Genomic DNA, 56,330 nt, shown 5'->3' with positions numbered 1-56,330 from the left:
CTACGTGCCGGCGGAGCAGGCGCTGGCTCTCTGAGGAAGATCCAACGCTGCGCTTGAGGCGCCGCTCGCTCGCTTCCAACTCGGAGGTGAGACACCCAAGCCCTTTCGCGAACAGCTGATCGCAGCCCCCGCGAGTCGCGAACAGCCCGGCCATGCCGGGCTGTTCGCGTTTTCCGACCGGCATAGCGACCCCTGCTTCGTCGCCCCCGCGAAGGCGGGGGCCCAGGGCCGGACTTGCAGTAGCGGCAAGAGCCCTGGATCCCCGCCTTCGCGGGGATGACGAATCCGAAGTTTCTTCGGGAACACCCGACCCGCGAAGCGGGGCCAAGAAGCTCCCTACCTGCAGGAGCGAGGGGGCAAGCACGGCCGTGCGTCACAGCAGCCGAGGCTTGATGCCGAGCCCGCTGGGTTTTGGGCCCAGCGTGTCAGGCGGGGTGCGGCTGCACGCTTGCCAGGAAATCGGCAAAAGCCTGCTGCGTTTCGGCACGCGCATACAGGCGTGGCGCGCGCTCGAGCAGATGCGCACGAAGTGCGTCGCGTAGCGCGGCGTCGGTACCGAGGCGATGCGCGATCCGCACCATGTCGGTGGCATCGCGCGCGATCAGCTCGGACGTGTCCAGCCACTTCAGCAGGGCGGCGGTCTGGCGTGAGCGCATCGTCGGGCCCTCGACCGCCACAATCGGCAGCCCCTGCGGCAGCAGATCGAGCGCACTCATTCCGCCCGACCAGCCCAGCGTGTCAAGCCCGAAATCACAGGCAGCGGCCAGGGCCTGGAAGCGCTCCAGCGGCATCAGCGCATGGGTCAGCACGCGCGCATCCATGTCCACGCCCACGCCCTCGAAGGCCGGCCGCATGCGCGCGCGCAGATCGGCGATGTGTTCCTCGCCGACCAGTGGGGTCAGGTGCAGGCGGGCCTGCGGCAGCGCCCGCAGGATCCGCGCGAACACCGCGTCCTGCGCTGGCAGCAGCTTGAATGCGGCCTGCGCGCAGAGAATCTCGAGGCCGCCGGGTTCGCTGCGTCGCAGGCCTTCCGGCGCTTCAGCCGCCACGCGCGCCGGCGCCGGCGCGAGGCCATGGCCCAAGCCCGGCAGGCGCACCAGAGCCTCGTGGTAATGACTGGCCGCATCGCGCGGCTCCAGCGCATCGGGCACCAGGGCGTAGTCGATCGTCGGCAGGCCGGTGGTCACTGGATGCCCCCACAGGCAGGCCTGCACCGGCGCGAGACGCAGCGCAGCCAGGCCCTGGTGCATCGGGTGCATGCCGATCTCCGGGTAGACGATCAGGTCCGGCGCAAGCGCGGCCAGCAGAGCCCGCCACTGCGGTGCGGGCCGCGGCCCGGGGTGGTGCGTGCCGGCCGCCTGCAGGCGCGCCTGCCATTCGGCGGCGCCGGGTTCAAGGTCAAGGAAATGGACCTCGAACCGCTCGCGGTCCAGGCCCTCGAACAGGGGCAGGAACAGACGTGCCACGGTGTGCTCGCGGAAGTGGGCGCTGACCACGGCGATGCGGCGCCTGCCCGTACGCAGCGGGCGCGGCGGCAGGCCGGGGTCGAGCGCCGCCATCATCCGCGCCACGAGGCGCCCGTAGCGACGCATCTCCGGCACCGCGTCCTCGAGGTAGTGCAGGTAGAAGGGCGTGACGCTGCCGACGCAGCCCCAGACCTGGGCCGCCAGTTCGGGCCGGCGAAAGTCCTGCGATTCGAACCAGCGCAGGCCCTCGCGCCAGCGCTGCACGAATGCGAACTGCTCGGCTTCGCTGGTCGGGCTCGGGTCGAGCGGGTACTGGAAAGCGAGCCAGCGCGCGGCCAGAAAACCCGGATCGCGACGCAAGGCCGCGTCCAGCGCCCGGTGGCCCTCGCGGAATCGAAAGCCCGAGAAGCATTCGAAGGCCCAGTCCATCGCCGAGTACACGTCGGTGCTGGCTTCGGCACGCAGCTGGGCAGCCTGTCGCCGCGCCGGGCTGCCGGCGCGCTCGGCGGCACGCAGCGCCGCGTAGTCGGGCAGGGCGCCGCCAGGGGGCGCCGTGCTGGGGATTCCATCCGGATGTGACATGCGCGAATTTCGGGGGCCAAACCCCGGCACGGTATCATCGGCGGCCTCCCTCCCAGCGCCGGTGACCGCCCCATGTTCGCGTCCTCCATGAAGATCGAAGGCTATGACCCCGAACTCGCCGCGGCCATGGCCGCCGAGCGCCAGCGCCAGGAGGACCACGTCGAACTGATCGCGTCCGAGAATTACGCCAGCCCGCGCGTGCTCGAAGCCCAGGGCAGCGTGCTGACCAACAAGTACGCCGAGGGCTATCCGGGCAAGCGCTACTACGGCGGCTGCGAGCACGTCGACGTCGCCGAGAAGCTGGCCATCGAGCGCTGCAAGGCGCTGTTCGGCGCCGACTACGCCAATGTGCAGCCGCACTCGGGCAGCCAGGCCAACCAGGGCGTGTTCCTGGCCCTGCTGCAGCCGGGCGACACCATCCTCGGCATGAGCCTCGCCCACGGTGGCCATCTCACCCACGGCGCCAAGGTCAATGCCTCCGGCAAGCTGTTCAACGCCGTGCAGTACGGCGTCAACGAGCACGGCCTGATCGACATGGACGAGGTCGAGAAGCTCGCCATCGAGCACAAGCCAAAGATGATCATCGCCGGCTTCTCGGCCTACTCGCAGGTGATGGACTGGGCGCGCTTCCGCGCCATCGCCGACAAGGTCGGCGCCTACTTGTTCGTCGACATGGCGCACATCGCCGGTCTGGTCGCCGCGGGCGTCTACCCGAACCCGTTGCCGCATGCGCATGTCGTCACCAGCACCACCCACAAGACCCTGCGCGGACCGCGCGGCGGCATCATCGTGTTCAGCCGCGAAGGCGCCGGCGACAAGGCCGAGGAGCTGGAGAAAAAGCTGCAGAGCATCGTCTTCCCCGGCATCCAGGGCGGCCCGCTGATGCACGTCATCGCCGCCAAGGCGGTGGCCTTCAAGGAGGCGCTGGAGCCCGAGTTCAAGGCCTACCAGCAGCAGGTGGTGAAGAACGCGCAGGCGATGGCGAGAACGCTGATGTCGCGCGGCTACAAGATCGTGTCGGGCGGCACCGAAAACCACCTGATGCTCATCGACCTGATCGGCCGCGAGGTCAGCGGCAAGGATGCCGAAGCCGCACTCGGCAAGGCGCACATCACGGTCAACAAGAACTCGGTCCCGAACGACCCGCGCTCGCCCTTCGTCACCTCCGGCCTGCGCATCGGCACCCCCGCCGTCACCACCCGCGGCTACACCGAAGCCGACTGCGTCGAGCTGGCCAACTGCATCGCTGACGTCCTGGATGCCCCAGCCGACGAGGCGGTGCTGGCCCGCGTGCGCGAGGCGGTGAGCGCGCAGTGCCGGAAGTATCGGGTGTATCAGTGAGGCCGGGATTCGGGATTCGGGATTCGGGATTCGCTAGAGCCGGGTGTGGCAAAGGGCGAGGGTCCTCCATGCCGGTCGGTGAAGCCACTGCATTTCGAGCCAAGCTTGGAGCGCTGCGATCCAGCTCCCCTCAGTCCGCTCTTGCGAATCCCGAATCCCGAATCCCAAATCCCGGGCCGGCCCACACGCTCGACAAGAACCTAACCCAAGATCGCCGGCCCTGATGCGCTGCCCCTTCTGCCAGCACGAGGACAGTCGCGTCGTTGACAGTCGGGTCAGCGAGGACGGCGGCAGCATTCGCCGGCGGCGCGAGTGTCCGGCCTGCGGCGAGCGCTTTTCGACGCTGGAGACGGTGGAAATCAAGCTTCCGGCGATCGTCAAGAGCGATGGCCGGCGCGAGGCGTTCGATGAGCGCAAGCTGCGCGGCAGCCTCGGCAAGGCCCTGCAGAAGCGGCCGGTGTCCGAGGCGCAGATCGATGAGGCCGTGCGCGGGCTGGTGCGCCAGCTGCGGCTCTCTGGCGAGCGCGAGCTGCCCTCGCGCCAGCTCGGCGAATGGGTGATGGAGGCCCTGCGCGAGCTGGACCAGGTGGCCTATGTGCGCTTCGCCTCGGTGTATCGTCGCTTCGAGGACGTGCAGGCCTTCCGCGAGGAGATCGAAAAGCTCGAACGCGAGCTGCCCGGCCTCGACAAGGTGCAGCTGCCCCTGCTGCAAGACCTGCCGCCCACGCCCACGCGAGGTCGCAAATGAGCGAGTCGCCCGATTCACCGCAGCCGGCGGCGCCGACGCCCGACTACCGCATCACCTGGCTGTCGGCGCACCGTGACCTGGTGCCCACGCTTGCGGCCTGGCACTACGACGCCTTCCGCCACTACGTGCCGAACTGGAGCGTTGCCGCCGCCGCGGCCGAACTCGCCACCCACCGTCTGCACGATCTGCCCTGCACCCTGGTCGCGATCAGCGAGGAGGGCGAGGCCCTGGGCTCGGTCAGCCTGCTGGTGGAGGATCCGCCCGGTGGCGCCGAGCACGCCCCCTGGCTCGCCAATTTCTTCGTGCGCCCGGATCTGCGCGGGCGCGGCATCGGTCGCGCCCTGATGCAGCGCGCCAGCAGCGAAGCCTTCGACATGGGCCACGCCTACCTGCACCTGTGGACCCGCGACCAGGCGCCGTACTACGAGCGCCACGGCTGGGAGCGCGTCGGCGTGGTGCGCCTGCCGGTCGGGCCGGCGATCCTGATGCGCACGCGCACCCATCCCAATGCGCCGGAGCCCGAGCTGCCCGCCGAGGGCGCGGAACCCTGATCCGAAGCGTGCTGAGAGACCCGCGGCGCATGGATGACGCGTCCACACCCGGCATGCCCGAAGTTGTTGGGTGGCGCGGATCTCCACTCTGAGTCAGCTCGCGCCCGGACCGTCCCGACCCCGCAACGACGCAGGCCTCTACCCGCGCAGACACTTCGTCTTCCAGACGACTTCAGGCTCACCGGCTGTGAATCCCCAACCCCCACTCCCCAATCCCCGCTTCTCAGCCACCGACCACGCCCACATGGCCCGGGCCCTGCGTCTGGCCGCGCGCGGGCTGTTCACCACCCAGCCGAATCCGCGGGTGGGCTGCGTGATCGCGCGCGGCGATGAGGTGCTGGGCGAGGGCTGGCATGTCCGCGCCGGCGGTCCGCATGCGGAGGTACATGCGCTGCGCGCGGCCGGCGAGTCGGCGCGCGGCGCCACCGCTTACGTCACGCTGGAGCCCTGCGGCCTGCACGGGCGCACGCCCCCCTGCGCGGATGCGCTGATCGCCGCCGGCGTGGCGCGGGTGGTGATCGCCTGCGAAGACGCCTTCCAGCGGGAGGGCGGGGCGGTGGAGCGCATGCGTGCGGCCGGCATCGAGATCGTCTCCGGCCTGATGCGCGAGGACGCGCGCGAGTTGAACATCGGCTTCTTCAGCCGGATCGAGATCGGGCGACCCTTCCTGCGGCTCAAGCTCGCGGCCAGCCTGGACGGGCGCATCGCGCTGGCCTCGGGTGCGTCGAAGTGGATCACCGGCGAGGCTGCGCGCGCCGACGTGCAGCGCTGGCGCGCGCGGTCTTCGGCCATCCTCACCGGCAGCGGTACCGCGCTGGCGGATGATCCGAAGCTCACCGTCCGCCTCGCCGACACCGAATGCGTGCCGCCGCTGCGCGTGCTGCTGGATCGCGAGCTGCGCCTGCCGCGCTCGGCCAACCTGCTGGCGGATGGCGCCGCACCGACCCTGGTGTTTCACGCCGACCGCATCGACGCGCCCGCAGACTTTGGCCCTTGGGTGCAGCACCTCGGCGTGGCCGAAGGCGAACACGGGCTTGATCTCGATGCGGTGCTTGCGGAGCTCGCGCGGCGCGGGGTCAATGAGTTGCTGGCGGAATGCGGTCCGAGGCTTGCTGGCGCGCTGCTGCGCGGAGGTTTCGTCGATGAGCTGCTGCTCTACCAGGCGCCGATGCTGCTTGGCGGCGACGCGCGGCCGATGCTGGACACGCTGGGCCTGCAGCGCCTTGATCAGCACGCCCGCTGGCGGCTGATCGAGCGCCGGCAGGTCGGCGTCGACCAGCGCCTGCGCCTGCGGCCCGTGTGACCCTGCTAACCGCATAGGGTGGGCCCTGGCCCACCATGGCATTGAATTGCGCGACGGGCTCGATTCCCGAGCGTGCCGTGTCAGTGCAGCATGGACCGAAGCGAGCGTTGAGCGCCGGTGGGCCAGGGCCCACCCTATGCGGGTCGCGTTGATCGGCAGCATGCGCTTCGAAGGATCGAAGTGTTCCTAAATTGATGCCGCTTCCCCGGCCCTCGCGCATGGCGCTCGGGCGCTCGTCGGCTGGCGTGGCAGTGCCGCGCCAGCGAGCCTCCTCACCCCAATCCCCAATCCCGGCTCCCAACCATGTTCACTGGAATCATCGAATCCGTCGGCCGCATCCGCGCGCTGGAGCCTGTAGGCGGCGACGTGCGCCTGCACATCGACACCGGCACGCTCGCCATGCATGACGTGGTGCTGGGCGAAAGCATCGCGGTCAGCGGCGTCTGCCTGACCGTGATCGCCTTCGATGCTGCGAGCTTCGCGGCGGACGTCTCCAACGAGACGCTCTCGCGCACCACGCTCGGCGGCCTCGTGCCCGGTTCGGCGGTCAACCTCGAGCGCGCCATGCGCGCCGACGGCCGCTTCGGCGGGCACATGGTCTCGGGCCACGTCGACGGCGTCGGCGAAGTCGTGTCCGTCACCGATGACGCGCGCTCGCAGCGATGGCGTTTCCGCGTGCCGGCGACGCTCGCCCGCTACATCGCCGAAAAGGGCTCGGTCTGCATCGAAGGCACCAGCCTCACGGTCAACACCGTCGAAGGCGCCGAGTTCGAGGTCAATCTCGTGCCCCACACCGTCGCCCACACCAACTTCGGTGCGCTCGGCGCTGGCGCGCGGGTGAATATCGAGGTGGACCTGGTGGCGAGGTATCTTGAGCGGCTGGTCGCCGCTCGGGATTCGGGATTCGGGAGTCGGGATTCGGGATTCGGGATTCGGGATTCGTCAGAAGCCGGGGGCTCCGACTGAACGAAAGTCCGGCGCCTGACGTCTTTGGTTCATTGCCTCGGATCGATGCTCGACATCGGGCGTGCCTCAAGCTGTTCCTAACGAATCCCAAATCTCGAATCACGAATCTCGGCCACAGCCAAATGCCCTTCTCCCCCATCCCCGAACTCCTCCAAGAAATCCGCGCCGGTCGCATGGTCGTCATCGTCGATGACGAGGACCGCGAGAACGAGGGCGACCTGATCATGGCGGCCGAGCTGGTGCGGCCGCAGGACATCAACTTCATGGTCACCCATGCGCGCGGCCTGGTCTGCCTCTCACTGACCCGCGAGCGCTGCCAGCAGCTGTCGCTGCCGCCGATGGTGGTCGACAACAACTCGCCCTACCGCACCAACTTCACGGTCTCGATCGAGGCGGCCGAGGGCGTGACCACCGGCATCTCGGCCTACGACCGCGCCCACACGATTCGTACCGCCGTGAAGCCCGATGCGCGCGCCGCCGACCTGCGCCAGCCGGGGCACATCTTTCCGCTCACCGCCCAGCCGGGCGGCGTGCTGGCACGCACCGGCCACACCGAAGCCGCCTCCGACCTGCCGCGCCTGGCCGGCCTGGAGCCGGCTGGCGTGCTGGTCGAGATCCTGAACCCGGACGGCAGCATGGCGCGGCGGCCGGACCTTGAGATCTTCGCCCGTGAGCACGGTCTCAAGATGGGCTCGATCGAGGATCTGGTCGCTTACCGGCTGGCCAACGAGCACACCGTCGAGCGCATCGACAGCCGCGAGATTCCAACGCGCTTCGGCGCCTTCACCCTGCACACCTACCGCGACCGGCTCAGTCACGAACTGCACTTCGCGCTGGTGCGCGGTGAGATCCATGCCGACACGCCGACCCTGGTGCGCGTCCACGTCAAGAACCCGCTGGCCGACGTGCTGCACTGGCAGCGCCCGGATTTCGGCGTTGCCGCGATCGACGCGCTGCAGGCGATCGACCGTGAAGGTCAGGGGGTGCTGGTGGTGCTGACCGAGCCGCAGTCGACCGAGCAGATGCTGGCCCGGATCACCGGCGACACCCCGCAGCCTGGCCACGGCGATGCCGGTCCCGCCGGTGCCCGCGCCGGCCAGTGGCGCCGCAACGGCGCCGGCTCGCAGATCCTCGCGGACCTCGGCGCCGGCAAGCTGCGCGTGCTCGGCACCCCCCGCCGGCAGGTGGGTCTGGGTGGGTTCGGGCTTGAGGTGGTGGGGTATGTCTGAGGCCGGGAATCGGGAATCGGGAATCGGGAATCGCCACAGCGGCGTGGGGCGAGAATCCTGGCGGCGCGCTCCCCTGGAGACTGCCAGGGAAGCTTGGCCGCGTGCGGGCTTTCAGCGATTCCCCATTCCCGATTCCCGATTCCCGGCCCAAAGCAGCTAAACTCCCGCCCCCTCAAGAGAATTCCTGACCCATGGCGCATTACGAAGGCGACCTGCGGGTGGTGCCGGGCGCGCGGTTCGCGGTGTTGGCCAGCCGCTGGAACCCGCGCATCACCGATGTCCTGGTCGACGGCGCGCGGCGCGCGCTCATTGGCAACGGCGTCGACGCGGCTGATGTCGATGTGATTCGTGTGCCCGGCGCCTGGGAGCTGCCGCTGGCAGCGCGCGAGTTGGCTCTGGCCGGCCGGCATGCGGCCTTGATCGCACTGGGCTGCGTGGTCCGCGGCGACACCCGCCACTACGAGCACGTGGCCGATCTGTGCGCCGAAGGTCTGGCCCGGGTGGCGCTGGATTCCGGCATCCCGGTCGCCAACGGCGTGCTCGCCGTCGAACAGCTGGAAGACGCCGAGAAGCGCGCCGGCGGCAGCCACGGCAACAAGGGCGAGGAAGCAGCCCTGGCCGCCCTGGAAATGGCCAGCCTGATCGCCGCCCTGCGCGGCCAGGACGACTGATCCGACACGCTGGTTCGCCAGCGGTCCCACGAACAGGGCAGGGCCACGCACCCCGCCCGCGGAGCCGAACATGAAGCACGCACGTCCCGATGGCATCGATCCCAGCGCCCGTTCGCGCGCGCGCCGCCGCGCCCTGCAGGCGGTCTACGCCTGGCAGCTGTCCGGCTCCACCATGAACAAGGTGCTGGAGCAGTTCCGCGACGAGCAGGACATGGAAATCGCCGACCTCGAGTATTTCGAGGACCTGCTGCGCGGCCTGGAAGCGCACAAGGCCCAGGTCGACGAGGCGCTCGCGCCCTACATCGACCGCCCGCTGGAGCAGGTCGATCCGATCGAGCGCGGGGTGCTGCGTCTGGCCGTCTACGAGCTGCTGCATCGGCTCGACGTGCCCTATCGGGTGATCATCAACGAGGCCATCGAGATCGCCAAGCGCTTCGGCTCGGAGCACGGCCACACCTACATCAACGGCGTGCTCGACCGCGGCGCGCAGAGCTGGCGCGCGGCCGAGGCCCGCGGCGGCACGCGTCGCGGCTGAGCGCGCGCAGCGCCGTGGGCGCCGGCGAATTCGACCTGATCGCGCGCATCGCCGCGCGCAGCCGTGGTCGCGCCGACGTGCTGCTGGGCATCGGTGACGACGCCGCCCTGCTGGCGACGCCGCCCGCAGGTGAGGCGCTCTGCGTCTGCGTCGATACGCTGAACGTCGGCGTGCACTTCCCGGACGGCACCGCGCCCTTCGACATCGGCTGGAAGGCGCTGGCAGTGAACCTGAGTGATCTCGCCGCGATGGGAGCCACGCCGCGCTGGGCGACGCTGGCGCTCAGCCTGCCCAGTTCCGATCCGGCCTTCGTCGATCCCCTGATCGACGGCCTGCTCAGCCTCGCCGAACAGCACTCGGTCGCCCTGGTCGGCGGTGACACCACGCGCGGGCCCCTGAGCCTGTCCGTGCAGGCGATCGGCAGCGTCGCGCCCACGCGCGCCCTGCGACGCGACGGCGCGCGGGTGGGGGATGCGATCTACCTCAGCGGCAGCACCGGCGATGCCGCCGCGGGGCTCGCGATCGTCCAGCAACGGATCGAATGCAGCGATCCGCAGGTCGCGCGAGCCCTGCGCACGCGTCTTGACCGGCCGACGCCGCGGGTCGAACTGGGCCAGGCGCTGGCGGGCACCGCACACGCCTGCATCGACATCAGCGATGGGCTGCTGGCGGACCTCGGCCATGTGCTCAGGGCGAGCGCTGTCGGCGCCGTGCTCGACCTCGATGCCTTGCCCGTCTCTTCGGCCTTGCGTGCGCTGCGGCCCGACGCGGAGCAGCGCTGGCCGCTGCAGCTTGCCGGCGGCGACGACTACGAGCTGCTGGTCTGCGGCGAGACAGCGGACATCGAAGCGCTGCCTGAGTTCGCGCGCGGCGAGCTCACCCGCATCGGACGCATCGAGTCGACGCAGGGGCTGCGCTTCGAGCGCGGCGGGCATGCATTCGCGTACCGGGCCGAGCGCTGCGGCTACGAGCACTTCGGCTGAGCACCTCCACCAGCCGCATGAGGCCTTGGTGCGGCCACCTGCGAGGGCGAGGCCAGATGCAATCGAATGCTGCTTGGGCCGGAGGCTTGGCGAGTCAGTGTCCGCCGCGTCGCTCCGCCTTCAGCTGCGGCAACAAACGCAGTTCGTCCTTCTCCTCACGACTCAGGTTGGCCAGCCCGATTTCGCGTGCACGCGCCTGCAGGTCACGTTCGCGCTGCTCGAGCGCCATCAGCTCCAGGCCGCGGATCGCGCCATCGAAGTCCGCGGCCCAGCCTTCCGGCGGGGCGATCATCTCGGCGACCGCCAGTCGCGTCAGTGAGGGCAGGTCCTCGCTGTCGCTGTAGCTTTCCAGCAGCGAGCCCGTGGTGATGTCCGGGCGCACACGGCAGCGCTCCAGCAGATCCAGCAGCAGCGGCACGCCGGGCTGGTCCAGGTACGCGAACACGTACGGCGGCTCGACGCGCTGCGCCAGCGCCGGCTGCTGCAGCAGCAGTTCGATCGCGATGCGCACGAGTGAGCGTCGCGCATTGCGCGGGCGCGGCGCCGCTGCGGCCGGCTTCGGGCGCGCCACTTCGACGCGCGCGGCCAGCCCGGTCAACTCGGCCAGCTTCTGCCGCATCAGGTCGCGGAAGGCGCCGTCGGGCATCTGCTCGATCATCGGTCGCGCGCGCTCGACCAGCCGCGCGCGGCCATCGAGGCTGTCCATCTGGATGTCGCGACCGAGTTCGTTGAAGAAGAACTCCGACAGCGGCATGGCCTGCTGCAGCCGGCGGTCGAAGCCCTCCGCCCCTTCGCTGCGGACCACGGTGTCGGGGTCCTCGCCCTCGGGCAGGAACAGGAACCAGGCCTGGCGTCCGTCCTTCAGTCGCGGCAGCGTCGACTCCAGCGCCTTCCACGCCGCCGCACGGCCGGCGCGGTCGCCATCGAAGCAGAAGTAGACGTCGCCGGAGTTGCGGAACAGCAGCTCGGCGTGGTCGGGCGTGGTCGCCGTGCCGAGCGTCGCGACCGCCTGCGTCACCCCGAACTGGAACAGGCTGACCACGTCCATGTAGCCCTCGACCACGATCAGCCGCGGGATGCGCGAGTGGGTCTGCCGCACCTGCCACAGGCCGTACAGCTCGCGGCCCTTGCGGAACAGCGGTGTCTCCGGCGAGTTCAGGTACTTGGGGCTATCGTCCGCCGACAGCACGCGGCCGCCGAAGGCGATGACCCGGCCGCGACGGTCGTGGATCGGGAAGATCAGCCGATCACGGAACTTGTCATAGGTGCGGCCGGCGTCGTTTTTCGACAGCAGGCCGACCTTGTCGAGCAGGGCGCGTTGCGCCTCGTCGCGGCCCAGCGCCGACAGCAGGGCGTCCCAGCCGGCTGGCGCGTAGCCCAGTTCGAAGCGCGCCTGGGTGGCGGCGTCGACGCCACGCTTCTGCAGGTAGGCGCGGGCGTGGGCCGCGGATTTCAGCTGCGTCTGGAAGAAGGTGCTGGCCGCAGCGGTGCTCGCATACAGCGGACCGAAGTCGTCTTCGCGACCGCGCGCCGGCTTGTTCTCGCGCGGCACCTCCATGCCGGCGCGCTTGGCCAGATCCTCGACCGCGTCGAGGAACTCCAGGCGGTCGTACTCCATCAGGAACTTGATCGCCGTGCCGTGCGCCCCGCAGCCGAAGCAGTGGTAGAACTGCTTGGTCGGGCTGACGTAGAACGAGGGCGTGCGCTCGTCGTGGAAGGGGCAGCAGGCGGTGAACTCGCGGCCGGCGCGCTTCAGCTTCACGCGCGCATCGATCAGCTCGACGATGTCGGTGCGCGCCAGCAGGCTGTCGATGAAGCTGTCGGGAATGCGGGCCATGGGCGCGCAAGTGTAGGGCAGGGCAGGCCCTATACTCCCGGTCGTTCCTCACTTTGCCGCGGATGCGAAGACTTCCATGGATGCAGCCCTCAAGCAGCGACTGATCGGTGCCACCGTGCTGGTGGCGCTGGCGGTGATCTTCCTGCCGATGCTGGTCGACGGCCCCGAGACCGAGCGCGAGGCCAGCGCCGAGCAGCTCAGCCTGGATCTGCCGGTGCGCCCGGATCGGCCCATGGAAACCCGCGAGATTCCGCTGTTGCCGACGCCTGCGCCTGGCGCGGCGCCTGCCCAGCCCGCAGCGGCCGATGGCGCCGAGGTGCTGGCGGTGGTCGATACCGACGCCGAGCAGAGAGTCGATGCCCTGAGTGGCCAGCCGGTGGGGGCGGGCTCGGATCCGAACGCGCATTCGACCCCTGCTTCGCCGAACGCTTCCTCCTCCTCCTCCTCGGTCGCGGCGGCTCCAGCGACCGCGCCGCCGGCCGCCTCCAGCGCCGCCCCTTCCGCCCCCGCGCGGTCCGCGGCGTCCTCATCTGCGGCGTCCTCCAGCCCGGCCGCAGCCGCCGCGTCGAGCCCGCCGCCGCGGCCCGCCGCGACGCTGCCGACGGCCACTGCCGGCGGCAGCTATGCGGTGAATGTGGGCAGCTATGCCAACGTGGCGAACGCCGAGAACCTGCTCAACCGGCTGAAGAACGCCGGCATCGCGGCCTATGCCGAGAGCGTCAGCCTTGACGGCCGACCGGTGCGACGCGTGCGCCTCGGGCCCTACGCCCAGCGCGCCGAGGCCGAGCGCGCGCGTCAGGCCGCGCTGGCCGTACAGCGCGATCTGCCGACCAGCATCATCAATCTCGATGCCGGCAGCAGCGTGCCGGCGCCGGCTCGACCTTCGGCGACCGCCGGCTTCGCGGTGCAGCTGGGCGCGCTGCGCAGCGAGGCCGACGCCAATGCCCTGCGTGATCGCGCGCGCGGTGCTGGCTTCACCGCCTTCGTCGAACGCGTCAATGCCGATGCAGGCACCCTCTGGCGCGTGCGCGTGGGGCCTGAGCTGGACCGCGCCTCGGCCGAGCGTCGCCGCAGCGAGCTGAAGTCGCGACTCAATGTCGACGGCCTCGTCGTCAGTCATCCGTAAGCGCGGACATCTCGCTTGGACATGCTGACCTGGGCGGACATCGTGCTGCTCGCGATCCTGGGGCTCTCGACCCTGGTCGGCCTGTGGCGTGGCTTCATCGTTGAAGTGATGTCGCTGGCGGTGTGGATCGGTGCTTTCTGGCTGGCCTTCACCTATGGCGACCGCGCCGCCCTGCTGTTCGAGGGCGTGGTGGAAGCGGCCTCGGCACGACTGCTGCTGGGTTACGCCACGCTGTTCGCGCTGGCGCTGGCCGTGGGCGGCCTGGCCACCTGGTTGATGGGCAAGCTGGTCAAGACCACCGGCCTGTCCGGCACCGATCGCCTGCTGGGCCTGCTGTTCGGGATCGCGCGCGGCTATGCGCTGGGCGCGGTCGCGGTGCTGCTCGCCGGCTTCACTGCCCTCCCGGGCGACGCCTGGTGGGAGCAGTCGCGGGTGGTGCCGGCCTTCCAGCGCGGCGCCGAGTGGCTGCGTGCGCGGCTGCCGGAAGCGGTGGCGGAAGAGGTCAACTTCGTGCCGGTGATCCGTCTCGAGTTACCAGCCCCGGTCGAGAAGCCTGCCCAGCCGGCGTCCGTCGGGGGATAATGCGCGCCTTGCCGCGGCCTGTTCGCGGAGCCTCGCCCCCAAGGACACCCCATGTGCGGAATCATCGGCATCGTCGGCACCGGCCCGGTGGGCCCGGCCCTGTATGACGGACTGACGGTGCTGCAGCACCGCGGCCAGGACGCTGCCGGCATCGCCACCGCCGATGGCCTGCGACTGCGCGTCCACAAGGGCAACGGCCTGGTCAAGGACGTGTTCGACGAGCCGCAGATGCGCCTGCTCAGCGGGCGCATGGGTATCGGCCACTGTCGCTATCCGACGGCGGGCTCGGAGGGCTCGGACGAGGCCCAGCCCTTCTACGTCAACTCGCCCTTCGGCATCGCGCTGGCCCACAACGGCAATCTGATCAACACCGAGGCGCTGCGTGCGCAGGTGTTCGAGATGGACCGTCGCCACGTCAACACCGGCTCCGATTCGGAAGTGCTGCTCAATGTGTTCGCCCACGAGCTGGCCGAACAGGGCCAGCTCTCGCCGGCGTCGGCGATCCGCGCCGTGGCGGGCGTGCATCAGCGCTGTCGCGGCGGCTACGCGGTGGTCAGTCTGGTGCTTGGCCTGGGGCTGGTGGCCTTCCGCGATCCGCACGGCATCCGCCCGCTGGTGCTCGGCCGGCGCGAGACCGCGGAAGGCATCGAGTACGCGCTCGCGTCAGAGAGCGTGGCGCTCGACATCCTGGGCTTCATCCGCCTGCGCGACGTCAAGCCGGGCGAATGCGTGGTGGTGACGCCGCGCGGCGAGATCCACAGCGAGGTCTGCACGCCGGCGAGCGAACACGCGCCCTGCATCTTCGAGTTCGTCTACTTCGCCCGGCCCGACTCGATGATGGACGACGTCTCGGTGCACAAGGCGCGCATGCGCATGGGCGTGAAGCTGGGCGAGAAGATCCTGCGCCTGCGGCCGGACCACGATATCGACACGGTCATCCCGATCCCCGACACCTCGCGCACTTCGGCGCTGGAGCTGGCCAATGTGCTGGGGGTGAAGTACCGCGAAGGCTTCATCAAGAATCGCTACATCGGCCGCACCTTCATCATGCCCGGGCAGGGCGAGCGGGTGAAATCGGTGCGACGCAAGCTCAACCCGATCTCGCTGGAGTTCCGCGACCGGGTGGTGCTGCTGGTCGACGACTCGATCGTGCGCGGCACCACCAGCCGGCAGATCATCCAGATGGCGCGCGAGGCCGGTGCCCGCAAGGTCTACCTCGCGTCGGCCGCGCCGCCGGTGCGCTTCCCCAACATCTACGGCATCGACATGCCGGCGGCAGAAGAGCTCGTGGCGCACGGCCGCAGCGAGGACGAGGTCCAGCATCAGCTGGGCTGCGACTGGCTGGTCTACCAGGATCTCGCCGACCTCAAGGAAGCGGTGGGCGGGCCCAAGATGCGGCTGACCACCTTCGACGCCAGCTGCTTCACCGGCGAGTACGTCACCGGCATCGACGCCGATTACTTCGAGCGCATCCGCGCGGCGCGCTCCGACGATGCCAAGCGCCTGCGACGGCAGGCCTGAGGCCATGCAGGCTGCGGCACCCGTGGCGCCGGCGTGTGGTGCGGCCGACCTGCATGCCGCAGCGCTGCAGGTGCTGCGCTGCGAGGATCCCGCCGAGAAGTGCGCCCTCGCCGCGGCGATGGCGCGAGCACTTGACGCCGGCGAACTCGCGACGATGGCCTCAACCCCGCCGATCGAGCTGCCGGTGCCAGGGCGTCCGCCGCGCCCGCGCCTGGTGCCGCCGCGCGAGCTTCCCCAGCGTGGGCTGGGCAGCGCGGAGGGTCGCGCGGCCTTTCTGCATGCCATCGCCCACATCGAGTTCAACGCCATCAATCTGGCGGCGGACGCGGTCTATCGTTTCCGCGGCATGCCGCTGGCCTTCTACCGTGACTGGGCCGGCATCGCCGCCGACGAGGCGCGGCACTTCCAGCTGCTGCAGGCGCGCATGGCGGAACTCGGCGCTGCCTACGGCGATTTCGAGGCCCATAACGGGCTCTGGGACATGGCCTGCCGCACCGCGCACGATTGCCTGACGCGCATGGCCCTGGTTCCGCGCGTGCTCGAAGCGCGCGGGCTCGACGTCACTCCGGCGATGATCAAGCGCCTGCGCGGCGTCGGCGATGAGGCTTCGATCGCCGTGCTTGAACTCATCCTTCGCGAGGAGGTGGCGCATGTCGCTGCCGGCAGCCGCTGGTTCGAATGGTGCTGCGACCGCGAGGGGCGGGAGCCGCGATCGACCTTCCGGGAGCTGCTGGACGACTACGCGCCCGACGCGGTGCGGCCGCCATTCAACGCGCCAGCGCGGCTTGCCGCGGGCTTCAGTGCGGACGAACTCGCGGGCTTGGTCGCCCGCAGTCAGGGTGCGCGCAGGGCGTGAGGCCGGCGCAGCGTGCGCTCCTCCACAGATCGAAAAAAGTTCCGCCGAACGTGGCCTGAATCGACGCGCGGCTGCGTATAAGACACCTGAGATCCCCCGGCTCGGGGGCTCGAGGCTTCGAACGTTCGCTCATGCAAACAGGTGTTTCCTGTTGCGCAAAACCTGTGCTAGCCTTGCGGGAGCTTGGGGGCGTCCGGACGAAATCCGTCCAGATCAGTAGCTTGCAACACATATCTGCAGAGAGGGTGGAAATGAAAGCATTGACTCAGAGTGTCCTGGCCGCAGCGATGCTGGTGGCCTTTCCCTTCGCCGCGGCGGAGGCGTGCACGATCAACGCATGGAACGGCAACACGTCCGCCGCTAGCGGGACATCAGCAGCAGGTCCGACGACTGGTCAGCGCCGTTACTCCGAATCTTGCTCGCTGAGCGCCACGGCTGGTCAGTTTGTGACTGACAATACGCCAGCTGCCGAGGCGACCTATCAAGTTCGGTTCTATGTCTTCACCGGCGGCACGGGCAAGATTTTTAGCGCAACGACTGCCAACAGCAACGGCGGTTCTGAGGTGTTTGGTGTGAGCTACAACGGCACCGCGTTCACATTCTCAGGCGCTAGCGGTGTTGCGCCCATCAATGCTGCGCCTAACCGTTGGTATTCGGTCACCGCTACCAACGTTAATGGCGGTTCGTTCAGCGTGTCAGTGCAGGGCAATAACGCTGCGACTGCTACGACGGGAACCGGAACTGCGGGCACTGGCTTGGTTGAATCCGCGTCCCTTGGTCTGATCGGGGCGGGCACAGGCGCTTTGCAGTTTGATTCCTTCGAGTCTGTTCGGTCGACGACCCCGATTGCTCGCCTTTGCCGTGGCGACACCAACAACGACGGTGCTCGGACCATTGCCGATGCTGGACGTATCCGCAACGAGTTCCTCAACCCCGCTACCTCCGCCACCAGCGGTCAGCCGGATTATGACGAGAACGGCGCGGTAACGATTGCGGACGCTGGCTTGGTTCAAAACCTGTTTCTGGCTGGCCAAGGCGCCTGCCCCTCTTCCTGAACACCCGGAGTGCTAGCAATGTTCACCAAGTCCAAGTTTATCTTCGCCGGAGTGGCACTCCTCCTCTCCGGAGTTGCCTTTGCAGCGGAGCTTGTAGTCACCCAGGGCGAGACTCAGAGCAAGTCGGGTCAAGTGGCAGTGACGCTTGACCTTGCTTCGGCAGGCGACGTGTCCGGTTTCCAGTTCATTCTCCGCAGCTCGGAGCAGATGAAGCTCGGGAGCGTTGACGTGTCCAAGTGTCTGTCGGATTTGCCGAAAGGATTCTCTGGGCAGTGTCGGCAGAACGAGGACGGTATCTACTTCTCTGCGCTGGCGAGTGGAAAGTCTGTGCTCCCGGCGGGCGTGGTATCGCTCGGTAGCCTCAGTCTCCCCGCGGGCGCAGCAAAGGCACAATTTACCGTCGACCAGCTGGAAATGATCAACGCGGATGCTGAGATCATTTCGTCGCAAGACCAAGTGGTTCGCTGAACGAACCCAGGCGGGCTCCTGACGGGAGCCCGCTAGTTTGTAATCGTCAAGATACATTTTCTGGAGCGGAGAAAAACCATGAAGAGTCGCGTATCGCTGGGCACACTTGCAGGCGCTAGTCTGCTTGCTTTGCTTTCAGCTCCGGCGGTTATGGCGCAGTCATTTACTGCGTCCAACACGAGCGCCGTCATCAACACCACGGGGCATGTTTCCACGCTGACGTTGAACACAAACGGCGTCGCTATCGGCGGCGTGCAGCTTGTCTTGGATTACACAGGCACTCACTTGACCGCAACGTCGGCCACTTCGTCCGACGCGAATCTGACCTGTAACGTTTCTGTCGCCAACCGAGTCAGCTGTGGCGCTTTCAGCCCTGTTGCCAACGGCACGACCGTCACGATCAACTTCAACGTGCTCGGAGTGTCGGTGCCGGCACCCGGCTCTCCGCTCGTGTTCAACGCGGATCCGATCAACGGTAGTTTCTTTTATGACCCCGGGTTCGCCGTCATTCCGACGACGCTGAACAACGGCTCGGTCATCATCGGCACCGCTCCGCCGGACGTCACTCTGGCTTTCACGCCCGCTCCTGGCGCGACGGTGACCTTCCCGGGTGGTACCGCTTTCACCACGTCCAACACCTCGATCGCCGTGGCTGCTGGCGGCACCGTGGGTTCGGGCACGGTCACCGGTTGCACCATCACCGGTGCAGGCGCTGCTGCCTTCGGCACGCCGCCGGCTGACATCACTGTGGCCGCTGGCGCCAGTGGCTCTTTGCCGCTGTCCTGCACCCTGCCGAACACGGGTGGTGCGGCGACTGCGACCCTGACCTGCACCGAGACCGACTCCAACACGCCGGCTCCGGGTGCTGCTCGCACCTGGCCGCTGAGCTGCCCGCAGGGCACGCCGGTTCCGGGCCCGGGCTTCGGCGCTTCGCCGGCTCCGAACCCCGCTCCGGCCGCGCCGATTCTCTGCAACGGCCAGGCGGGCGATTCCGTGCAGCGCCAGATCACCATTACCAACAACGGCAATGCCGGCGCTAATTCGGCTCTGGACTTCACCTGCACCGGTGGTGGCATCGTCTCGATCGTCTCCGGCGGCACCGCCACCGGCCTGGCGGTCGGCGCCTCGCAGACCGTCACTGTCGCCTGCGCGGTTCCGGGTGATGGCGTGACCTCGACCGGCACCGTGTCCTGCACCAGCAATGTGCCGGGCGGTCCGTTCGTGTTCAACTACAGTTCGACCGGCAGCACCTTCCCGCCGCCGGTGCCGCGCCCGGCCGTCGTGCCGGCCAGCTCGACCTGGTCGCAGATTGCCCTGATCGCCCTGCTGGCGGGTCTGGGTCTGGCCTTCGTCGGCTTCCGCCGCGGCCAGTAATCGCAGCACAGTGTTAGAGGAAAGGGCGCCTTCGGGCGCCCTTTCCTTTTGTGCTTGCCTGGAAGGCGCGCGGCAGCCGCGCACAGTGCAGGCACTCGGTCTGCATATGGCCGGAACGACAGTCAGGCGCAGCCGTTCGTGCGGACCGAAGGGATATGGCAGGAGTCAGCGGACCCTGAAAGCACAAGACATGCGGCGCGTAGCCAGCCATGGGCGTCGGGCACGCTGGGCGTCAACCGCGAGGGCCGACGCCGCGGGTCGGGATCTGCACTGTGGTTCAGCGCTTCTGCGAATGCGCACGCTGCGAGTTCACGGCGAGCGTTGCTCGCGACACGATCAAAAGTGCGCTTTCGGCCGACTGTCAGTCGATCATCTGAATCTACAGGTCGTCATCCAACGACAGGATGATGCCGCCATCCTCGGCACGCTGGATGCGCGTGATGCCGGGGAACTCTGACTCCAGCTTGTCGAGCTCGCTGGCGACCGTCATGCGCCCGGTCGCAGCCGTCTGCTTGGCCGACGAGGCGCGAGTCAAGGCCTCGCGGATGATGCGTGACTGCACAAGCGTGGTGGCGATGAGGTTGCGCAGTTCGCCATCGTCCCACGGCTTGCAGAGGAAGCGTGACACCTGGGTCTCGTTGATCGAGGCGAGAATGGCGTCGCGATCGGCATAGCCGGAGAGGATCATGCGTGCCACATGCGGCTGCAGCTCGATCGCCCGCGACAGGAACTCGACGCCGCTCATCTCCGGCATGCGGTAATCGCTGATCACCAGGTCGAAATCCTCGGACTCCATGCGCTCCAGCGCCTGCTCCGCCGAGGTGTGCGTCTCCACCTGGATGCCTTCGCCCCCGAGCATGTCGATGTTGATGAACGACAGGCAGCGCCGCAGCGCATTGAGCACGTTGGCTTCGTCGTCCACGAGCAGTACGCGATACACGCCAGCTTCTGTGCTCATGGCTCTTCGCCTTCGATCTTGGGTTGCGTGATGGGGAGACGAATCAGGAACAGCGTGCCTTCTCCGGGCGTGCTGGTCACGTCGATCGTGCCGTGGTGTTTCTTGATCAGCCCGTAAGAGATTGCAAGACCCAGGCCAGTTCCTGTGCCCACCGGCTTGGTGGTGAAGAAGGGATCGAAAATCCGCGGCAGGACGTCTTCTGGTATGCCGACGCCGTCGTCGCCGATGGCAATGACGACCGAGTCGCCGTCGACGCTGGTACTGACCGTCACGATGCCGCGTTCTGCGATCGCCTGTCCCGCGTTCAACAGAATGTTCATGAACACCTGGTTGAGCTCGGACGGGATGCATTCGATCTGCGGGATCTCGCCGAAGGTCTTGACGACCTGCGCCTTGTACTTCAGATCGTTCCAGATGATGTTGAGCGTGCTGTCGAGGCCGCGATGGATGTCGGCCTTGACGAACTTGTCGCGCGCATCGCTGCGCGAGAAATCCTTCAGGTCCTGCACGATCTTGCGAACCCGCTCGATGCCCTCGCGCGACTCTTCGATCAGCTGCGGCAGGTCGCCCTGCAGGAATTCGATGTCCAGACGCTGGCGGAGGTCGCGCACTTCGCCGCGGGCCCGTTCAGGGTCGCTGGCGCCCAGAGCGCGGTCATAGGCATCGATCAGGGTCAGCAGATGCTTGCTGTACTCCTGCAGGGTGGCCAGGTTGGAGTGCACATAGCCGATCGGGTTGTTGATTTCGTGGGCCACGCCGGCAGCCAGCTGGCCGATCGATGCCAGCTTCTCGGACTGCAGCAGCTGCTCCTGCGCGCCTTTCAGCTTGCGATAGGCGACTTCCAGTTCGGCGTTGCGCGCCTGAAGTTCGGTCTTGCGTGCGTACTCGAAGCTGATGTCCCGAGCCGATACACCGAAGCACTGCAGACCGCCATCGGCTGTGCGAATCGCACTGATCTGCAGCATCAGAACAAGCGGGCGCCGCTGTCCAAGAGGCAGCGCAACCTCGCCGTTCCATTCGCCAGCGCTGGCCGCCATTTCGAGGGCGAAGGAGGGCAGCAGATCCGGATGCAGCTCACTGATCCGCCGGGTCGAAGGCTGACGGCCTGAGCCCACCGCGATCTGCACTGTGATCGCGTGCGCCGCGCGGTTCGCGTACAGGATCTCCAGTTCCCGGTCGATGAGGAAGATCGGATTCTGGCTGTTGTCCGCTACGACCTTGATCAGCGGCAGCAGCTCCGTGGACGAGTCGGTAGCCTTGGCCATGCGCGCCTCCTGCGCCGGAAATGCGACGCCACTGTCCAGTGGCGCGGGACCGCGCGCAAGTCTCGTCTCAAGGCTGGACGAGGCGCCGGAGGTGTCGGGCGGGGAGGAAGAAACGTTCAAGGCAGTGACCCATGGGCGGCAAAGGGAGGACCGCGGGTCGATGGGGACGGCGCGGTCACGCGCGCCGGTCAGGCTGCAAGCCCTATGCCTCTGCAATCCGACGTGTGACCGCGGAGTCGCGTCGATCGCCGCTGGCATCGTAGGCGGTCGCCGGATCGACGGCACCCAGCATCTTCAAGAGCCAACCGGTCTCCTGACGACGTTTCAGCAACAGCTCGGCATTCGCCTGGTGCTGTTCGTAGGCGTGGCGGAGCGGGCCTTCGAACTCGGCAGGCGGAGCGCCCGCTCCGAGGCAGGCGCCAACGGCATCCAGCGCCGCGAGCTTGGCCTCACCGGCGCTGCGCAGCGCATCGCCATCCAGAGCCACCAGGGCATCGCGCTCGCACGCCAGCGCCCGCATCAGCTCTGAGAGGGCCTCGCTGGCATTCACTTCAGGCTGCCCTCGATGTCCAGCAGGCGGGCTGCCACGGCCTGCGGATCGACCGTGTAGCGCCCCGCCTCGATCTGTGCGCGCAGGCTCTCGACGCGCGCGGTGTCGATGCCGGGCGCACTGCCCAGGTTCGCTCCCGCGCTCAGCTGGACCGAGTCGTCATCGAGCCGCAGCGGTGCGGCCGCGCTGACCGCACCCACTGATTCCTGGCCGGGGCTGCCGGGGCGACGCACCTGTGGCTCAAGGCGGGCGCCGCCAATCGCGCTGCCTACGCCGTCGATTTTGCTGTTCATGATGTGCTCCAGATCCCGCGGTACGCACTGGATAGCGGCCGCGCTGGCGGGAACTTTAGGGCGTGTTCGCGGCGCTCGGGCGAGCTCCCCTGATGCTCAAGCCGCAGCCATTGCGATGCAGTCTGCATGGCGTTGCCGTGTGCTCGGCTCGCTCGGGGGCTCACTGGCCGATTTCCACTTCGCCGCGCGCATTGACCACGCCCCGGACTTGGCGGCGCGAGCTGCTGTTCTCGACATTGACCTGCTCCGCCTCGCCGGCGTCTGCCAGCGCCCGGCCCAGGCTGCGAACTTCCAGCCCGCCACGTCGGGCAATCAAGGTCACCTGGTCTCCGCGCTTGACCAGACGCGGCGAGCGCAGGTCTGAGGCGAGCAGGGCGCTGCCCGCCGATAGGGCGCGGGCGCTGACGCGGCCAATCGCCTGTTCGGGCCGTTCCAGCGCGCCCGCTGCCAGACCCGCCTGATCGCGTGTTTCGACGCGCAGGAGGTCGGCGGTCAGGGTTTGCCCCGCGGCCAGCGGCCGCGTGAGCACCAGGGTGTCGCCCAGTCGTGACACCTTCACAGGCACGAACAGCCTCCAGGCCATGGGGCCGGCACAGGCCACCTCGGCCACGCCCCGGTTGCCGACGTGCGCGCTCAGGCCCTGCGTACATTCCGGCATGCGCAGCCCCGGATCGATGGCGGCTTCCGCGCGGACGCCGGGCTGCACGTCCGCGTCCGGTGCTACCGCGGCGACTGCCGCAGCGGCGATGCGTTCGACCGGCTCATAGCCGGAGGCACAAACGGGCGCTGCCTGTGCGTAGAGCAGGACCAGCAGGCATAGCGTCAGCAGGAGACGGGGCATGGGCGTGCCGGAATGGGAGGATCCGAGCCCGACGGTGCAAGGGGCATGCCGCTGCCCTGGCTCGACGACAGGCGCTGGCGGCGCAGTCCTTGCACGCGTCCGGCGACGCGAACCGGGCGGCCTTCCGGCGCGCGGCGCACGCCGGGCTGCGATCCCTGCGGCCGCACCAAGGGGGCCGCGCCACTCCCCTGGCGGAGTGGTGCAAGTGGTTGAATCGCGGCGTTTTCAGGGCGCGCGCGGGCCCAGGTCCGCAGCGTGCTTCCCGTGGCTGCGCCGCCCGTGGGTGGCGCCGGAGGACGGCACAAGAGAGTCCATGAGCACCGATCTGCTGGACCGCATCGAACAGCGCACCCGACTGGCCGGCCACAATCGGCTGGCCCTACTGCTGTTCCGTCTCGGGGGGCGCCAGCTTTTTGGCGTCAATGTTTTCAAGGTGCAGGAGGTGTTGAAGCGCCCGCCGCTGCAGCCCCTGCCGCAGTCGCGTCCGCCCTTGCTGGGCCTCGCCGATATCCGCAAGCGCTCGATCCCGGTGCTGGATCTCGGCGCCGCGGTGCGCCATCCCGAGTCCAGCCTCGATCGCTCGGACTATCTCGTGGTCACCGAATTCAACCGCTCCGTGCAGGGCTTCCTGGTCAGCGCGGTCGAGCGCATCGTCAATATCGCGGTGGAGAACGTGAAGCCGCCTCCGGACAGCAGCGGTGGCTCCTACCTCACGGCGGTCACCCGCTACAACGAGGAGCTGATCCAGATCATCGACGTCGAGAAGGTGCTGGCCGAAGTCATCGGCGGGGCGCCGCAGCTCTCGGAAGAAATGCGGCTGCAGGCCATCGCCGGCGCCAGCATCCGGGTGCTGATCGTCGACGACTCGAGGGTGGCCCAGCACCAGATCCAGGGTGTGGTCGAGACGCTCGGCGCCAGCTGCGTGCTGCTGCCGGATGGACGTCGCGCCCTCAATCACCTGAAGGACCTCGCCAAGCGCGGCATCAAGCCGTCCGAGCACTACGCGATGGTCATCTCCGACATCGAGATGCCGGACATGGACGGCTACACCCTGACCACCGAGATCCGCCGCGATCCGGACCTCGCCGATCTGTGGGTGATGCTGCACACCTCGCTGTCCGGCATCTTCAACACGGCCATGGTCGAGCACGTTGGCGCCAACGCCTTCGTCGCCAAGTTCAGCCCGGACGATCTGGCCGAGGGCGTGCTGGACCGCTTCGAGATGCTTGGCCTCACCGACGAAGCCTGAGCTGCGTGCGGTCGAGAGTGGCGCCACAAAAATGACGTCAGAAGTCCGGCGAAACCTCTGGCACAGCTCTTGCCGCTAATCCCGCGAGCCTGGCAGCGGGCATTGCGGAGCAGCGGAGATGAGCGACTCCAATCCAGTCACCGGCGGCAGCCTGTTCGGCGTGCATGGCGCGGCGCTCAGCCTGCGCCAGCAGCGCCTTGAGGTGCTGGCCTCGAACATCGCCAATGCCGACACGCCGCACTACAAGGCGCGCGACGTGGATTTCCACGCCGCCCTGCAGCGCGCGATGGGCGAATCACCGCCGGGTACCCCTGCGCAGACACAGCCGGGCCACCAGGGCGGTATCACCGAGGTCGGGCCGGATGGCCTGGTGTATCGATTGCCGCTGCAGCCCAGTCTCGACGGCAACACGGTCGACGCCGAGTTCGAGAAGGCCGCGTTCGCCCGCGCCGCGCTGGAGTACCGCGCCAGCCTGAGCTTCGTCGACGGTCGCGTGCGCAAGCTGATGACCGCGATCACCGGGAGCTAGTCGCCATGCCTTCGATGAAGATCTTCGATATCGCCGGTTCGGCCATGGCCGCGCAGTCGGTGCGGCTGAACACGGTCGCCAGCAACCTCGCCAACGCCGGCAACGTCACCGGCGATCCGCAGGCGGTCTACAAGCCGGTCGAGCCGGTGTTCAGCAGCCAGGTGCTCAATGCCACGCAGCCGGGGCTGGCCGGCGTGCGCGTCGAGCGCATCGAACAAGGCCAGGCCGAACCGCTGAAGCGCTACGAGCCCGGCAACCCGCTGGCCGATCCGCAGGGCTATGTGTACGCGCCGGACATCGATCCGGTGGCGCAGATGGTGAACATGATCTCGGCCGCGCGCGCCTACCAGGCCGACGTGGAGATGCTCAACACGGGCAAGGAACTCGCGCTCGCCACCCTCAACCTGGGCCGCTGACCGCGCGCCTTCGACACCGGAGCAATGCCATGAGCGTCAACGCCGCCGACATGTACACCCAGCTGGGCGTGAGGCAGCAGGGCTCGATCGGTCCGCAGCGGCGGACCGAGATGGGGCAGGAGGACTTCCTCCGCCTGATGACCGAACAGCTGAAGAACCAGGACCCGCTGAAGCCCATGGACCAGGGCGAGTTCATCGGCCAGATGGCCCAGTTCTCGACCGTCAAGGGCATCGAGCAGATGAACATGGGGCTGAACAATCTGTCGTATCTGATGGGCGAGTCGCAGGCCCTGCAGGCGGCCTCCATGGTCGGTCGTACCGCCTATATCGGCACCGACATCGCCACTCTTGAGGGCGAATCCGGCGTGCAGGGCTCGCTCAAGGCCGACGGCCCGGGCCCGATCACGGTCGAGGTGCGCACGCCAGGCGGCCAGCTGGTCCGCAGCTTCGTCGTCGAAGCCGCTGCCGGCGGCCTCGCCGACTTCACCTGGGACGGCCTGAACGCCAATGGCCAGGCGGCTGCGCAGGGCGAATACCGGATCACCGCCAAGCAGAACACCAAGGCGGCCCAGGTCCAGGTGGCCACCCGCATCGACAGTGTTTCCTACACCTCGCAAGGGGTGGTTCTGAACCTGGTCGGCGTCGGCCCGACCACCTTTGACCGCATTACCCGCATCGGACAGGCCTGACCGGCCGCACGAGGACCCACGCCATGAGCTTCCGCATCGCACTGAGCGGCATCAATGCCGCCGCCTCCGGCCTGAACACCACGGCCAACAACATCGCCAACGTCAACACCGTCGGATTCAAGCGCTCGCGCGCCGAGTTCGGCGATCTCTTCGCGAACTCCGGCTACGGCCTGCAGCGAAACGCAGTGGGCGCCGGCGTGCGCGTCACCAACATCGCCCAGCAGTTTGCCCAGGGCACGATCAACTTCACCGACAACGCGCTGGACATGGCGATCTCGGGCAACGGCTTCTTCACCCTGAACCGCGGTGGCGAAGTCGTCTACTCGCGCGCCGGCAACTTCGGCGTGGACCGCGCCGGCTACGTGGTGAACCCGGTCGGTGACCGTCTGCAGGTGTTCCCGCCGACCGTCTCGGCCTCGGGCCAGATCACCGGCTTCAACAACGGTCAGCTGGCCGACCTGCGCCTCGCGCTCGGCGAAGCCCCGCCGCTGGCCAGCTCGACCGTCGAGATCGGCACCAACCTCCCGGCCGACGCGGTGCCGCCGACGCTGGCGCCCTTCGATCCGGCCGACTCGCAGACCTACAACTTCGCGACCACGGTGACGGTGTACGACTCGCTGGGCGTCTCGCACAACGCGACCTTCTACTACGTCAAGACCGCCAACCCCGGCGAGTGGGAGCTCTACACCCAGATCGACGGCACCGCGGTCAGCGGCCCTGACGTTCTGGAGTACGGTCCGACCGGCGAGCTCATCACACCGGCCACCGGCAACATCACCCTGCCGCCGTACACGCCGACCTCGGGCGCCAATCCGATCACCCTCGAACTCCAGCTCGGCGAGTCGACCCAGTACGGCAGCACCTTTTCGGTGAACCGCCTGGTGCAGGACGGCTATCCGACCGGTCGCCTGTCGAACCTCGACATCTCCGAGGACGGCATCGTCTCGGCCCGCTACACCAACGGCCAGGCGATTCCGCTGGGGCAGATCGCGATGACCGGCTTCTCCAACGTGCAGGGCCTGCAGAAGCTGGGCGACACCAGCTGGGGCGAGACCAGCGAGTCCGGCCAGCCGCAGCGCGGCGCGCCGGGCAGCGCCAACCTTGGCCTGCTGCAGGCGGGTGCGCTGGAGGCCTCGAACGTCGACATCACCGAACAGCTGGTCGAGATGATCAATGCGCAGCGCAACTTCCAGGCCAACGCGCAGATGATCTCGACCGCCGACCAGATCACCCAGACCGTGATCAACATCCGCTGATCGCTGAAAGGACGGAGCCGGCGCCATGGACAAATCCCTCTACGTCGCGATGACCGGTGCCGCCAGCACCCTGCGTGCGCAGGGGGCGGTGTCGCAGAACCTCGCCAATGTCAGCACGCCCGGCTTCAGGGCGCTGCTGTCGCATACCGAGACCTTCAGGATCGAGGGCCACGGGCTGAAGTCGCGCTACGACGCCACCGGCGTCGACGGCGGTTTCGACAACCGCATGGGCCCGCTGCTGTCGACCGGCAAGGACACCGACATCGCCCTGCGCGAAGGCCTGTGGCTGGCGGTGGCCGACGGCGAGGGCAACGAGGCCTACACCCGCGGCGGCGAGCTGCAGGTCAACCAGAACGGTCTGCTGACCACGGCAGGCGGCCGACCGGTGCTGGGCGAGAACGGGCCGATCGCGATTCCGCCGCACGCCAAGCTCGAAATCGCTGGCGACGGCAGCCTCTCGATCGTGCCGCTGGGGCAGGGCCCCGAGACCCAGGCCATCGTCGCCCGCATCAAAGTCGTCGAAGCGCCTGCCGCGGACATCAGCCGCGGGCCGGACGGCCTGTTCCGCCGCAGCGACGGCGAGCCCGCCGCGCCCGTGGGCGGCGCGGTGCTGATCACCGGCGTGCTCGAAGGCAGCAACGTCAATGCCAGCGATGCGCTGGTGAAGATGATCGAACTCTCGCGCAGCTTCGAGATGCAGATCCGCTCGATCAAGACCGCGGACGAAAACGCCCGCGCCAGCAACAGCCTGCTGCGGATGGGCGGCTGAGCCGCCCGCCCCGAAGTTCCGGAGTACAGCCATGTTCCAGTCCCTGTGGGTTGCCAAGACCGGTCTCGATGCGCAGCAGACGCGTATGACGGTCACCTCGAACAACCTCGCCAACGTCAACACGACGGGCTTCAAGCGCGGCCGCGCCAGCTTCGAGGACCTGCTGTACCAGAACATCCGCCAGCCGGGCGGAGCGTCTTCGCAGCAGACCGAGCTGCCCTCCGGCCTGACCACCGGCACCGGCGTGCGCGTGGTCTCGACCCAGAAGAACTTCATCCAGGGCAACCTGCTGCAGACCGGCAATGCGCTGGATCTCGCCATCAACGGCCGCGGCTTCTTCGAGGTGCTGCTGCCTGATGGCAGCACCGCCTACACCCGCGACGGCAGCTTCCAGATCAACAACCAGGGCCAGATGGTCACGGCCTCGGGCTACACCCTGCAGCCGGGCATCCAGGTTTCCGAAGGTGCGCAGAGCGTGACCATCGGCAACGACGGCACGGTCTCGGTGCAGCTCGCCGGCCAGGCCCAGCCGATCCAGATCGGCAACGTCAGCCTGACCGACTTCATCAACCCCGCGGGCCTGCAGGCCAAGGGCGAGAACCTCTTCGTCGAGACCGGCGCCAGCGGCCCGGCCCAGCAGTCGACGCCGGGGCTGAATGGTCTGGGCCTGTTGCAGCAGGGGGCGCTCGAGAGCTCGAACGTCAACGTGGTCGAGGAGCTGGTGAGCATGATCGAGACCCAGCGCGCCTACGAAATGAACGCCAAGGCCATCTCGACCACCGACGGCATGCTGGCCTATCTGAACAACAACCTGTGAGCCTGGCCATGATCGCGCGTATCGCCACTGTCACTCTCGCCCTGTTGCTCACGGCCTGCGCCGCCAGCGGCCCGAGCCTGCCGCCGGCCGGTTTCGAGCCCAGCTATCCCACCAGCGCGCAGGCGCCGACGCCGGCACCCGGCGCGATCTACCGCGGTGGCGGCACCGGCGGGCTCTCGCTGTTCGCCGACCAGAAGGCGCGCAACGTCGGCGACATCCTGACCATCCAGCTGGTCGAACGCACCCAGGCCAGTGCGACCTCCAGCACCAATACATCGAAGGGCTCGAATGTCGCCGTGCCCGCGCCACGCCTGTTCGGCGCGCCCGCCACCATCGGCGGCCGCACGCTGGATTCCGAGCTCGGCGCTGAGAGCGAGTTCGAGGGCAGCGGCAATTCCACCCAGAGCAATCGTCTCGACGGCAATGTCACCGTCACCGTCGCCGAGCGCCTGCCCAACGGCTATCTGGTGGTGCGCGGGCAGAAGTGGATCCGCATCAACCAGGCCAACGAGCACATCCAGATCCAGGGCATCGTGCGCCCGGCCGACATCGGCCCGGACAACACGATCTCGTCTTCGCGCGTCGCCGATGCGCAGATCGCCTACCGCGGTCGCGGCAGCCTCGCCCAGGCGAATGCACAGGGCTGGCTGACGCGCTTCTTCCAGTCCGCTGCGTTCCCGATGTGAGGCCCGCCATGCGCCGTCTGTTCTCCGCCGCACTCATCGGCCTGCTGTTCGCTGCCACGCCTGCCGCCGCCGAGCGGGTCAAGGACATCGCCCGGGTCAACGGCGTGCGCAGCAATCCGCTGATCGGCTACGGTCTGGTGGTGGGCCTGAACGGCACCGGCGACCAGACCTCGCAGGCGCCCTTCACCGTGCAGAGCCTGAAGACCATGCTCAACGAGCTGGGCGTAACCATCCCGCCCGGCGTCAACCCGCAGCTGAAGAACGTCGCTGCGGTCGCCATCCACGCCGAGCTGCCGCCGTTCGCCAAGCCCGGCCAGACCATCGACATCACCGTGTCCTCGCTCGGCAATGCCGGCAGCCTGCGCGGTGGCTCGCTGCTGATGACGCCGCTGAAGGGCGCCGACGGCGAGGTGTATGCGATCGCCCAGGGCAATCTGGTGGTCGGCGGCTTCGGCGCGCAGGGCAGTGACGGCTCGCGGATCTCGGTGAACGTGCCCAGCGCCGGACGCATTCCCAATGGCGCCATCGTCGAACGCGCGGTGCCCGACGGCCTCAGCAGCAACGGCGAGGAGCTGGTCCTCGACCTGCATCGCGCCGACTTCACCACGGTCCAGCGGCTGGTCGACGTGGTCAACCGTACCTATGGCCCGGAGACCGCCCGCGCGGTGGACGGCGGCAGCGTGGCGGTGCGTGCGCCTTTCGACGTCTCGGCGCGGGTCGGCTTCATGGCCCAGCTGGAGAATCTCGAGCTGACCCAGGGCGACGCCCCGGCCAAGGTCGTGGTCAACGCGCGCACCGGCACCATCGTGATCGGCGCCGGCGTGCGGGTGATGCCGGCCGCGGTGGCGCACGGCTCGCTGACCGTGAGCATTGCCGAGCGCGTCGAGGTCAGCCAGCCGAACCCGCTGGCCGGCGGCGAGACCGTGGCAGTGCCGGCCAGCAATGTGCAGGTCGAGCAGAAGGAGAGCCGCATGGTGCTGATGCAGGGCGGCACCTCGCTGGAGGAGATCGTGCGCGCGGTCAACGAGGTCGGCGCCGCGCCGGGCGACCTGATCGCCATCCTCGAAGCCCTGAAGCAGGCCGGCGCGCTGCGCGCCGAGCTGGAAATCATCTGAGGCACGGCCGCCATGGAATCGCGCATCCCTGACCTGGCGTTGATGAACCGGCTGGCGACCTCGGCGCCGGCCGCGCCCAAGGCCGGCGACAAGCTCGCGGACACCGCGCGCCAGTTCGAGGCCCTGTTCGTCGAGCAGATGCTCAAGACCATGCGCGAGTCCTCGCTCGGTGACGCTGACGCGCTGTTCCCGGGCCAGTCCGGCCTGTTCCGCGAGATGCACGATCGCGAGGTGGTGAAGAGTGCGAGCCAGGGCGCAGGCTTCGGCCTGGCGCCGCTGATCGAGCGCTCGCTGCGCCAGCAGCAGGCTGCACTGGAAGGGCGCCCCGCCGAGGCGGCGCCGCTGTCGCTGCAGGCACGCCCGGGCCAGGCCTACTCACTGGAGGGTTATGCGCGGGTCATGCCGGCGCAGCGCTTCGAGCGTGAGCATGGCCTGCGCTTCGACGCGCAGCCGCAGCCGCCGCGCGCGGAGCCCGTGCGGCCGCAGCCGAAGCGCGGCGCTGAAACCCAGCCCCACGCCGGGCCGGTCGCGCGCGAAGCCACAGCAGTGGCAGGCGCTCGCGAGGGCGCGAAATCGACGCCCGAGCAGTTCGTCGAGCGGATCTGGCCCTATGCGCAGCGCGCCGCGCAGGCGCTGGGCGTGGATCCGCGCATGCTGGTCGCCCAGGCTGCGCTGGAGACCGGCTGGGGCCGCCACGTGCCGGCCGCGCGCGACGGCGAGGCCGGCAACAACCTGTTCGGCATCAAGGCCGGGCGCAGCTGGAGCGGCGAGCGCGCCAGCCACCTGACCCAGGAGTTCCGCGAGGGCCGCATGCAGGCCGAGCGCGCCGAGTTCCGCACCTATGACAGCGTCGAGCAGAGCTTCAGCGACTATGTGGCCCTGCTGCGCGGCAGCCCGCGCTATGCGTCCGCGCTGCAGGTGGCCGGCAACAACCAGGCCTATGCCTTCGCCCTGCAGCGCGCCGGCTACGCCACAGACCCGCAGTACGCGCAGAAGCTCACCGCGATCGCCCACGGCCCGCGCCTGAATCGCGCCATCGAGGCCCTGGCCGCGAACGGGTCTGCGCTCGGCGCGCCCGCGCTGGCGCAGAACCTGCAGGGCTCGACCGATCCAGTCCTTGGCCTGCGCGGCTGAATGCGGGCGCCCACCGCCGCCCTCAAGTCCGGCGCGTCCTGGCCGCTAAGGCGGTAGAGGTGACCCCATGTCCGATCCGTTTTCGATAGGCACGTCCGCCCTGCTGGCTTTCCAGCGGGCCATGGCCACGGCCAGCAACAACGTCGCCAATGCCTCGACGCCCGGCTACACCCGGCAGCGCGTCGAGTTCTCGGCGCGCATCGGCCAGGGCCAGGGCTTCGGCTTCCTCGGCGCGGGCGTGCAGATCAGCGGCGTCAACCGCCTGCTGAACACCTTCCTGATCTCGCGGCTGGACTCCAGCGCCTCCGAACTTGGCCGGCTGCAGGTGCTGTCCGGGCTGGCCAATCGCGTCGATCGCGTGGTCAGCGAGTCCGGCACCTCGCTGTCGCGGCCCATTTCGGACTTCTTCGACTCCGCGCAGGGCGTGGCCACCGAGCCGACCTCTGCCGCGGCGCGCCAGGCCATGCTCGATGGCGGCGAGAACGCCGCCGCGCGCTTCCGCACCCAGGCCAACCAGCTCAACCAGCTCGATCTTGAAACCGGCCAGCGCATCGGCAACACCGTCGACGAGGTCAACAGCCTGAGCGCGCAGATCGCCCGCCTGAACCGCGACATCGTGCGCGCCCGCGGCGAGTTCAACCAGCCGCCGAATGATCTGCTCGACGCGCGCGACCAGGCCGTGCGCCAGCTGTCGGCCAAGATCGGCGTCATCACCTTCGAGCAGGACGACGGCGCGCTCAACGTGCAGACCGCGTCCGGCGCCAGCCTGGTGCTGGGCAACAACAGCCAGACGATTTCGGTGACCCGCGACCCGTTCCGGCTCGACCGCCAGCAGCTCAGCATCACCAGCCCGCTGGGCGTCACCAGCCTGCCGACCGCGGGCTTGGGCGGCGAGCTTGCGGGCCTGTTCAATTTCCGCAACCAGGTCATCGACCCGGCACTCGCCCAGCTCGGCCGCATGGCAATTGGTCTCACCGAGTCCTTCAACGCGCAGCAGCGCGCCGGCGTCGACTTCAACGGCAATGCCGGCACCGATTTCTTCCGCCCGATCGTGCCCTCGACGCTGCCCTCGATCAACAATGGCGGCACCGCCAACTTCACCACCGGCATCAGCGATGTCGGCGCGATGAGCGGGCGCGACATCGTGCTGCGCTGGGACGGCACCAACTGGCAGGCGCGGCTGGCCTCGACCGGCGCATCGCTGCCGATGACCGGCACCGGCACCGCCGGCGATCCCTTCATCGTCGAAGGGGTGAGCCTGGAAGTGAACGGCGTGCCGGCAGTGGGCGACGACATCCTGGTGCGCACCGGCTCCGACGCCGCCCGCCAGATGGCGATGGCGATGACCGATCCAAACCGGATCGCTGCGGCCCTGCCGGTGCGCTCCAGCGCTGCCTTGGGCAATACCGGCAACGGTATTCTCGGGCCGCTCAGCATCGTCGATCCCAGCGACCCCAACCTGCAGGCGCCGGTGACCATCGAGTTCACCGCGCCCGGCATCTACTCGGTCAACGGCGCTGGTGCGTTTCCGTACACGCCGGGCGACACCATCGCGATCAACGGCTGGCAGGTCACGCTCGACGGTACGCCGGCGGTCGGCGACCAGTTCAACTTCGGGCCGATGGGCGCGCGCTCGGGTGACAACGGCAATGCCCGCCTGCTGGCGAACGTCGGCAACGTCGGCCTGTTCAACGGCGGCAACCAGAACCTGACCGCCGCGCTCAGCGAAATGACCTCGCAGTTCGGCGGCATTGCCCGCCAGGCCGAATACACCCTGGGTGCGCAGCAGGCCATCGACAATCAGCTGCAGACCGAGCGCGATGCGGTGTCCGGCGTCAATCTCGACGAGGAAGCGGCCAACCTGCTCAAGTTCCAGCAGTCCTACCAGGCGGCGGCGCAGATCATCAGCATCGCCAACGCGGCGTTCGACTCGCTGCTCGCGGCCGTGAGGCGATAGTCATGCGCATTTCCACCAACCTGCAGTTCACCCAGAGCCTGAACGCGCTGCTGGCGCGCCAGGCCGAGTCCTTCAAGACCCAGCTGCAGCTCTCGACCGGACAGAAGATCAACACCGCCGCGCAGGACCCCGTCGGCGCCGGCTCGATCGTGCAGCTCGACCGCGCCCGCGCCGAGCTCGAGCGCTTCGGCGCCAATTCGAACGTGCTGGCCAACCGGTTGAACCTCGCCGAGGTCGCGCTGACCTCGACGGGTGACCGCCTGCTGCGCGTGCGCGAGCTGGCCGTGCAGGGCTTCAACGGCTCGCAGTCGCCGGAATCACGCTCGGCCATCGCCGACGAGCTGGAGCAGCAGCTGGAAGCCCTGTTCGCGCTCGCCAACAGCGACGACGGCAGCGGCCGCTATCTGTTCGCCGGCAGCCAGGGCTCGGCCGTACCCTTCACGCCCGGCCCGGGCGGGGTGGTCTACGCCGGCGACCAGGTGCAGCGCCGGGTCGATGTGTCGCCCTCGCTGTCGGTCGCCGACGTCGCACCGGGCAGCGAGATCTTCCTGCGCGTGCCGACCGGCAACGGCACCTTCGCTGCGCGTCCCGACCCGGCCAACGCCGGGACCCTGGTGCTGGGCTCGGCAGGCCTGTCCGGCAGCACGCCCTGGGCCCCCGACAGCTACCGGATCGTGTTCGACGGCGCCGGCGGCTACAGCGTCGAGGATGGCAGCGCCACGGTGATCGCCACCGGCACCTATACGCCGGGCGAGGCGATCGAGTTCGGCGGCGTGCAGCTGCGCTTCAACGGCGCGCCGGCGGCGGGCGACAGCTTCAGCGTGCAGCCCTCGCCGCGGCAGGATGTGTTCGCCACCGTGCAGGGCGTGATCGACGCACTGCGCCTGCCTTCGGCCACGCCCGAGCAGCGCGCCGCGCAGCAGAACGCCTTCTTCGCCAGCCTGGAGGATCTCGGCGCCGCGCAGGAGCAGATCATCGACGCCCGCAGCAAGATCGGCGCGGGCCTCAACACCCTGGACCGCACCACCGAAGAGCGCGCCTCGCAGGTGCTGAGCCTGTCGACCACGCTGTCCGGGATCCGCGACGTCAACTACGCCGAAGCGGCCAGTCGATTGAGCCAGCAGCTGCTGATGCTGGAAGCCGCCCAGGCGACCTTCGCCAAGGTGCAGGGCAACTCGCTGTTCAACTACATCCGCTGAGCCCGCCGCTCAGGCCAGCGGCTCGCGCGCGGCGCGTTCGTCGTACTGGCGGAAGGCATCGCGCACCTGTTCGCGCAGGTCCTCGTCGTCCCAGGGCTTGGTCAGGAACTTGTAGATCGCGCCGCGGTTGATCGCGTCGGTCAGCGTGGCGAGGTCGGTATAGCCCGACAGCACGATGCGCATGGTGTCGGGGTACATCTCCTTCACCCGCGACAGGAACTGGGTGCCGCTGATGCCGGGCATGCGCTGGTCGGAAACGATCACCTGCACGCGGTTCTTGGCCAGCAGCTCGAAGCCCTCGGTGGCATTGGTCGCGGTGTGGATGACGTAGCCGTCGCGACGCAGCACGCGCACCAGGGCGCGCAACACGTTCTCCTCGTCGTCCACCAGCAGCAGGCCGCGCTCGGGCCGCGCCAGGCTCATCACCATGGGGGCGACATAGCGCTTGGCGAGCAGTGCCGTGGCCTCCTCGGCCGGTACCGGCGGACTGAACAGGAAGCCCTGGAACTCGTCGCAGTGGTTGCGCAGCAGGTAGCCGAACTGGGCCTCGGTCTCGACGCCCTCCGCGATCACCTTCAGATGCAGCTCGTGACCCATCGCCGTGATCGCCCGCGCGATCGCCGCCTCGCTGCCGGCCAGCGCCACGTCGCGCACGAAGCTCTGGTCGATCTTCAGGCGATCGACCGGGAAGCGCTTCAACTGGCTCAGGCAGCTGTAGCCGAGACCGAAGTCGTCGAGCGCCAGCTGCACGCCCAGCGCCTTCAGCTTGGACAGCACCGCCAGCGAGCGCGCGAGGTTCTCGACGATGGCCGACTCGGTGGTTTCCAGCTCCAGCATGTGCGCCGGCAGGTCGGCGGCCTGCAGGGCATCGCGCACTTCGTCGACGAAGCTCATGCGATGCAGCTGCAGGGCGCTGACGTTGACGCCGACGCGCAGTTCGGTGTGGCCCATGTCCAGCCAGCGGCGGCCCTGGCGGCAGGCTTCCTGCAGCACCCAGCGGCCGAGGTCGATGATGCTGCCCAGCTCTTCGGCCACCTGGATGAAGCGGCCGGGTTCGATCAGGCCGCGGTCGCCGGTGCGCCAGCGCACCAGGGCCTCCATGCCGGTGATGCGGCCGTCGCTGCCGTTGACCTGTGGCTGGAAGTAGAGGACGAACTCGTTGGCGTGGATGGCGCTCTTCAGCCGGCTGCCCAGCGACAGGCGCTCGCGCAGCTCCTCGGCATGCGAGGCCGAGGACGCCAGCACCGAGTTGCGGCCGCTGCGCTTGGAGCGGTACATCGCCGACTCCGAGCACTGGAACAGTTCGACCGGATCGCGCGCGTTGTCGGGATAGAGCGCTACGCCGATGGTTCCGGACAGGAACAGCTGCGAGCCGGCCACCGGCACCGGCACTTCGAGGGTTTCGCGGATCTGCTCGGCGATCGCCAGCGGCTCGCACTCGCCCGGGCGGTAGCGCAGCGCCAGCACGAACTCGTCCGAGGTCAGCCGCCACAGCTTGCCGGCGGCGCCGGTGATGTAGCGGATGCGCGAGGCCAGCAGGCGCAGCACCTCGTCGCCGCCGCGATAGCCGACGCTTTCGTTGACCGACTGGAAGCGGTCGATGTCGATGCACCACAGCGCCACCTGCTCGCCGGCGCCGGCGGCTTCCTCGAACAGCCCTCGCAGGGCATCGTCGGGATCGATGAAGCGCGGCAGCCCGGTGACCTGGTCATGGCGGGCCAGATAGGCCAGCTCGGCCTCGTGGCGACGGCGGTCGGTGAGGTCGGTGGACACGCCGATGTAGTGGGTGACCTCGCCCTCGGCGTCGCGCACCGGCGCCAGCGTCAGCTGGTTCCAGAACAGGCTGCCGTCGCGCCGGTAGTTGCGCAGCACGACCTCGCACTCGCCCTGTTTGGCGAGCGTTTCGCGCACCGTGCGCAGCGCTTCCTGGTCGCGATCCTCGCCCTGCAAGAAGCGGCAGTTGCGGCCGAGGATCTCGGACTCGGCATAGCCGCTCATGCGCACGAAGGCCGGGTTCACATAGACGGTCGCCAGATCGGCGCTGCGCGCATCGGCGATCAGCATGCCGCTCTTGCTCGACTCGAAGGCCCGCGCGAGCAGGCGTGCTTCGGCCTCGGCCGCGCGTTTGGCGGTGACGTCGTTGATCAGCACCAGCCGCGCCACGCGCTCTTCGAAGCGGATGTCGTGGGCGGTGATCTCGACCCAGATGATGCTGCCGTCGCGACGGACGTGCCGCACCGGTCCGCGCCGGTAGGGGCCGGGTCGCGAGGCCCTGACTCCGGCGAGGAAGGCGGGTACGTACTCGGCCGGGCGCAGGTGGGTGGAATCCATGCGCGCGAATTCCTCGCGCGAGTAGCCGTAGTGCTCGACCGTCGCCTGATTGACCGCGAGGAAGCGCAGGGTCTCGTTGTCGCAGACCCACATCGGCATCGGGTTGGCCTCGAACAGCAGGCGATAGCGCGCCTCGCTGGCCTCGATCAGGCGCACGTCCTCGGCGCGGTCGAGCGCATAGCGCACGCTGCGGCCCAGCCGCTCGGCGTCGAGTCCACCCTTGACCAGGTAGTCGGCAGCACCGGCTTCCATCGCCCGCAGGTCGACCTCGCGGCTGCCCTGGCCGGTGAGCAGGATCACCGGCAGCGGGGTCGCGCTGTGGGCGACCTGTTCGATGAAGGCGATACCGCTGTCGGGGCCGATCCGGTAGTCGACCAGGCAGATGTCGAAGGGCGCCTCGCCCAGCAGGCGGAAGCCCTGTTCCAGGCTGGCGGCGGCGGTCACGTCGGCGCGGAAGTCCTCGACCTCGTCGAACAGCGCGCGGGTCAGGAAGACGTCGTCCTCGTCATCGTCGATCAGCAGCACGCGGATCCGTGGCACCGGCCGGGCCATCATTCGCCGGCTCCCGCGGGCGGCGCGACATCCAGCCAGCGGCGGGCGATCAGGCCGACCATGTCGAGCAGGGCGCCGTACTCGGCGGGTTTGACGAAGTAGGCGTCGCAGCCGGCGCGGCGGGCGCGGCTGGCATCATCCTCGGCGGCCGAGGTCGACATCACCACCACCGGCACCGCCGCCAGGGCGGGGTTGGCACGCAGCCGGTCCAGCGTCTCGCGGCCGTCCATGCGCGGCATGTTGAGGTCGAGCAGGACCAGCTGGGGCGGGCTGTCCAGCGGCGCCGCATCGATCGCTTGCAGCAGGCTCTCGCCATCGCCGTGGAAGTCGAGCCGGCAGGCGATGCCGCACTGCTCGAAGGCGTCGGAGAGCAGGCGACGGTCGTCGCTGTCGTCTTCGGCGACCAGGATCCAGCAGGGTCGGGTGGCGTGGGCGGGCATCAGGCGGAATCCTCGCAGACGGGCGTCGCGCTGGAAAGGGCGCGGCCGGCCGGCAGGTCGAGCTCGAAGCGGGCACCTTCGCCCGGACGGCCCTCTGCGTGGATCTGGCCGCCGTGGCGTTCGACAATCTTGCGCACGATCGCAAGGCCAATGCCCGAGCCCTCGTAATCGCTGCGGCCGTGCAGCCGCTGGAAGGGCGCGAAAATGCGCTCCTGGTACCTGTTGTCGAAACCGATGCCGTTGTCCTCGACCACCAGGTGCACGCGGCCGCCGCGCAGCTGTGCCGACACCCGCACCTGCGGCCGGCGCTCCGGCGCCGCGAACTTCAGCGCGTTGCCCAGCAGGTTCTGCAGCAGCTGGCGCATCTGCGTGGGGTCGGCCTCGACCTCCGGCAGCAGGCCGGCCTCGACCGTAGCACCGCTGGCCTCGATGCGGCTTTCCAGGTCGGACAGCACTTCGGCCAGCACCCGCGACAGCGCGACCCGCTGCGGCTGGTGGGCATTGCGCGAGACCCGCGAGTAGGCCAGCAGGTCGTTGATCAGGGTCTGCATGCGCGCGGCCGCCGAGCGCATCCGCCGGATGTAGTCGGCGGCGCTGTCGTCGAGCCGGTCGCCCAGATGCAGGCGCAGGCGGTCGCCGAAGGCCTGGACCTTGCGCAGCGGCTCCTGCAGGTCGTGCGAGGCAACGAAGGCGAAGTCCTGCAGCTCCTGGTTGCGCGCCTCGACATCTGCCAGTGCCGCCTGCAGGGCGGCCTGCGCCCGCCGCGCTTCGCTGACGTCGGTCTGGATCAGGAACACTCCGACCGTGGTGCCGTCCACCTCGATCGGCAGGGTGGTGCTGACCGCATCGAAACGCCTGCCGCCGGCGTCCTCGGCCAGCAGTTCGAAGCGCTGGATGCCGCCCTCGGCGGCGAGCTGGATCCGCTCGCTGATCAGCGCATGGGTGTCGGCGGGCAGGATATCGGTGAGCGCGTGGCCGATAAGCGCCTCGCGCCCGCGGCCACTGACCGCCTCGGCGGCGGCGTTGCAGTCCTCGATGCGGCCGGCGGGGTCGAGCGCGAACACCGCGTCCGGCACCAGGGAGAACAGGGACCGCAGGCGCTGCCGGCTGTCCTCCAGGCGGCGACGCGCGGCATTGGTCTTCAGCGCGATCGCCGACACCGAGACCGCCGAGTCGATCGCCTGCAGCAGCTCGAACGAAGGTGCGCCCGGCTGCGCCAGGTAGCAGGCCAGCACGCCGCTGACGCGCGCGTCCTGGCTCTGGATCGGGGTGGCGACGATGCCGCGGATCCCCTCGGCCGCGCAGGCCGCGTGGATGCGCGCATAGGCAGGGTCTGCCAGCACGTCCTCGATGACGATGCGCTCGCCGCGCTCGACGGCGATGCGGCTGGGCGCTATGCCCGGCACGGTGCTCAGGCCGAGCATGTTGGCCTTGAAGGCAGCACTGAGCGCGGGCGCCTCCAGGCCGCTGGCGCCGCGGTTGAGGTCGACCCCGTAGGCGATCGCGACCCGCACGGGATGGCCATGCTGCAGCTGGTCGATCACCGCGCGCAGGCTCTGCTGCAGGGTGTGGCCGGTGGCGATCCCGCGCAGCACTTCGATCTTCTCCTGCTCGCGCTGCTGCGCCTCGCGCTGGCGGCTGATGTCCTGCATCGTGCCCAGCAGGTAGACCGGCCTGCCGCCCTCGTCCCGGGCGATCCGCGCCTGGGTGTGGACCCACAGCACGCGGCCATCGGGATGCACGACGCGATAGTCCAGCTCCAGCAGGTCGGCCGTCGCCAGCGCCTGGCGGAACTGCTCGCGCACCCGCGCCCTGTCCTCGGGGTGCAGGCGCGCCTTGGCGCTGTCCACGGCGAATTCGCCGTCAGCGAGCCCGAGGATGCGGCGACTGACTTCGGAGGCCTCGAAATCGATGATCTCGCCGCCGCGGAAGTGCAGTTCCCAGGTGCCGAGACCGGCGACGCGCTCGGCACCGGCCAGCAGGGCGCGATTGCGCGACAGCGCCTCGAGTTGCTGCTGCAGATCGGCGCGGGTCTTGCGCAGCGCCTCGATCAGGCTGGCCCAGTCGCGCGCCAGCGCCAGGATCTGGCCGAACTGGTCGAGCACCTCCAGCTCGTCGTGTCCGAACTCGGCCTCCGACGGCGCCGACAGCAGCAGGTGTCCGCCGCTGCCTCCCGCCGTGGAGCGCAGCGGCACGCACAGCAGGCCCGCCAGCGGCAGGTCCAGCGCGCTGGCGCTCAGTTCGCCGTAGGCGGACTGCGCAAGCAGCTCCACCGTGCTCAGCCGGCGCGCTCCGCCGCGCGCCAGCCGCTGCAGGAAATGCAGCGTCTCGGGGTCGATCGCAGACGGCCAGGCAAGCTGCGGATCGAGATCGACGCTGGCCTGCGGTGAGGACTGCTGCGGATCCGCCGATGTCTCCAGCAGCAGGGCGACCCCGCAATGGAAGGCGCGCCGCACCTCGGCAAGCAGGACCGGCACGAGGTCGGCATCGCCCAGCTTCTGGCTGGCCAGCAGCGAGGCCTGGTGCAGCGACTGCAGTTGCCGTGCCTGTCGCTCGGAGCGCGCCAGTGCGGCCTGCAGCGCCTGCGCCTGGCGCTTCTGCGCGCTGATGTCCTGCAGGGTGCCGGAGATCGCGCGGATGCGGCCGCCCGAGTCGCGTTCCGCCCGCGCCAGGCTCAGCGCGTCGATCCACTGGCCGTCGGTGCGCTGCACGCGGTGCTCCAGCAGGATCTCGCGGCCCTCGCTGAGCAGGGCATCCAGCGCCAGCGACAGCCCGCCGCGCTGGACCGCCGGCACGTGCTGCAGCAGCAGGTCACGCGACGGCTGCAGCTGCCCAGGCAGCAGGCCGAGGATGCGGTAGAGCTCGTCGCTCCACAGCCAGGTTTCGCGGTGCAGGTCGTAGCGCCAGCTGCCGACCCTGGCGAGGCGCTGGGCGCCGCGCAGAGCCGCCTCGCTGCTGGCCAGGGCCTCGGCGCGCTCGCGCTGCTCGCCGATATCGCGCAGCAGCACGGCCAGGCCGTTCGGATGGGCGAAGGCGCGCACCTCCAGCCAGCGCCGCGAGCGCGGATTGAAGGCCTCGAAGCGGGACTCGCTGGTCTGTCCCAGCGCATGCGCCAGCGCCCCGCCGTGGCCCTCGCTTGCCAGCTCCGGCCAGAGTTCGGCCAGCTCGGTGCGGGCGGCGACTTCGCCCTCGCCGGCGAGCATGCGGGTCGCCTGCAGGTTGGTGAAGGACACCCGCAGTTCGCGGTCCAGGAACAGGAAGCCGTCGCTGATGCTCGACAGGATCAGGCCGATCTCGTCGAGCGAGCGGTCCAGCGCCGATTCGGTGGCCTGGCGCGCCGCGACCTCGCGCTCCAGGCCGCGCGCGATCGACTCGGCGTTGCGCGCGCGCTGCTGCGCCACCAGCGCCAGACGCACCGCTGCGGCAAGGCTGCCGCCCAGCAGGATGCTCATCACCAGCACCAGGGTCGGCAGCCGCGAGCCCATCAGCTGGACGAGCTCCGGTAGTGGCTGCACCCGCAGCCGCCAGCCCTCGCCGAGGCCCTGCAGACTGCGCTCCACGCTGCCCGAATCGACCGCGGCACGCTCGCCGCGGGCCTCGTGGATCAGGCTCTCGCCCTGCTGCAGGCGCAGCGCGAACGGCAGCTCTGGACCCTCTAGCGGCGCCTGCGCGAGACGCGAGGCGTCGACCAGCAGGCGCAGGCGCTCACCAGGCTGGGTGCCGGCGACCGACACGATCATCCATGCGGGACGCTCGGCGCCGAGCAGGGGCGAGGCCTCCAGCGGACGCTCCTCCAGCAGGCCGGCGAACAGCGCGCGCAGTCGGCTTTCCTGGCGTTCCAGCTGGGCTGCCAGGGCGGGGTCGCGCAGCTGCCAGCCGCTGCCGCGGGCGTCGGCGATCGCGATCACCGCGGCATCCGCTTCGGCAAGCAGGCGCATTGCGCTGTCGCCCAGCGTCGGCGCCAGCTGCAGCTGGCGCGCAAGCTGGTCGAGACGCTGCTGCAGGCGGCCCTGCAGCAGATCGGCGACGTCCGTGCTGGCGCGCTCGATGCGCAGCGTGTTGTCCGGCAGCACCGCGCGCCACCCGACCACGCCCAGCAGCACGGTCATGGCGCCGAGCGTGGCCGGCAGCCACGCGGCCAGCGGGCGCTGCGCATCGCGGCCCAGATCCGACAGCAGCACCAGGGCGAGACCGAGGGCGAACTGCCCCAGCGAGGCCAGCGGCCCCAGTGCCTTCGCCTCGCCCCAGGGATTGAGGCGGTCGGTCTCGAGCAGAAAGCCGAGCAGGCCCAGGCCGGCGATCAGGATCAGCAGCAGTCCGCAGGCCCAGGCCAGCGTCCGCCAGCCGAGCTGGCGCTGGCGCTGCTGCAGGCAGAACAGACCGACGCTGGCGAGTCCAAGCGAAAGTTCCGAGGTCAGCGGCAGCGGAGCGCTCAGCCCTACATCAAGGCCGAACATCGGCGCCGCCCAGCCGGCGGCGGTGACCACGACCAGCGTGGCCAGGGCAAGCAGCAGGCCGGTGGCCCAGCGGCGCTGGCTGCTGGCGACGGCCAGAAGGCAGAGCGTTGCCATGGCGAAGGCGGTAGGCGCCAGCAGCTCGATGTCGAGCTGCGGCAGGCGGCTGCAGCCATCGACCACGGCCGCGGCCAGGGAGAATGCGGTCGCCAGGCGCGCGCCCTCGCGCAGGCCCATGCCCATGGGCAGTCCGCGCCGGAGCAGGGCGGCCCCCAGTCCAATCGCCGCGCAGGACAGCAGCAGCGGAAACGCCCCCAGGGTTGCGCCGCTGGGGCGACCGCCGAACACGCCGAGCGCGTTCAGTCCCCCCAGCAGCAGCAGCGCGCCGGACAGCAGGCTGAGCAGACTCTGGCGCGCCGCTGACCGGTAGCGCGCCAGCCCCAGCGCCGCCGCCAGCGCTGCCGCCGCCAGCAGCGCGAGCGAGGCGGGCCCGTTCCAGCCCCACATCGCGTACGCGCCGATCACCAGCACGCCGGCGACGCCCGCGCCCACCGCCTGCGCCGCGAGCACCGCGCGCAGCGCCGGCACCGGCCACAGCAAGGCCAGGGTGGCCAGGGTGGCCCACAGCGCCGTCGCCGCCGCACTCCACAGTCCGAGCGAGCCCGACAGCAGCGCCAGGCCGACCGCTGCCGCGCCGCTGGCCGCAGCAAGCACGTCGGCAGCGCGGAGGTTGATCAGGGCAGGGGGGCTGTTCAGTCGAGGGCTCCGCGGATCCGCACCAAGCTTACTGAACGCCGGCAGGCAAAGCGCGCGCCGCGGCACGGGCCATGCACGCGTCCCGGCGTCGCACCCGGCCGGTGCCTGCCCACCGGGGCGGCGCGGCGAACTTCCGGCTGCGAATCCCATGCTCGGGAAGCCTTTCGTACACGCAAGCGAGGACAGGCGAGTGCAACTCGGATCAGGCGGAACATGAGCACGCCGACGCGCGAGCGTCGCGAGCCGCCGCGCCCGGTGGCCGTCGGTGCCGGTATTCCGTCGCCGCGACGGGCCCCGGTGCCTGCGCCGGCGGTGCCTGCGCCGCTGGTGGTCGAGAGCGTGGCCAGCGCGCTGGCCGATCCGGCGGATGCGGTCGCCGAGCTGCGAGCCGAGCTGCAGCGCCGCAGGCCGGGGCTGGCGCCGACCGCCGCGATCTTCTTCTGCGACGGCCTGTATCCACTGCAGTCGCTGGCCGATGCGCTGAAGGCCGGCTTTGCCTGTCCGCTGCTGGGCTGCACCAGCGGCAGCCAGATCGGCCCCGACGGCTTCCGCAGCGGCGGCATTTCACTGCTGGCCTGCTATGGCGACGGTCTGGGCTTGTCGACCCACCTGATCGAGCCCCTGGCCCAGGCCGAGTCCGCCGTGCAGCGGATCGCCGCCGGCCTGGCCGAGCGCCCGCCCGCGCCAGGCTGTCGTCGCTTCGGCCTGCTGCTCGTGGATGGCCTGCATCAGGGCGAGGAGCGGCTGGCGCACACGCTCTACCACGGCCTTGGCGACGTGCCTTTCGTCGGCGGCTCGGCCTCGGATGAAATGCGCTTCGAACACACCCCGGTCTACTTCGACGGGCGTTTCCGCAGCAATGCGGCCGTGTTTGGCGTGTTCGAAACCGCGCATCCGTTCCAGGCCTTCCGCGTGCAGCACTTCGTGCCGCGTCGCGAGCGGCTGGTGATCACCGAAGCCGACCCCGAACGCCGGCTGGTCATCCAGATCAACGGTCTGCCTGCCGCCGAGATGTATGCGCATGCGCTGGGCGTCGGCGAGTCGGAGCTGACGCCGGAACTCCTCGAAGCCCACCCCCTGCTGCTGCGGGTCGGCGACACCCATGTGGTGCGCGCGATCAGCCGGGTCACCCGCGCCCGTGCGCTGTCCTGCCTGTCGGCCGTCGAGGCCGGCGTGCTGGTCGACATCGGCGATGCGCGCTCGCCGCTGCAGGCACTGCAGCGCGGCTTCGCCGAAGTCGAGCGGCAGCTCGGCGCGCCCGTCCTGGTGCTGGGCTGCGACTGCACGCTGCGGCGCCGCCAGGCCGAACGCGAGAACCAGCTGGCCGAGATCGGCGGCTTTCTGGCGGCGCAGCGGGTGTTCGGCTTCTCCACCCACGGCGAGCAGTTCAACGGCCTGCACATCAACCAGACCTTCACCGCGATCGCGGTGGCTGCCCGGAGCTGAGCGGAATGAGCCCTGTTTCTCCCAAGGAGCCCGGATCGGAGGCAGCGACACGACTGGCCAGCCAGGGCGCGGCCGAGGACGCCGATCCCGCGGAGCTGCGGCGCTTGCTGGCCGCGCGCGACCGCACCATCGAAGTGCTGATGCAGCGCCTGGAGCATCGTGGCAGCAGCGACCCGTCCGCCTTCGACCTGCTGGAGCAGAACATCGCGCTTGAGGCCGTGGTCTCGCGCAAGACGCGCGAACTCGATCGCGAGCGCACCCAGCTGCAGCAGGCCCTGGCCGAGCTGCGCAGCACCCAGGCGCGCCTGCTGCAGTCGCAGAAGATGGAGGCCATCGGTCAGCTCGCCGCTGGCGTGGCGCATGAGATCAACACGCCGGTCCAGTACGTCAGCGACAACGTCAGCTTCCTGCGCTCGGGCTTCGACACCCTGCTGGCGGTGGTCGACCAGTACCTGGCCCTGCTCGCCGAGGCGCGCGCTGGCGCGCTGCCGCCCGAGCGGCTCGACGCCGCCGAGGCCGCGCTGAAGGCCGCGCGCCTCGACTACCTGCGGCGCAACGTGCCCGATGCCTTCGACGAATCGCAGGAGGGGCTGCACCGCGTCTCGCACATCGTGATGGCGATGAAGCGCTTCTCGCATCCCTCGGGCGAGGACATGGAGCCGGTCGACCTCGCCGAACTGATCGATACCACCGTGATGGTGGCGCGCAACGAGTGGAAGTACGTGGCCGAGCTCGAGACCCGCTTCGACCCCGCGCTCCCCTCGGTGCCCTGCTTCCGCGACCAGATCAGCCAGGTGGTGCTGAACCTGATCGTCAATGCCGCCCATGCGATCGGCGACGTGGTGCTGAAATCGCCGGGCAGCAAGGGCCGCATCGAGATCAGCACGCGACTTGCCGGCGACTACGCCGAGATCCGCGTCGCCGATACCGGCGGCGGCATTCCCGAGGCCATCCAGCGCTCGGTGTTCGATCCTTTCTTCACCACCAAGCCGGTGGGCAAGGGCACCGGCCAGGGGCTGTCGATGGCCTATGCCACCATCGTCGACAAGCACCGCGGGCGCATCCACTTCGAGACCGAGCCCGGCCAGGGCACCTGCTTCGTCATCGAGCTGCCGCTGCAGGCCCAGGCCGGCGAGGAAGCCGCATGAGGGTGCTGTTCGTCGACGACGAGCGACGCGTGCTGGTGGGCCTGGAGCGCATGCTGTTCGGGCTCAACCGCGACTGGGAGATCCTGCTCGCCGACAGCGGCGAAGCAGCGCTGGCCGAGTTCGAGCGCGGCCCGGTCGACGTGGTGGTCACCGACATGCGCATGCCGGGCATGGACGGCGCCGAGCTGCTGAAGCGGATCCAGCAGAAGTCGCCCTCGACCCTGCGCATGCTGCTGTCCGGACACACCGAGACGCAGGCGGCGATGCGCGCGCTGAACGTCGCCCAGCAGTTCCTGTCCAAGCCCTGCGAGCCGCAGGTGCTGGTCGACACCATCGAAGGTGCGGTGGCGCTGCGCAACCTGCTGGCGGATCCGGCGATCGGCGAAGTGGTGGGCAGGATCAAGCGCCTGCCGGCGGCGCCGCACGTGTTCGCCAAGCTCAACCAGGCGCTGCAGGATCCGAACTGCGACGCCCGCCAGATCGGCGCCATCCTCGCCGAGGATCCGGCGCTGACGGCCAAGGTCCTGCACATGGCCAACTCGGCATTTTTCCCTTCGGCCGGTCGCGCGGTCACCGATCTCAGGACAGCGGTCTCGCGGATCGGCTCGACCATGATCCGCAACCTGGTGCTGGCAGCGGAGGTCTTCAGCCAGGACGCCGGGCGCGCCGACGTCAATGTCCTGCAGCGCCAGGCCCTGCTGACCTCGCTGATCGCCGGCCGCATCGCTGCCGGTCGCGCCGACGTCGATCAGGCCGGCATCGCTGCCCTGCTGGCCAACGTGGGCAAGCTGCTGCCGCAGCCGGAAGGCGCGGCGGCGGAGCGCTTCGGCTACTCCGAAGTCGGCGCCTATCTGCTCGGGGTGTGGGGCCTGCCGATGGCCATCGTCGAGGCGGTGGCCCACCATCGCCAGCCGCAGCGCAGCGGTGCGCGCGAGTTCGGCCTGGTCGGCATTGTCCACGTCGCGGTGGCCCTGGCGACGGGCGAGGAGGTCGACGAGCTGCATCTGGAGCGCATGCGCGTTCTCGACCGCCTGCCGGATTGGCGCGCCAAGGCGCAGCGCATCGTCGAGAGCAGCGATGACTGAGCCCCTGCCGCGCGTGCTCGCCGTGGACGATGAGCCCAACATCCTGCGCGCATTGACGCGCAGCCTGTACGGCAGCGTCGAACTGGCGACCGCAGTTGGACCCGAAGAAGGCCTGAAGGCGCTCGAAGCAGATCCGCACTTCGACGTCGTGCTGTCCGACCTGCGCATGCCCGGCATGGACGGCCTGCGCTTCCTCGCATGCGTTGCCCAGCGCTGGCCGGCCACGGTGCGCATCCTGCTGACCGGCATGGGCGACAGCGACAGCAGCGATGCGGCTCGCGCCAGCGGCGCCATTCACCGCGTGCTGGCCAAGCCCTGCCCGGCGGAAGAGCTCAAGCGCGCCATCGCCGAAGCCATGGGCCGGACGGATGCGTGAAGGCTGAGGTGCTGCGGCACGCGCCGGTGCCCGCTGCGCTGTTTCCCGAATCCCGAATCCCGGCCCTTCAGGCATCCAGATCCGGGATCAGTCCGCTCTCCAGCCGGGCGATCAGGTCCTTGATGCGCAGCTTGCGCTTCTTCAGCCGCCGCAGCTGCAGCTCGTCGGTGCCGGGGGTTTGCGCCATGCGCTCGATCGCTGCATCGAGATCGCGGTGCTCCAGCCTGAGCTCGGCGAGCTGGGTGACTGCATCGGCGGTATCGCTCGACAGCATCGGGGGCATCCATGGCGCGTGGCGGAAGCGAGCCGCAAGCTTAACCCGCGGACGGGGCTGCGCCAGAGGCACGGCGGGTGCCGTGAACGCGCACCCGGCGCCCCGGTAAGGCGCTGCTAAACTGCGCGGCCGCCCGCGTCCTCCGGCGCACCGCCTTCTCGCCCCTGCGATGCCCCTTCCCATGTCCAGCGCCCGCAAGCACGAATACGAGCACAACAAGCTGGCCAAGCGCCTGCGCCACCAGGTCGGCCAGGCCATCGCCGACTTCGGCATGATCGAAGAAGGCGACAAGGTCATGGTCTGCCTGTCCGGCGGCAAGGACAGCTACACGATGCTGGACGTGCTGCTGCAGCTGCAGGCCAAGGCGCCGGTGCGCTTCGAGCTGGTGGCGGTCAACCTCGACCAGAAGCAGCCGGATTTCCCCGAGCACATCCTGCCGGCCTACCTCGAAGGCCTCGGCGTGCCTTTCAAGATCCTGGAGCAGGACACCTACTCGGTGGTCAAGCGGGTGGTGCCCGAGGGCAAGACGATGTGCTCGCTGTGCTCACGCCTGCGTCGCGGCGCGCTCTACACCTACGCCGCCGAGCAGGGATTCACCAAGATCGCGCTCGGCCATCACCGCGACGACCTGCTGGCGACCTTCTTCATGAACCTGTTCTTCCACGCCAAGCTCTCGGGCATGCCGCCCAAGCTGCGCTCGGACGACGGCCGCCACATCGTGATCCGCCCGCTGGCCTACGTGGCCGAGGCCGACATCGCGCGCTACGCCGAGGCCAAGGGCTTCCCGATCATCCCCTGCAACCTCTGCGGCTCGCAGGAGAACCTGCAGCGCAAGCAGGTGCGGCGGATGATGGACGAGTGGGAGCGCACCGCGCCGGGCCGCCTCGAAACCATGGCCCGCGCGCTGGGCGATATCCGGCCCTCGCAGCTGTCGGATCGCAGTCTCTTCGACTTTCTCGCGCTGGGTCGCGCGTCCGACGCACCGCTGCCGGATGCGCATGCGTGGCTGGCGGGTGAGCCTGCGGAGTCCATGAGCGAAGCGCGCGCAGCTCCCGCAGTCGAAGCGGTCGATGCGCCTGCACGCGTGCTGGAGATTCCAGTGCGGCTGCAGGCGTGAATGCGCATGTACGCCTGCATCCGGGTTCTCCTCACGCTCAATTCGAAGACCGCACCCCTCTCCCGCCGGGAGAGGGGTCGGGGGAGAGGGTTCGGGGCTTGCGCAGTCGTCGGAGAGTAGGACGCACTGTTGCCTTCACCTCGCGGCGTTGAGCGAACGATCCGCACGGGTTGACGATTGACGGACCGCCGGACCCTCTCCCCAACCCCGACTTTCGCTACGCTCGGGCTCACCGACCCGTGGGCTGCCACCGGCAGCCCTCAAACGGGCCCTCTCGCTCCACGGGGAGAGGGGCAAAATCACCACCGCTCGCGCGGCGAGCAATGACCGCCCGCAGCCCCATGCGCGAGCCTAAACAGGACACCTAATGTTCTTCCGCAACCTGACCCTGTTCCGCTACCCCACCTCGATCAACGACAGTTTCGAGGACCTCGACGACAAGCTCGCCGAGCACGTGTTGAAGCCCGTCGGCCCGCTGGAACTGTCCTCGCGCGGCTTCGTCTCGCCGCTGGGCCGCGGCGAGCAGGCGCTGTCGCATCGCGTCGCCGAGGCCCTGCTGCTGACGCTCGGCAGCGAGGACAAGCTGCTGCCCGGCTCGGTGGTCAATGCCGTGCTGTCGGAGAAACTGGACCACATCCGCGAGAGCGAAGGCCGCAACCCCGGCGGCCGCGAGCGCAAGCGCATCAAGGACGAAGTGCTGACCGACCTGCTGCCGCGGGCGTTCTCGCGCCCCTCGCGCTGCTCGGGATATCTCGACCTGGGCCTGGGCTGGTGCGTGATCGATACCAGCAGCCGCAAGAACGCCGAGACCTTTGTCACCGCGATCCGCGAGGCCCTGGGCAGTTTCCCGGCGGTGCCGGTGAATGCCGAGACCAGCCCGCGCGCGCTGATGACCGCCTGGATCGACGGTGAGCCCCTGCCTGAAGGTTTCGTGCTCGGCGACGAGTGCGAGTTGCGCGACCCGGTCGACTCAGGCGCCATCATCAAGTGCCGTCGCCAGGAGCTCAGCGCCGAGGAAGTCCGCGAGCACCTGAAGTGCGGCAAGCAGGCGTTCCAGGTCGCCCTGGTCTTCGAGGAGCGCATCAGCTTCGTGCTCGGCGAGGATCTGGTGATCCGCAAGCTGAAGTTCCTCGAAGCGGCCACCGAAGCCCTGGAGCAGGGCGAGCGCGACACCCAGCGCGACGAGATCGACGCGATATTCGCGCTGATGAGCGGCGAGCTGCGCGTGCTGCTCAAGCGGCTGGAAGAGATCCTCGGCCTCAGCCGCGCCGAGGCGTAGCCCGGACATTCCATGAGGTCGCGAAAAGCCGCTCCCGTTGTCGTTCCTGTATTCGCGAGTCAGGGTCAACACTGGCGCGGTGGCGAGTGCATCGCGGCGGCTTTTCGCTGGCACGGCCCTCGCTTGTTCTTTGCGGCGATCGCCGCGTTGCTCCTCGCCCCAGTGGGGCCCGCCACTGGGGGGCGTCGCGCCTTGCGCTCGCCGCAAAGTCCGGCGCGATCGTCCGCGCCCCCTCATGGCATGGCCGGGCTCAGCTCATGAGCCGCCTGCTGCGCTCCGAGCGGCGGCTGCGCCTGCCCGACGGCAGCGAGGCGGGCATCGTCGAGGTGCGTGACGCGCGGGCGCGGCGCCTGAAGCTGATGGTGTCCGAGCGCGGCCCGCGCCTCACCGTGCCGCGCGGTGTGGGCGAGATCGAGATCCGCCAGTTCCTGGAGCAGCACCGCGGTTGGCTGGCCCAGCAGCTGCGTGCGCTGGCGGTGCCTTCGGCCTTGCCGGGGCAGGACAACGAGGCCGCGCCGACGTCCGATCCCGCCCGCCCGGATCATCTGCTGCTGCGCGGCGCGCAGCTGCCGATCCAGCGCGTCGAGTCGCGGCGGCTTGCCGCGCTGCCGTCCGCCAGCCACATCGAACTGCACCTGCCGCCGCGCTACACGCCGCTGCAGCTGCAGCGGGTCATGGCGGATTTCCTGCTGGCCGAAGCGCGGCGCGACCTCGGCCACTGGCTGCCGCAGTACCTGCCGACCCTGCCTGCCGCGCCGCGCAGCATCCGCCTGCGTCCGCTGTCCAGCCTGTGGGGCTCGCTCAACGCCGCCGGTGCGGTCTCGCTCGACCTCGCCCTGGTGCAGGCGCCGCCGCGGGTGTTCGAGTACGTGCTGGTGCACGAGCTCTGCCACCTGCTGCAGCGCAATCACTCGCCGGCCTACTGGGCCGAAGTGCGCGCTCGCATGCCCGACCACCTGCAGCAGCGCGCCTGGCTGAAGCAGCACGGGCTGGGGCTGAAGGCGCGGCTGCGGCAGCTGCTGGCGATCGAGGCCTGAGCGTGTGCTCCGGCGCTGGCGCCGGAGCGCGGGATTCGGGATTCGGGATTCAGGATTGGGTGCGAAGCGATGCGCACGCGCACGCGCACGCGCGGCTGCGGCGCGCATTGCCGAACGTCCGAGCGCTCTGCGCTGCACTCCTGGGCGCGGCGACCATCAGAGATGGCCACGATTTGGTTGCCCAAATCGCATAGGGCTTTAGCCCAGACGCCCCTTCTTGGACCCACCTGAGGACACCCAGCCCTCACCCCAACCCCTCTCCCGAGGGGAGAGGGGCTCGAAGCCCGGCGGCTCGCCGCTGCGTGGAGCGCGAGCCCGCTGCTAATCCCCAATCCCAGCTCTTCACTATTGCGACGCGTTCGCATTTGCAATAAGCTCTCTACGACTTCTTGACACCCGTCCAGCCGACGCCAGACCGGGTTTTCCAGCTTCCCCAGGAGAACCAATGTGAGTCTGCGTTCGACGGTGCCTGCGCGCGCCACGCTGTCGCTTTGCCTTGTTTCCGCCCTGGCGGCCACGCCCGCCGCCCGCGCCGAGGCCTCGGCGACTGCCGCTGCCGCCGAGCGGCTCGACCAGATCGTGGTCACCGCCTCGGGCTTCGCGCAGATGATCCGCGAGGCCCCGGCCAGCATCAGCGTGATCACCCGTGAAGAACTCGAACTGCAGAACTTCCACGGCCTGGCCGAGGCGCTGTCGGACGTGCAGGGCATCGACATCGGCGACGCCTGGGACAAGACCGGCGCGCCGGCGATCAGCATCCGCGGCATGCCGTCGGACTACACCCTGATCCTGATCGACGGCCGTCGCCAGAACGCCGCCGGCAATGTCACCCCCAACGGCTTCGGCGGCACCGCCAACAACTTCATTCCGCCGCTGTCCGCCATCGAGCGCATCGAGGTGATCCGCGGCCCGATGTCGACTCTGTACGGCTCGGATGCCATGGGCGGCGTGGTCAACATCATCACCCGCAAGGTGGCCGAGAGCTGGCGCGGCTCGCTGGGCCTCGACACCGCGCAGCAGGACGACAGCCGCTTCGGCAACACCCACTCGGGCAACTTCTACGCGACCGGTCCTCTGTCGCGCGAGACCCTGGGCCTCGCGGTGTGGGGCGGCTTCTTCGAGCGCGGCGAGGCCGACATCCGCTACCAGAACCTGGCCGGCACCGAGGTCGTGCCGTGGATGGGCGCCAACCCGGTGGCCTATGACAACTTCAACCTCGGCACGCGGCTGTCGCTGACGCCGGCCGAGAACCACGAACTCTGGTTTGAGGCCAGCCGCAACCGCCAGCGTTACGACAACAGCACGGGGCAGGTAGGCACGCTGGGCACCGGTGGTTACGGCCCGGAACAGCGCTACCACCGCGACCAGGCGACCCTGGCCTGGTCGGCGCGCCTCGGCTTCGGTGCGCTCGACACCACCCTCATGCAGAACACCACCGAGACGATCGGTCGCCTGATTCCGCCGGGCGTGGCCGGCGCCGGTACGCCGCGCAAGCTCGAAGCGCAGAACCAGGTGCTCGACGCCAAGCTCGTCACCGACTTCGAGCGCCACATGCTCAGCGTCGGCGGCCAATGGTGGGAGGCCGAGATGGTCGACGGCGTGGTCAGCGAGGCCTTCGACTTCCGCCAGTGGGCGCTGTTCGCCGAGGACGAGTGGAGCCTGCGCGATGACCTCAAGCTGACGCTGGGCGCGCGCCGCGACGACCACAGCACCTTCGGCGGCCAGACCAGCCCGCGAGCCTATCTGGTGTTCAACGCCAACGAGAACTGGGTGTTCAAGGGCGGCATCAGTCGTGGCTTCAAGACGCCGCGGGTGGAGCAGCTGACGCCGGGCATCAACGGTTTCGGCGGCCAGGGCCGCATCCCGCTGATCGGCACGCCCGGCCTCAAGCCCGAGACAAGCACCAATGCCGAGCTGGGCGTCCAATACGGCCGCGGCGATGACCTCAACATCGCCTTCAGCCTGTTCAACAACGAATTCAAGGACAAGATCGCCAGCGGCGTGCCGGTGCCGAACTGCAGCTTCGCGGCCTCGCCCAACCGTCCGGGTTGTGTGGATGTGGGCACCTGGCCGAGCATCGACACCTTTGGTCAGAGCGTGAACATCGATGAGGCCGTGACCCGCGGCTACGAGTTCTCGGCCAGCCTGCCGCTGATCCCGGCCTGGACGCTCAAGACCAACTACACCCACACCGACAGCGAGCAGAAGAGCGGTGCTGCCGCCGGCCAGCCGCTGACCAACACGCCGAAACACATGTTGAACGCGGCGCTCGAATGGCAGGCCAGCGCGGACTTCCGCCTGTTCCTGCGCAGCCAGTACCGCAGTGCGCGCTACCGCGGTGCCGGCCTGGCCCAGGACCAGCTGGGCGACTACAAGCCCTACACCGTGCACCACGTCGGCGGCAGCTGGCGCATCAACGAGCAGGTGTCCCTGAACGCCGTGCTTTACAACCTGTTCGACAAGAGCTTCATCGACTACGTCCCCTACGTCAGCAACCTCGGCACCGGCGCGATCAGCTACGCCAACACCCACATCAACAGTGAAGACGGCCGCCGGCTGTGGGTCTCGCTGAACGTGGACTTCTGACGGCGGGCATGCAGACCGTGCAGGCACAGCGAGGCTGGTGGTTGAAGCAGCTGCATCTCTGGCACTGGGTCAGCTCAGCCCTGTGTCTGGTGGCGATGCTGCTGTTCGCCATCACCGGCATCACGCTCAACCACGCCGGTCGCATCGAAGCGCGGCCGCGCGTGGAGCTGCGACTCGCCCAGTTGCCTGCGCCGCTGCTTGTTGAGCTGCAGGCGCGCGTCGAGGACGCCGACACCGCGCCCTTGCCGCCCGATGCCAACGCCTGGCTGCGCGCCGAACTCGATCTGCGCGTGGAAGCGATCGAGGCCGAATGGTCGCCGGAGGAAATCTACCTCTCGCTGCCGCGGCCGGGCGGCGATGCCTGGCTCAGCCTCGATCTGGAATCGGGCGAGGTGAAGCACGAGCGCACCGATCGCGGCTGGATCGCTTGGCTCAACGACCTGCACAAGGGCCGCCACACCGGTCCGGTGTGGTCCTGGTTCATCGATCTGTTTGCGGTGGCCTGCGTGGTGTTCTGCCTCACCGGTCTGGTGCTGCTGCAGATGCATGCGCGCCAGCGCCCCGGAACCTGGCCGGTGGTGGGCTTGGGCTTCGTGCTGCCCCTGCTGATCTCCCTGCTGTTTATCCATTGACCCGTCTGGAATCGCCGATGACTGACTCCCCGAAGTTCTTCGCCACCTGTCTCGTCGGCGCGCTGCTGGCGCTGGCGCCGCTCGCCGCCGTCCGTGCAGCCGAGCTGTCGATCGAGGTCGAGATCCCGCGCCTCGATGTCGCCGAGTACCACCGGCCCTATGTTGCCGCCTGGCTCGAATCGCCCGATGGCCAGGTCGCCGCCCAGCTGTCGGTCTGGTACGACATCGGCATGCGCGACAACGAAGGCACGAAGTGGCTGAAGGATCTGCGCCAGTGGTGGCGCCGCGGTGGCCGTGATCTCGACATGCCCGTGGACGGCCTGAGCGCGGCCACGCGCCCGGTCGGTCGCCATCCGCTGAAGTTCGATTCGACCCAGCCGCCGCTGGCCGGCCTCGCCGCCGGTGACTACCGGTTGATGGTGGAAGCCTCGCGCGAGGTCGGCGGCCGCGAGCTGCTGCAGATCGACTTCCAGTGGCCGCCGACGCAGGCCGTGGAACTGAGTGCCAACGGCGAGCGCGAGCTCGGCGCGCTCAGCCTGAAGCTGAAGCCCTGATCGAAATCCCGCATGCGCGGTGACGCGCAGCACCATCCTGACACCCGGAGAAGAAGTCCCATGCGCACCGCACTTCGCTACGCCGCACTCGCCCTGATCGCCGCCCTGCCGCTGTCCGCGCAGGCGCACAAGACCTGGCTGCTGCCCTCCGACACCGTGCTGTCCAGCGAGACCGCCTGGATCACCGTCGATGCGGCCGTCTCCAACGATCTGTACTACTTCAACCATGTGTCGCTGCGGCTGGACGCGCTGAATGTCGCCGCGCCCGACGGCAGCGCGGTGAGCCCGCAGAACGCGCACACCGGCCGCCTGCGCAGCGTCTTCGACCTGGAGCTGACGGCCCCCGGCACCTACCGCATCGCGCTCGCCAACAGCGGGCTGTTCGCGAGCTGGGAGGAGGGCGGTGAGCCCAAGCGCTGGCGCGGTCGCGCCGAGGACTTCGCTGCACAGGTGCCGCCCGGCGCCGACAAGCTGCAGGTCACCCAGGCGCAGAACCGCATCGAAACCTTCGTGACTTTGGGCAGGCCCAGCCGCGAGAACATCGCGCCCGCGCCGCAAGGCTTGAGCCTGGAATTCGTCGGTCATCCGAACGATCTGATGGTCGGCGACACCGCCGAGTTCCGCCTGCTTCTCGACGGCGCGCCCGCGGCCGGCGTCGATGTCGAGATGGTCAACGGCGGCACCCGCTACCGCGACGCCCAGCAGGAGATCAAGCTGCGCACCGGCGAGAATGGCGCCTTCGCGGTGACCTGGCCCAGCGCCGGCATGTACTGGCTGGAGGCCAGCGTGAGCGACGACAAGGCGACCATCGCACCGGCCACCCAGCGTCGCGCCAGCTATGTGGCGACGCTGGAAGTGCTGCCCTGAGATTCGGACGAGGAGACGAGCAGGCGATGCGCGGCGAGCAGCGAAGCGAGGCAGGCGGACACTCGGCCATTGCCGCGCGTCATGCGGCGATCCATGCCCGTTCCGCGCTGCTGTTCCTGTGCGTTCTGCTCGTCCTGTCCGGCTGCGCCCGCCCGCCCGAGCCCCTGCGACTGGAAGGCCAGTCCATGGGCACCGGCTGGTCGGTGCTGATCGGCGACGCCGGTGCCGACGAGACGCGCGCGCGGCCGCTGATCGAGGCCGAGCTGCAGCAGGTGGTGGCGCAGATGAGCACCTGGGAGCCGGATTCGGATCTCTCGCGCTTCAACGCCGCGGCCGCGGGCACGCAGCACCCTGTGCCGGCGCAGCTGCAGGCGGTGCTGAAGGCCGCACTGGCATTGGCCGAGGACAGCGGCGGCGCCTTTGATCCGACCGTCGGCCCGCTGGTCGAGCTCTGGGGCTTCGGCCCGGGCCGCCCGCGC

General features: G+C 69.2%; 52 protein-coding genes (2 of these 52 running past the window's edge). 42 read left to right on the top strand and 10 right to left on the bottom strand.

Annotation, left to right across the window (positions count from 1 at the left end; all coding sequences use genetic code 11):
* Positions 1-34, top strand: partial view of an alanine dehydrogenase gene (gene ald, locus Q0654_RS05075; RefSeq protein ID WP_298851132.1) — the final stretch only. It extends 1,085 nt beyond the left edge of the window; 34 of the gene's 1,119 nt are visible here — the last part of the coding sequence; its start codon lies off the left edge, out of view; the stop codon is at positions 32-34.
* A gap of 391 nt (positions 35-425) precedes the next feature.
* Here ald and Q0654_RS05070 read toward each other — a convergent pair whose 3' ends face one another.
* On the bottom strand, positions 426-2,048 hold the full coding sequence (locus tag Q0654_RS05070; RefSeq protein ID WP_298851131.1) for a hypothetical protein: 1,623 nt from the start codon (positions 2,046-2,048) through the stop codon (positions 426-428).
* A gap of 72 nt (positions 2,049-2,120) precedes the next feature.
* Between Q0654_RS05070 and glyA the strand changes: the two genes are divergently transcribed.
* The 9 genes from glyA (at position 2,121) to thiL (ending at position 10,375) form a co-directional block, all read left to right on the top strand.
* Positions 2,121-3,389 carry a serine hydroxymethyltransferase gene (gene glyA / locus Q0654_RS05065; protein ID WP_298851130.1) on the top strand — a complete coding sequence of 423 codons (1,269 nt, stop codon included), beginning with the start codon at positions 2,121-2,123 and terminating at the stop codon, positions 3,387-3,389.
* Between the two features lie 223 nt (positions 3,390-3,612).
* Entirely contained in the window at positions 3,613-4,137 is a 525-nt protein-coding gene (nrdR, locus tag Q0654_RS05060) for a transcriptional regulator NrdR (RefSeq protein WP_298851129.1), read from the top strand.
* Positions 4,134-4,688: a GNAT family N-acetyltransferase gene (locus tag Q0654_RS05055; RefSeq protein ID WP_298851128.1), complete on the top strand. Its 555-nt coding sequence runs from the start codon at positions 4,134-4,136 to the stop codon at positions 4,686-4,688. Before nrdR ends, Q0654_RS05055 begins: the two co-directional genes overlap by 4 nt.
* A 187-nt stretch (positions 4,689-4,875) precedes the next feature.
* Positions 4,876-5,991 (top strand): bifunctional diaminohydroxyphosphoribosylaminopyrimidine deaminase/5-amino-6-(5-phosphoribosylamino)uracil reductase RibD, encoded by a 1,116-nt coding sequence (gene ribD / locus Q0654_RS05050; protein WP_343230120.1) that lies wholly within the window; start codon positions 4,876-4,878, stop codon positions 5,989-5,991.
* Positions 5,992-6,294: 303 nt separating this feature from the next.
* The gene (locus Q0654_RS05045; protein WP_298851125.1) at positions 6,295-6,957 is read left to right on the top strand and encodes a riboflavin synthase; all 663 of its coding nucleotides are present in this window, start codon (positions 6,295-6,297) and stop codon (positions 6,955-6,957) included.
* A gap of 122 nt (positions 6,958-7,079) precedes the next feature.
* Positions 7,080-8,186, top strand: coding sequence for a 3,4-dihydroxy-2-butanone-4-phosphate synthase (gene ribB / locus Q0654_RS05040; RefSeq protein ID WP_298851123.1), 1,107 nt, complete (start codon positions 7,080-7,082; stop codon positions 8,184-8,186).
* 191 nt (positions 8,187-8,377) lie between these two features.
* Entirely contained in the window at positions 8,378-8,857 is a 480-nt protein-coding gene (gene ribH / locus Q0654_RS05035) for a 6,7-dimethyl-8-ribityllumazine synthase (RefSeq protein WP_298851121.1), read from the top strand.
* A 70-nt stretch (positions 8,858-8,927) separates the two neighbouring features.
* Entirely contained in the window at positions 8,928-9,392 is a 465-nt protein-coding gene (nusB, locus tag Q0654_RS05030; protein WP_298851119.1) for a transcription antitermination factor NusB, read from the top strand.
* Positions 9,393-9,406: 14 nt separating this feature from the next.
* Positions 9,407-10,375, top strand: a complete 969-nt coding sequence (thiL, locus tag Q0654_RS05025; protein WP_298851117.1) for a thiamine-phosphate kinase — start codon at positions 9,407-9,409, stop codon at positions 10,373-10,375.
* A 94-nt stretch (positions 10,376-10,469) separates the two neighbouring features.
* On the opposite strand, the gene dnaG is transcribed toward thiL, so the two are convergent.
* Positions 10,470-12,212 (bottom strand): DNA primase, encoded by a 1,743-nt coding sequence (dnaG, locus tag Q0654_RS05020; protein WP_298851115.1) that lies wholly within the window; start codon positions 12,210-12,212, stop codon positions 10,470-10,472.
* Positions 12,213-12,288: 76 nt separating this feature from the next.
* On the opposite strand from dnaG, the gene Q0654_RS05015 reads away from it, so the two are divergent.
* From Q0654_RS05015 to Q0654_RS04985, 7 genes are all read left to right on the top strand, one after another.
* Entirely contained in the window at positions 12,289-13,338 is a 1,050-nt protein-coding gene (locus Q0654_RS05015) for an SPOR domain-containing protein (protein WP_298851113.1), read from the top strand.
* A gap of 21 nt (positions 13,339-13,359) precedes the next feature.
* Entirely contained in the window at positions 13,360-13,920 is a 561-nt protein-coding gene (locus Q0654_RS05010; protein ID WP_298851324.1) for a CvpA family protein, read from the top strand.
* A 51-nt stretch (positions 13,921-13,971) separates the two neighbouring features.
* Positions 13,972-15,441, top strand: a complete 1,470-nt coding sequence (purF, locus tag Q0654_RS05005) for an amidophosphoribosyltransferase (RefSeq protein WP_298851111.1) — start codon at positions 13,972-13,974, stop codon at positions 15,439-15,441.
* Between the two features lie 4 nt (positions 15,442-15,445).
* Positions 15,446-16,297, top strand: a complete 852-nt coding sequence (locus tag Q0654_RS05000; protein WP_298851109.1) for a ferritin-like domain-containing protein — start codon at positions 15,446-15,448, stop codon at positions 16,295-16,297.
* A 251-nt stretch (positions 16,298-16,548) separates the two neighbouring features.
* Positions 16,549-17,352, top strand: coding sequence for a dockerin type I domain-containing protein (locus tag Q0654_RS04995; RefSeq protein WP_298851107.1), 804 nt, complete (start codon positions 16,549-16,551; stop codon positions 17,350-17,352).
* An 18-nt stretch (positions 17,353-17,370) separates the two neighbouring features.
* Positions 17,371-17,820 (top strand): hypothetical protein, encoded by a 450-nt coding sequence (locus Q0654_RS04990; protein WP_298851105.1) that lies wholly within the window; start codon positions 17,371-17,373, stop codon positions 17,818-17,820.
* A gap of 78 nt (positions 17,821-17,898) precedes the next feature.
* Positions 17,899-19,194 carry a hypothetical protein gene (locus tag Q0654_RS04985; RefSeq protein WP_298851104.1) on the top strand — a complete coding sequence of 432 codons (1,296 nt, stop codon included), beginning with the start codon at positions 17,899-17,901 and terminating at the stop codon, positions 19,192-19,194.
* A gap of 379 nt (positions 19,195-19,573) precedes the next feature.
* On the opposite strand, the gene Q0654_RS04980 is transcribed toward Q0654_RS04985, so the two are convergent.
* Entirely contained in the window at positions 19,574-20,152 is a 579-nt protein-coding gene (locus tag Q0654_RS04980; protein WP_298851103.1) for a response regulator, read from the bottom strand.
* Positions 20,149-21,417, bottom strand: a complete 1,269-nt coding sequence (locus Q0654_RS04975) for an ATP-binding protein (RefSeq protein WP_298851101.1) — start codon at positions 21,415-21,417, stop codon at positions 20,149-20,151. Before Q0654_RS04975 ends, Q0654_RS04980 begins: the two co-directional genes overlap by 4 nt.
* Between Q0654_RS04975 and Q0654_RS04970 the strand changes: the two genes are divergently transcribed.
* Positions 21,410-21,946 (top strand): hypothetical protein, encoded by a 537-nt coding sequence (locus tag Q0654_RS04970; RefSeq protein ID WP_298851099.1) that lies wholly within the window; start codon positions 21,410-21,412, stop codon positions 21,944-21,946. The two genes, Q0654_RS04975 and Q0654_RS04970, sit on opposite strands and share 8 nt — an antisense overlap.
* A 17-nt stretch (positions 21,947-21,963) precedes the next feature.
* Here the strand turns inward: Q0654_RS04970 and flgM are convergent, their stop codons facing one another.
* On the bottom strand, positions 21,964-22,260 hold the full coding sequence (gene flgM / locus Q0654_RS04965; protein WP_298851096.1) for a flagellar biosynthesis anti-sigma factor FlgM: 297 nt from the start codon (positions 22,258-22,260) through the stop codon (positions 21,964-21,966).
* Between the two features lie 160 nt (positions 22,261-22,420).
* Complete coding sequence (gene flgA, locus Q0654_RS04960; RefSeq protein WP_343230121.1) at positions 22,421-23,086, bottom strand: flagellar basal body P-ring formation chaperone FlgA; 666 nt, start codon at positions 23,084-23,086, stop codon at positions 22,421-22,423.
* A gap of 328 nt (positions 23,087-23,414) precedes the next feature.
* Between flgA and Q0654_RS04955 the strand changes: the two genes are divergently transcribed.
* The 12 genes from Q0654_RS04955 (at position 23,415) to flgL (ending at position 34,917) form a co-directional block, all read left to right on the top strand.
* Positions 23,415-24,350 (top strand): chemotaxis protein, encoded by a 936-nt coding sequence (locus Q0654_RS04955; RefSeq protein ID WP_298851092.1) that lies wholly within the window; start codon positions 23,415-23,417, stop codon positions 24,348-24,350.
* A 118-nt stretch (positions 24,351-24,468) separates the two neighbouring features.
* Positions 24,469-24,879, top strand: coding sequence for a flagellar basal body rod protein FlgB (gene flgB / locus Q0654_RS04950; RefSeq protein ID WP_298851090.1), 411 nt, complete (start codon positions 24,469-24,471; stop codon positions 24,877-24,879).
* Between the two features lie 5 nt (positions 24,880-24,884).
* The gene (flgC, locus tag Q0654_RS04945) at positions 24,885-25,295 is read left to right on the top strand and encodes a flagellar basal body rod protein FlgC (protein ID WP_298851087.1); all 411 of its coding nucleotides are present in this window, start codon (positions 24,885-24,887) and stop codon (positions 25,293-25,295) included.
* 29 nt (positions 25,296-25,324) lie between these two features.
* Complete coding sequence (locus Q0654_RS04940) at positions 25,325-25,984, top strand: flagellar hook capping FlgD N-terminal domain-containing protein (protein WP_298851085.1); 660 nt, start codon at positions 25,325-25,327, stop codon at positions 25,982-25,984.
* Positions 25,985-26,007: 23 nt separating this feature from the next.
* A complete protein-coding gene (flgE, locus tag Q0654_RS04935) occupies positions 26,008-27,240 on the top strand; it encodes a flagellar hook protein FlgE (RefSeq protein ID WP_298851083.1) in 1,233 nt (410 codons plus the stop codon).
* Positions 27,241-27,265: 25 nt separating this feature from the next.
* Positions 27,266-28,009, top strand: coding sequence for a flagellar basal body rod protein FlgF (locus Q0654_RS04930; RefSeq protein WP_298851080.1), 744 nt, complete (start codon positions 27,266-27,268; stop codon positions 28,007-28,009).
* 31 nt (positions 28,010-28,040) lie between these two features.
* Entirely contained in the window at positions 28,041-28,826 is a 786-nt protein-coding gene (gene flgG / locus Q0654_RS04925) for a flagellar basal-body rod protein FlgG (protein WP_298851077.1), read from the top strand.
* Between the two features lie 8 nt (positions 28,827-28,834).
* Positions 28,835-29,512: a flagellar basal body L-ring protein FlgH gene (gene flgH, locus Q0654_RS04920; protein ID WP_298851075.1), complete on the top strand. Its 678-nt coding sequence runs from the start codon at positions 28,835-28,837 to the stop codon at positions 29,510-29,512.
* Positions 29,513-29,520: 8 nt separating this feature from the next.
* The gene (locus Q0654_RS04915; protein WP_298851072.1) at positions 29,521-30,627 is read left to right on the top strand and encodes a flagellar basal body P-ring protein FlgI; all 1,107 of its coding nucleotides are present in this window, start codon (positions 29,521-29,523) and stop codon (positions 30,625-30,627) included.
* A 12-nt stretch (positions 30,628-30,639) separates the two neighbouring features.
* On the top strand, positions 30,640-31,761 hold the full coding sequence (gene flgJ / locus Q0654_RS04910; protein WP_298851071.1) for a flagellar assembly peptidoglycan hydrolase FlgJ: 1,122 nt from the start codon (positions 30,640-30,642) through the stop codon (positions 31,759-31,761).
* Between the two features lie 67 nt (positions 31,762-31,828).
* Positions 31,829-33,718 carry a flagellar hook-associated protein FlgK gene (gene flgK, locus Q0654_RS04905; RefSeq protein ID WP_298851068.1) on the top strand — a complete coding sequence of 630 codons (1,890 nt, stop codon included), beginning with the start codon at positions 31,829-31,831 and terminating at the stop codon, positions 33,716-33,718.
* A gap of 2 nt (positions 33,719-33,720) precedes the next feature.
* Complete coding sequence (flgL, locus tag Q0654_RS04900) at positions 33,721-34,917, top strand: flagellar hook-associated protein FlgL (protein ID WP_298851065.1); 1,197 nt, start codon at positions 33,721-33,723, stop codon at positions 34,915-34,917.
* 9 nt (positions 34,918-34,926) lie between these two features.
* Here flgL and Q0654_RS04895 read toward each other — a convergent pair whose 3' ends face one another.
* Genes Q0654_RS04895 through Q0654_RS04885 form a run of 3 tightly spaced genes read right to left on the bottom strand, consistent with a single transcriptional unit; the run spans position 34,927 to position 43,408 of the window.
* Complete coding sequence (locus tag Q0654_RS04895; protein ID WP_298851063.1) at positions 34,927-37,803, bottom strand: EAL domain-containing protein; 2,877 nt, start codon at positions 37,801-37,803, stop codon at positions 34,927-34,929.
* On the bottom strand, positions 37,800-38,240 hold the full coding sequence (locus Q0654_RS04890; protein ID WP_298851061.1) for a response regulator: 441 nt from the start codon (positions 38,238-38,240) through the stop codon (positions 37,800-37,802). Before Q0654_RS04890 ends, Q0654_RS04895 begins: the two co-directional genes overlap by 4 nt.
* Entirely contained in the window at positions 38,240-43,408 is a 5,169-nt protein-coding gene (locus tag Q0654_RS04885; RefSeq protein ID WP_298851059.1) for a PAS domain-containing protein, read from the bottom strand. Before Q0654_RS04885 ends, Q0654_RS04890 begins: the two co-directional genes overlap by 1 nt.
* A 255-nt stretch (positions 43,409-43,663) precedes the next feature.
* Here Q0654_RS04885 and Q0654_RS04880 point away from each other — a divergent pair, with 255 nt between their 5' ends.
* From Q0654_RS04880 to Q0654_RS04865, 4 genes are read left to right on the top strand one after another with little or no spacing between them, the layout of a single operon-like run.
* Positions 43,664-44,896, top strand: coding sequence for an FIST N-terminal domain-containing protein (locus tag Q0654_RS04880; RefSeq protein ID WP_298851055.1), 1,233 nt, complete (start codon positions 43,664-43,666; stop codon positions 44,894-44,896).
* A gap of 5 nt (positions 44,897-44,901) precedes the next feature.
* Entirely contained in the window at positions 44,902-46,044 is a 1,143-nt protein-coding gene (locus Q0654_RS04875; protein ID WP_298851053.1) for an ATP-binding protein, read from the top strand.
* Entirely contained in the window at positions 46,041-47,129 is a 1,089-nt protein-coding gene (locus Q0654_RS04870; RefSeq protein WP_298851051.1) for an HDOD domain-containing protein, read from the top strand. Before Q0654_RS04875 ends, Q0654_RS04870 begins: the two co-directional genes overlap by 4 nt.
* Positions 47,122-47,505 carry a response regulator gene (locus tag Q0654_RS04865; RefSeq protein WP_298851049.1) on the top strand — a complete coding sequence of 128 codons (384 nt, stop codon included), beginning with the start codon at positions 47,122-47,124 and terminating at the stop codon, positions 47,503-47,505. The genes Q0654_RS04870 and Q0654_RS04865 overlap by 8 nt, the downstream gene beginning before the upstream one ends.
* Positions 47,506-47,572: 67 nt before the next feature.
* Here Q0654_RS04865 and Q0654_RS04860 read toward each other — a convergent pair whose 3' ends face one another.
* The gene (locus Q0654_RS04860; protein ID WP_298851047.1) at positions 47,573-47,779 is read right to left on the bottom strand and encodes a DUF465 domain-containing protein; all 207 of its coding nucleotides are present in this window, start codon (positions 47,777-47,779) and stop codon (positions 47,573-47,575) included.
* Positions 47,780-47,960: 181 nt separating this feature from the next.
* On the opposite strand from Q0654_RS04860, the gene ttcA reads away from it, so the two are divergent.
* From ttcA to Q0654_RS04820, 8 genes are all read left to right on the top strand, one after another.
* A complete protein-coding gene (gene ttcA, locus Q0654_RS04855) occupies positions 47,961-48,896 on the top strand; it encodes a tRNA 2-thiocytidine(32) synthetase TtcA (protein ID WP_343230118.1) in 936 nt (311 codons plus the stop codon).
* Positions 48,897-49,263: 367 nt separating this feature from the next.
* Entirely contained in the window at positions 49,264-50,175 is a 912-nt protein-coding gene (locus tag Q0654_RS04850; protein ID WP_298851040.1) for a recombination-associated protein RdgC, read from the top strand.
* Between the two features lie 257 nt (positions 50,176-50,432).
* The gene (locus Q0654_RS04845; RefSeq protein ID WP_298851038.1) at positions 50,433-51,212 is read left to right on the top strand and encodes a SprT family zinc-dependent metalloprotease; all 780 of its coding nucleotides are present in this window, start codon (positions 50,433-50,435) and stop codon (positions 51,210-51,212) included.
* Between the two features lie 447 nt (positions 51,213-51,659).
* Positions 51,660-53,798: a TonB-dependent receptor gene (locus Q0654_RS04840; protein WP_298851036.1), complete on the top strand. Its 2,139-nt coding sequence runs from the start codon at positions 51,660-51,662 to the stop codon at positions 53,796-53,798.
* An 8-nt stretch (positions 53,799-53,806) separates the two neighbouring features.
* The gene (locus Q0654_RS04835; protein ID WP_298851035.1) at positions 53,807-54,430 is read left to right on the top strand and encodes a PepSY-associated TM helix domain-containing protein; all 624 of its coding nucleotides are present in this window, start codon (positions 53,807-53,809) and stop codon (positions 54,428-54,430) included.
* Positions 54,431-54,447: 17 nt separating this feature from the next.
* Positions 54,448-54,984 carry a DUF2271 domain-containing protein gene (locus tag Q0654_RS04830; RefSeq protein ID WP_298851034.1) on the top strand — a complete coding sequence of 179 codons (537 nt, stop codon included), beginning with the start codon at positions 54,448-54,450 and terminating at the stop codon, positions 54,982-54,984.
* Positions 54,985-55,044: 60 nt separating this feature from the next.
* Positions 55,045-55,851, top strand: a complete 807-nt coding sequence (locus Q0654_RS04825) for a DUF4198 domain-containing protein (protein ID WP_298851033.1) — start codon at positions 55,045-55,047, stop codon at positions 55,849-55,851.
* Positions 55,852-55,877: 26 nt separating this feature from the next.
* Positions 55,878-56,330, top strand: the beginning of a protein-coding gene (locus tag Q0654_RS04820) for an FAD:protein FMN transferase (protein ID WP_298851032.1). 609 nt of this gene lie beyond the right edge of the window; the window shows 453 of its 1,062 coding nt (coding positions 1-453); its start codon is at positions 55,878-55,880; its stop codon lies beyond the right edge, outside the window.

Source organism: uncultured Aquimonas sp. (assembly GCF_937888285.1).
Classification (GTDB): Bacteria; Pseudomonadota; Gammaproteobacteria; order Xanthomonadales; family Xanthomonadaceae; genus Aquimonas.
The sequence above is the reverse complement of the archived record's forward strand: the minus strand, read 5'-3'. Positions and strand labels throughout refer to the sequence as shown.

What these genes read in the sequence shown, in the direction of transcription:
- Q0654_RS04835 (WP_298851035.1), top strand. Translation starts at nt 53,807, where the DNA reads ATGCAGACCGTGCAGGCACAGCGAGGCTGGTGGTTGAAGCAGCTGCAT.
- flgG (WP_298851077.1), top strand. Translation starts at nt 28,041, where the DNA reads ATGTTCCAGTCCCTGTGGGTTGCCAAGACCGGTCTCGATGCGCAGCAG.
- Q0654_RS05015 (WP_298851113.1), top strand. Translation starts at nt 12,289, where the DNA reads ATGGATGCAGCCCTCAAGCAGCGACTGATCGGTGCCACCGTGCTGGTG.
- Q0654_RS04890 (WP_298851061.1), bottom strand. Translation starts at nt 38,240, where the DNA reads ATGCCCGCCCACGCCACCCGACCCTGCTGGATCCTGGTCGCCGAAGAC.
- flgK (WP_298851068.1), top strand. Translation starts at nt 31,829, where the DNA reads ATGTCCGATCCGTTTTCGATAGGCACGTCCGCCCTGCTGGCTTTCCAG.
- Q0654_RS04940 (WP_298851085.1), top strand. Translation starts at nt 25,325, where the DNA reads ATGAGCGTCAACGCCGCCGACATGTACACCCAGCTGGGCGTGAGGCAG.
- Q0654_RS04895 (WP_298851063.1), bottom strand. Translation starts at nt 37,803, where the DNA reads ATGATGGCCCGGCCGGTGCCACGGATCCGCGTGCTGCTGATCGACGAT.
- Q0654_RS04955 (WP_298851092.1), top strand. Translation starts at nt 23,415, where the DNA reads ATGAGCACCGATCTGCTGGACCGCATCGAACAGCGCACCCGACTGGCC.
- Q0654_RS04990 (WP_298851105.1), top strand. Translation starts at nt 17,371, where the DNA reads ATGTTCACCAAGTCCAAGTTTATCTTCGCCGGAGTGGCACTCCTCCTC.
- Q0654_RS04875 (WP_298851053.1), top strand. Translation starts at nt 44,902, where the DNA reads ATGAGCCCTGTTTCTCCCAAGGAGCCCGGATCGGAGGCAGCGACACGA.
- dnaG (WP_298851115.1), bottom strand. Translation starts at nt 12,212, where the DNA reads ATGGCCCGCATTCCCGACAGCTTCATCGACAGCCTGCTGGCGCGCACC.
- purF (WP_298851111.1), top strand. Translation starts at nt 13,972, where the DNA reads ATGTGCGGAATCATCGGCATCGTCGGCACCGGCCCGGTGGGCCCGGCC.
- flgC (WP_298851087.1), top strand. Translation starts at nt 24,885, where the DNA reads ATGCCTTCGATGAAGATCTTCGATATCGCCGGTTCGGCCATGGCCGCG.
- ribH (WP_298851121.1), top strand. Translation starts at nt 8,378, where the DNA reads ATGGCGCATTACGAAGGCGACCTGCGGGTGGTGCCGGGCGCGCGGTTC.
- Q0654_RS05045 (WP_298851125.1), top strand. Translation starts at nt 6,295, where the DNA reads ATGTTCACTGGAATCATCGAATCCGTCGGCCGCATCCGCGCGCTGGAG.
- nrdR (WP_298851129.1), top strand. Translation starts at nt 3,613, where the DNA reads ATGCGCTGCCCCTTCTGCCAGCACGAGGACAGTCGCGTCGTTGACAGT.
- Q0654_RS04825 (WP_298851033.1), top strand. Translation starts at nt 55,045, where the DNA reads ATGCGCACCGCACTTCGCTACGCCGCACTCGCCCTGATCGCCGCCCTG.
- Q0654_RS04915 (WP_298851072.1), top strand. Translation starts at nt 29,521, where the DNA reads ATGCGCCGTCTGTTCTCCGCCGCACTCATCGGCCTGCTGTTCGCTGCC.
- ttcA (WP_343230118.1), top strand. Translation starts at nt 47,961, where the DNA reads ATGTCCAGCGCCCGCAAGCACGAATACGAGCACAACAAGCTGGCCAAG.
- Q0654_RS04880 (WP_298851055.1), top strand. Translation starts at nt 43,664, where the DNA reads ATGAGCACGCCGACGCGCGAGCGTCGCGAGCCGCCGCGCCCGGTGGCC.
- Q0654_RS04980 (WP_298851103.1), bottom strand. Translation starts at nt 20,152, where the DNA reads ATGAGCACAGAAGCTGGCGTGTATCGCGTACTGCTCGTGGACGACGAA.
- Q0654_RS04870 (WP_298851051.1), top strand. Translation starts at nt 46,041, where the DNA reads ATGAGGGTGCTGTTCGTCGACGACGAGCGACGCGTGCTGGTGGGCCTG.
- Q0654_RS05055 (WP_298851128.1), top strand. Translation starts at nt 4,134, where the DNA reads ATGAGCGAGTCGCCCGATTCACCGCAGCCGGCGGCGCCGACGCCCGAC.
- flgM (WP_298851096.1), bottom strand. Translation starts at nt 22,260, where the DNA reads ATGAACAGCAAAATCGACGGCGTAGGCAGCGCGATTGGCGGCGCCCGC.
- Q0654_RS04860 (WP_298851047.1), bottom strand. Translation starts at nt 47,779, where the DNA reads ATGCTGTCGAGCGATACCGCCGATGCAGTCACCCAGCTCGCCGAGCTC.
- Q0654_RS05000 (WP_298851109.1), top strand. Translation starts at nt 15,446, where the DNA reads ATGCAGGCTGCGGCACCCGTGGCGCCGGCGTGTGGTGCGGCCGACCTG.
- flgJ (WP_298851071.1), top strand. Translation starts at nt 30,640, where the DNA reads ATGGAATCGCGCATCCCTGACCTGGCGTTGATGAACCGGCTGGCGACC.
- flgH (WP_298851075.1), top strand. Translation starts at nt 28,835, where the DNA reads ATGATCGCGCGTATCGCCACTGTCACTCTCGCCCTGTTGCTCACGGCC.
- Q0654_RS05010 (WP_298851324.1), top strand. Translation starts at nt 13,360, where the DNA reads ATGCTGACCTGGGCGGACATCGTGCTGCTCGCGATCCTGGGGCTCTCG.
- flgB (WP_298851090.1), top strand. Translation starts at nt 24,469, where the DNA reads ATGAGCGACTCCAATCCAGTCACCGGCGGCAGCCTGTTCGGCGTGCAT.
- glyA (WP_298851130.1), top strand. Translation starts at nt 2,121, where the DNA reads ATGTTCGCGTCCTCCATGAAGATCGAAGGCTATGACCCCGAACTCGCC.
- Q0654_RS04985 (WP_298851104.1), top strand. Translation starts at nt 17,899, where the DNA reads ATGAAGAGTCGCGTATCGCTGGGCACACTTGCAGGCGCTAGTCTGCTT.
- Q0654_RS04975 (WP_298851101.1), bottom strand. Translation starts at nt 21,417, where the DNA reads ATGGCCAAGGCTACCGACTCGTCCACGGAGCTGCTGCCGCTGATCAAG.
- Q0654_RS04995 (WP_298851107.1), top strand. Translation starts at nt 16,549, where the DNA reads ATGAAAGCATTGACTCAGAGTGTCCTGGCCGCAGCGATGCTGGTGGCC.
- Q0654_RS04845 (WP_298851038.1), top strand. Translation starts at nt 50,433, where the DNA reads ATGAGCCGCCTGCTGCGCTCCGAGCGGCGGCTGCGCCTGCCCGACGGC.
- Q0654_RS04865 (WP_298851049.1), top strand. Translation starts at nt 47,122, where the DNA reads ATGACTGAGCCCCTGCCGCGCGTGCTCGCCGTGGACGATGAGCCCAAC.
- Q0654_RS05070 (WP_298851131.1), bottom strand. Translation starts at nt 2,048, where the DNA reads ATGTCACATCCGGATGGAATCCCCAGCACGGCGCCCCCTGGCGGCGCC.
- ribB (WP_298851123.1), top strand. Translation starts at nt 7,080, where the DNA reads ATGCCCTTCTCCCCCATCCCCGAACTCCTCCAAGAAATCCGCGCCGGT.
- nusB (WP_298851119.1), top strand. Translation starts at nt 8,928, where the DNA reads ATGAAGCACGCACGTCCCGATGGCATCGATCCCAGCGCCCGTTCGCGC.
- flgE (WP_298851083.1), top strand. Translation starts at nt 26,008, where the DNA reads ATGAGCTTCCGCATCGCACTGAGCGGCATCAATGCCGCCGCCTCCGGC.
- Q0654_RS04830 (WP_298851034.1), top strand. Translation starts at nt 54,448, where the DNA reads ATGACTGACTCCCCGAAGTTCTTCGCCACCTGTCTCGTCGGCGCGCTG.
- flgL (WP_298851065.1), top strand. Translation starts at nt 33,721, where the DNA reads ATGCGCATTTCCACCAACCTGCAGTTCACCCAGAGCCTGAACGCGCTG.
- Q0654_RS04930 (WP_298851080.1), top strand. Translation starts at nt 27,266, where the DNA reads ATGGACAAATCCCTCTACGTCGCGATGACCGGTGCCGCCAGCACCCTG.
- Q0654_RS04850 (WP_298851040.1), top strand. Translation starts at nt 49,264, where the DNA reads ATGTTCTTCCGCAACCTGACCCTGTTCCGCTACCCCACCTCGATCAAC.